The sequence below is a fragment of the Pseudacidovorax sp. DMC4 genome (genome assembly GCF_056314265.1).
Map to the genome: position 1 here is coordinate 339,633 of NZ_JBQUYR010000005.1, position 52,861 is coordinate 392,493.

Sequence of the window (52,861 nt, forward strand, 5' to 3'; positions counted from 1 at the left end):
GGCGCGCCGCACCGGCCATCGCAAAGCCAGCGCCGCCCAGCGGCTGCGTGCGCTGCTGGCCGAGTTCGGGCTCGACGAGCTGGCCGGGCGCCGCTTTCCGGCACTGCCGCCCGCGGCGTCGGCGACCGAGGCCGTGCACGAGGCCTGAACATGGCCAGGCAGCCCCGGCTGGCGCTGGCCGGCCATCCGCACCACCTGATCCAGCGCGGCAACAACGACCAGGCGGTGGTGGTCGACACCACCGACCGGCAGATGCTGCTGGACACGCTGGGCGAGCAGGCCCAGCGCGCGGGCGTGGCCCTGCATGCCTACGTGATCCTGGAAGATCATTTCCACGTCCTGGCCACGCCGCCGACGGCCGAGGCGCTGTCGCTGTGGATGCAGGCCGTGGGGCGGCGCTATGTGCGCCACTTCAACGACCGCCACGGACGGCGCGGCACGCTGTGGGAAGGCCGCTACCGTGGCACGGTGCTGCAGGCCGAGCGCTACTTCCTGCCTTGCATGGCCTACATCGACCTGCATCCAGTACGGGCGGGGCTGGTGGAGCAGGCGCGCGACTATGCGTGGTCCAGCCATGGCCACTACGTGGGGCTGCGCACCGATCGCTTCCTCACGCCGCATGCGCTGTACTGGGCGCTGGGCAATACGCCCTTCGCGCGTGAAGCCGCGTACGCCGAAATGGTGCATGTAGGGCCGACGCGAGCTGAACAGCTCATGCTGACCGAAACCACCCGCAAAGGATGGGCGGCGGGCGAGGCTGCCTTCGTCCAGCAGCTGCAGGCCGATACACCGCGCCGATTGGCGGTCGGGCGTGCAGGGCGTAAGCCGAAAGATCCCAGTCTTCCCGGGGGCTGATGCATCGCAAGCGGCCGCAAGACCGGTTGCTCCCCGTTGATCGTGATCTGTCCCCAATTTTGAAGCGGTAAGAAATGGCTGACGCCGAAATGGAGTCTGACCCCAATTAAAACGTTTGGCATTCTTCGTGCAAGTGCCTATGCTCCCCGCATTCCCCACGATATCTCCGAGGAGCGTGCCATGACCCTGGCAGCAGAAATCGAACACCTCCAGCAAAAAGGCCTGTACGTCACCGCCAATGAGCACGACGCCTGCGGCGTGGGCTTCGTGGCCCACATCAAGGGCGAGAAGCGCCACGACATCGTCACCCAGGCGCTGAAGATCCTCGAGAACATCGACCACCGCGGCGCCGTCGGTGCCGACAAGCTGATGGGCGACGGCGCGGGCATCCTGATCCAGATCCCCGACGCGCTCTACCGCGAAGAAATGGCCAAGCAGGGCGTCACCCTGCCACCGGCCGGCGAGTACGGCGTCGGCATGATCTTCCTGCCCAAGGAGCATGCCTCGCGCCTGGCCTGTGAACAGGAGATGGAGCGCGCCATCAAGGCCGAAGGCCAGGTGCTGCTCGGCTGGCGCGACGTTCCGGTCAACCGCGAGATGCCCATGTCGCCCACCGTGCGCGACAAGGAGCCGATCATGCGCCAGGTCTTCATCGGCCGCGGCGCCGATGTGATCGTGCAGGACGCGCTGGAGCGCAAGCTCTACGTCATCCGCAAGACGGCCAGCGCCAACATCCAGGCGCTCAAGCTCAAGCACAGCAAGGAATACTACGTTCCGAGCATGAGCAGCCGCACCGTGGTCTACAAGGGCCTGCTGCTGGCCGACCAGGTGGGCACCTACTACCTGGATCTGCAGGACGCACGCTGCATCTCGGCCATCGGCCTGGTGCACCAGCGCTTCTCCACCAACACCTTCCCCGAGTGGCCGCTGGCCCACCCCTACCGCTACGTCGCCCACAACGGCGAGATCAACACGGTCAAGGGCAACTACAACTGGATGCGCGCCCGCGAAGGCGTGATGAGTTCGCCCGTGCTGGGCGCCGACCTGGCCAAGCTCTACCCGATCAGCTTCGCCGGCCAGTCCGACACCGCCACCTTCGACAACTGCCTCGAACTGCTGACGATGGCCGGCTACCCGATCAGCCAGGCCGTGATGATGATGATCCCGGAGCCCTGGGAGCAGCACGCCACCATGGATCCGCGCCGCCGCGCCTTCTATGAGTACCACGCCGCCATGCTGGAGCCGTGGGACGGCCCGGCCGCCGTGGTTTTCACCGACGGCAAGCAGATCGGCGCCACGCTGGACCGCAACGGCCTGCGCCCCGCCCGCTACTGCGTGACCGACGACGACATGGTCATCATGGGCTCCGAGGCCGGCGTGCTGCCCATCCCCGAGGCCAAGATCATCCGCAAGTGGCGCCTGCAGCCCGGCAAGATGTTCCTGATCGACCTCGACCAGGGCCGCATGATCGACGACGAGGAGGTCAAGGCCACCCTCGCGCACAGCAAGCCCTACAAGCAGTGGATCGAGAACCTGCGCATCAAGCTTGACGACGTCGAGGGCGCGGGCGAGGCCCCGGCCAGCGCCGTCTCGCTGCTGGACCGCCAGCAGGCCTTCGGCTACACGCAGGAAGACATCAAGTTCCTGATGAGCCCGATGGCGGTGGCCGGCGAGGAGGGCATCGGCTCCATGGGCAACGACAGCCCGCTGGCCGTGCTCTCCAGCAAGAACAAACCGCTGTACAACTACTTCAAGCAACTGTTCGCCCAGGTGACCAATCCGCCGATCGACCCGATCCGCGAGGCCATCGTCATGTCGCTGGTCAGCTTCGTGGGCCCCAAGCCCAACCTGCTGGACATCAACCAGGTCAACCCGCCCATGCGCCTCGAAGTGAGCCAGCCCGTGCTCGACTTCAACGACATGGCCAAGCTGCGCGACATCGGCACCTTCACGCAAGGCAAGTTCAAGAGCTACACGCTGGACATCACCTACCCGCTCGCCTGGGGCGAGGAGGGCGTGGAAGCCAAGCTGGCCTCGCTGTGCGCCGAGGCGGTGGACGCCATCAAGGGCGGCCACAACATCCTGATCGTGAGCGACCGCGCAGTGGCCGCCGAGCAGTTGCCGATCCCGGCGGTGCTGGCCCTGTCGGCCATCCATCAGCACCTGATCCGCGAAGGCGTGCGCACCAGCGCCGGCCTGGTGGTGGAGACCGGCTCGGCCCGCGAAGTGCACCACTTCGCCGTGCTGGCCGGCTACGGCGCCGAGGCCGTGCACCCGTACCTGGCCATGGAGACCCTGGCTGCGATGCACCAGGACCTGCCGGGCGACCTGTCGGCCGAGAAGGCCATCTACAACTACGTCAAGGCGATCGGCAAGGGCCTGTCCAAGATCATGTCCAAGATGGGCGTGAGCACGTACATGAGCTATTGCGGCGCCCAGCTGTTCGAGGCCATCGGCCTCAACACTGAGACGGTCGCGAAGTACTTCACCGGCACCGCCAGCCGGGTGGAAGGCATCGGCGTGTTCGAGATCGCGCAGGAAGCCATCCGCATGCACAAGGCCGCCTTCGGCGACGACCCGGTGCTGGAGTCGATGCTGGATGCCGGCGGCGAATACGCCTGGCGCACCCGCGGCGAAGACCACATGTGGACGCCCGACGCCATCGCCAAGCTGCAGCACTCCACCCGTGCGAACAACTTCAACACCTACAAGGAATATGCGCAGATCATCAACGACCAGAGCCGTCGCCACCTGACGCTGCGCGGCCTGTTCGAGTTCAAGTTCGACACCGCCAAGGCCATCGCGGTCGACGAGGTCGAGCCCGCGGCCGAGATCGTCAAGCGCTTTGCGACCGGCGCCATGTCGCTGGGCTCGATCAGCACCGAGGCCCATTCGACGCTGGCCATTGCCATGAACCGCATCGGCGGCAAGAGCAACACCGGCGAGGGCGGCGAGGACCCGGCGCGCTACCGCAACGAGCTCAAGGGCATCCCGATCAAGCAGGGCGCCACGCTCAAGAGCGAGATCGGCGCGCAGAACGTCGAGGTCGACCTGCCCCTGAAGGAAGGCGATTCGCTGCGCTCGCGCATCAAGCAGGTGGCCTCGGGCCGTTTCGGTGTGACGGCGGAGTACCTGTCCTCGTCCGACCAGATCCAGATCAAGATGGCGCAGGGCGCCAAGCCCGGCGAAGGCGGCCAGCTGCCTGGCGGCAAGGTCACCGAGTACATCGGCAAGCAGCGCTATTCGGTGCCCGGCGTGGGCCTGATCAGCCCGCCGCCGCACCACGACATCTATTCGATCGAGGACCTGGCCCAGCTGATCCACGACCTGAAGAACGTGGCGCCGCATGCCTCCATCAGCGTCAAGCTGGTGTCGGAAGTGGGCGTGGGCACCATCGCGGCCGGCGTGGCCAAGTGCAAGAGCGACCACGTCGTGATCGCCGGCCATGACGGCGGCACGGGCGCCTCGCCCTGGTCGTCCATCAAGCATGCCGGCAGCCCGTGGGAGATCGGCCTGGCCGAGACCCAGCAGACGCTGGTGCTCAACCGCCTGCGCGGCCGCATTCGCGTGCAGGCCGACGGCCAGATGAAGACCGGTCGCGACGTCGTGATCGGCGCGCTGCTGGGCGCCGACGAATTCGGCTTCGCCACCGCGCCGCTGGTGGTCGAGGGCTGCATCATGATGCGCAAGTGCCACCTGAACACCTGTCCGGTGGGTGTGGCCACGCAGGACCCGGTGCTGCGCCAGAAGTTCGCCGGCAAGCCCGAGCATGTCGTCAACTACTTCTTCTTCGTCGCCGAGGAAGTGCGCCAGATCATGGCCCAGCTGGGCGTGCGCAAGTTCGACGAGCTGATCGGCCGCGCCGACCTGCTCGACATGCGCAAGGGCATCGCCCACTGGAAGGCCCGCGGCTTGGACTTCAGCCGCCTGTTCGCCCAGCCGCAGGTGCCGGCCGAGGTGCCGCGCCTGCATGTCGACAGCCAGGACCACGGCCTCGAGAAAAGCCTGGACAACAAGCTGATCGAGAAGTCGCGCCCGGCCATCGACCGCGGCGAGAAGGTGCAGTTCATCGAGACGGTGCGCAACGTCAACCGCTCGGTGGGCGCCATGCTCTCCGGCGCGCTGACCAAGGTGCATCCGGAAGGCCTGCCCGACGACTCCATCCGCATCCAGCTGGAAGGCACGGGCGGCCAGTCCTTCGGCGCCTTCCTGGCCCGCGGCATCACGCTCTATCTGATCGGCGAGGCCAACGACTACACCGGCAAGGGCCTCTCGGGTGGCCGCGTGGTGGTGCGTCCAAGCCTGGACTTCCGCGGCGAGGCGGCGCGCAACATCATCGTGGGCAACACCGCGCTGTACGGCGCCACCACGGGCGAGGCCTTCCTGGCCGGCGTGGCGGGCGAGCGCTTCGCGGTGCGCCTGTCGGGCGCCACCGCGGTGGTCGAGGGCACGGGTGACCACGGCTGCGAATACATGACCGGCGGCACGGTGGTGGTGCTGGGCAAGACGGGCCGCAATTTCGCGGCCGGCATGAGCGGCGGCGTGGCCTTCGTCTACGACGAGGACGGCCAATTCGCCTCGCGCTGCAACATGGCCATGGTCACGCTTGAGAAGGTGCTGACCACCGGCGAGCAGACCGCCGGCGTCGACCGCAAGTTCTGGCACAACGCCCAGACCGACGAGGCCCAACTGCGCAAGCTGCTCGAAGAGCACCACCGCTGGACCGGCAGCAAGCGCGCCCGCGACCTGCTGGACGACTGGGCCCTGTCGCGCACGAAGTTCGTGAAGGTCTTCCCGAACGAATACAAGCGCGCCCTGGGCGAGCTGCATGACCGCAAGATGATGCTGGCCAGCACCGGCAACGACGCCAAGGCCGGCCTGGAGCCGCATGCCGTCTCCGCCGCCGCAGCCGGCTGAGCCGACGCGCCACGAACCAGAACGAGGAACACACGATGGGAAAAGTCACCGGCTTCATGGAATTCGAGCGGCTCGAAGAGGGCTACCGCCCGGTCGATGAGCGTCTGAAGCACTACAAGGAATTCGTGGTCGCGCTGGACGACCAGCAGGCCAAGATCCAGGGTGCGCGCTGCATGGACTGCGGCACGCCCTTCTGCAACAACGGCTGCCCGGTCAACAACATCATTCCGGACTTCAACGACCTGGTGTATCGCCAGGACTGGAAGAACGCCTTCGCGGTGCTGGACTCGACCAACAACTTCCCCGAGTTCACGGGCCGTATCTGCCCCGCGCCCTGCGAGGCGGCCTGCGTGCTGAACGTGAATGACGATGCGGTCGGCATCAAGTCCCTGGAGCACGCGATCATCGACCGCGCCTGGGCCGAGGGCTGGGTCAAGCCCCGTCCGGCCAAGCACAAGACCGGCAAGAAGGTCGCCGTCGTCGGCGCGGGCCCCGCCGGCCTGGCCGCGGCCCAGCAACTGGCCCGGGCCGGCCACGACGTGACGCTGTTCGAGAAGAACGACCGTGTCGGTGGCCTGCTGCGCTATGGCATCCCCGACTTCAAGATGGAGAAGTCGCATATCGACCGCCGCGTCGAGCAGATGAAGGCCGAAGGCGTGGTCTTCCGCACGGGCGTGGTCGTCGGCGCCGCCAAGGACGCGCTGGGCAAGGGCTCCAAGGTCACCAACCTGGCCAAGGAAACCGTCACGCCCGAGCAGCTCCAGGCCGAGTTCGACGCCGTGCTGCTGACCGGCGGTGCCGAGCAGTCGCGCGACCTGCCCGCACCCGGCCGCGACCTGGACGGCATCCATTTCGCGATGGAGTTCCTGCCGCAGCAGAACCGCGTGAACGCCGGCGACAAGGTCAAGGGCCAGTTGCGCGCGGACGGCAAGCACGTCATCGTGATCGGCGGTGGCGACACCGGCTCCGACTGCGTGGGCACCAGCAACCGCCACGGCGCAGCCAGCGTGACCCAGTTCGAGCTCATGCCCATGCCGCCCGAATCGGAGAACAAGCCGCTGGTCTGGCCCTACTGGCCTTACAAGCTGCGCACCTCCTCCAGCCACGAGGAAGGCTGCGAGCGCGAGTTCGCCATCTCGACCAAGGAATTCATCGGCGAGAAGGGCAAGGTCACCGGCCTCAAGACCGTGCATGTGGAGTTCAAGGACGGCAAGTTCGTCGAGGTGCCCAACACCGAGAAGACCTACAAGGCCGATCTGGTCCTGTTGGCCATGGGTTTCGTGAGCCCGGTCTCGCCGGTGCTCGAAGCCTTCGGCGTCGAGAAGGATGCGCGCGGCAACGCCAAGGCCACGGTCGACTTCACGGGTGGCTACGCCACCAACGTGCCCAAGGTGTTCGCGGCCGGCGACATGCGCCGCGGCCAGTCGCTGGTGGTGTGGGCCATCCGCGAAGGCCGGCAGGCGGCGCGGGCCGTGGACGAATTCCTGATGGGATTCAGCGACCTGCCCCGTTGAACCAAAGGGCAGCCGTAAGGTCGAAAACCGGCCTACGTGCTTTCCCTTATCATCGGCCGCCGCCAAGCCGGGATGCCGCACAGGCGCCCCGGCTTTGTGTTTTCTTGAGACTGCCCGTTTCTCCCACCGTCCCTCCCCCGGCTTTGTCCTCCGTCGATTCCGCCCCTTTCGTCGAGTTTCGTGACGTGCGCTTTGGCTACGGCGAGCGCGCCATCCTCGATGGCGTGTCGTTCTCCGTGCCCCGCGGGCGCGTGACGGCGCTGATGGGTGCGTCTGGCGGCGGCAAGACGACGGTGCTGCGGCTGATCGGCGGGCAGGTGCGTGCCAACGCCGGCGAGGTGCGCTTCGACGGCCAGGACGTGGGTCGCATGGCACCCCCTGCGCTCTATGCTGCCCGGCGCCGCATGGGCATGCTGTTCCAGTTCGGCGCGCTGTTCACCGACATGACGGTGTTCGACAACGTGGCCTTTCCCCTGCGCGAGCACACCCAACTGCCCGAGCCGCTGGTGCGCGACATCGTGCTCATGAAGCTGGACGCGGTGGGCCTTCGCGGCGCGCGCGAGCTGATGCCCAGCGAGGTCTCCGGCGGCATGGCGCGCCGTGTTGCACTCGCCCGGGCCATTGCGCTCGACCCCGAGCTGGTCATGTACGACGAGCCCTTTGCCGGGCTCGATCCGATTTCGCTGGGCACGTCCGCCCGCCTGATCCGCCGGCTGAACGACGCGCTCGGGCTGACGAGCGTGATCGTCTCCCACGATCTCGACGAGACCTTCCGCATCGCCGACCACGTGGTGATCCTCGCCAACGGCAAGGTCGCGGCACAGGGCGCGCCGGACGAGGTGCGGGCCAGCACCGATCCGCTGGTGCACCAGTTCGTCAATGCCGAAGCGGAGGGGCCGGTGCGCTTCCACTATCCCGGGCCCACGGTCGACGAGGATTTCGGCCACATGCAGGGAGGCCGGCCATGAGGTGGTGGCATCCGTCCGACGTGGGCTTTGCCGTGCGGCGCAAGCTGGCGGACCTGGGCCATGGGGCCCGCCTGTTCGTGCGCCTGGTGGCCGACCTGGGGTCTTGCCTTCGTCGTTTCGGCCTCGTGCGCGACCAGATTCACTTCCTGGGCAATTACTCGCTGGCGATCATCGCGGTCTCGGGTCTGTTTGTCGGTTTCGTGCTGGGGCTGCAGGGCTACTACACGCTGCAGCGCTACGGCGCCTCGGAGGCGCTGGGCCTGTTGGTCACGCTCTCGCTGGTGCGCGAGCTGGGGCCGGTGGTCGCGGCGCTGCTCTTCGCGGGCCGGGCCGGCACCTCGCTCACCGCCGAAGTCGGCCTGATGAAGGCGGGCGAGCAGCTCAGTGCCATGGAGATGATGGCGGTGGACCCGGTGCGTCGGGTGTTGGCGCCTCGCTTCTGGGCGGGCGTCATCACCCTGCCGCTGCTGTCCGCCGTGTTCAGCGCCGTGGGCGTGCTCGGGGGATGGGTGGTGGGCGTGCTCATGCTGGGCGTGGACTCCGGCGCTTTCTGGGGGCAGATGCAAAGCGGGGTGGATGTCCTGCAGGATGTCGGCAACGGCATCGTCAAGAGCGTGGTGTTCGGCTTCACCGTCAGCTTCGTCGCGCTGCTCCAGGGTTTCGAGGCCCAGCCGACGCCCGAGGGCGTCTCTCGCGCCACCACGCGCACGGTGGTGGTGGCTTCGCTGGCGGTGCTGGGGCTGGACTTCCTCCTCACCGCCATGATGTTCAGCCTCTGAGGTAAACCAATGCAACGTTCCCGCAGCGATCTCTGGGTTGGCCTGTTCGTGCTCATCGGCGCGGCGGCGCTGCTCTTCCTGGCCCTGCAATCGGCCAACCTGCTCAGCCTGAATTTCCAGAAGACCTACAAGGTCACGGCCCGTTTCGACAACATCGGCGGGCTCAAGCCGCAGACGGCGGTCAAGAGCGCCGGTGTGGTGGTGGGTCGCGTGGAATCCATCGGCTTCGACGACAAGACCTTCCAGGCCAGCGTGACGCTGGCGCTGCAGGACCGCTATCGCTTCCCCAAGGACAGCTCGCTGAAGATCCTCACCAGCGGTCTCCTGGGCGAGCAGTACATCGGCATCGAGGCCGGCGCCGACGACAAGAACCTGCAGGCCGGCGACACGATCTCGTCGACCCAGTCCGCGGTCGTGCTCGAAAACCTGATCAGCCAGTTTCTCTACAGCAAGGCGGCCGACGGAAGCTCCTCCGGCGATGCCAACAACAAGACCGGAGAGGGTGCGAAGAAATGACGACGAGAAGAACCCCCGTTGCGGGCCCGTGGCGCGGCGTACGCGCCGTGGCCCTGGGCATGGCGCTCGCAAGCTGCGGCCTGGCATGGGCCCAGGCGCAGCAGCCGGCTGCTGCGCCGGCCACTGAGGACTCGACCGCGGCGCCTGCCGACCTGCGCAATCCCGCGGACCCCTTCGAGCCCTTCAACCGCCGCATGTTCCGCTTCAACAAGGCCTTGGACGACGCGGTGCTCAAGCCGGTGGCCACCACCTACCGTGACGTGCTGCCGTCGATGGTGCGAAGCGGTGTCACGAACTTCTTCAACAACCTGGGCGACATCTGGAATTTCGCCAACAACGTCCTGCAATTGAAGGCGCAGAACAGTGCCGAGACCTTCATGCGCCTGAACGTGAACACGGTGTTCGGGTTGGGCGGCATCCTGGACGTGGCCTCCGACCTCGGCATCGAGCGGCACAGCGCGGACTTCGGCCAGACGCTGGGCTACTGGGGCGTGCCGTCCGGCCCGTACCTGATGTTGCCGCTCCTGGGCCCTTCGACCGTGCGCGACACCGCCGCGCTGCCCATCGACTGGCAGGGCGACCCGGTGCCCTCCATCGACGACAAGACGGTGCGCTGGAGTCTGACTGGCCTGTGGCTGGTGGACCGTCGCGCGCGGTTGCTGCGGACCACCAGTCTCCTGGAAGACGCGGCACTCGACCCGTACAGCTTCTCCCGCGACGCCTATCTCCAGCGGCGCCGTGCAGAAGTGAACGACGGACGCACGCGTCAGGACGACGACCAGTGACCAAGCAGGGCCCTTGCAGTTGGTTGCAAGTGCCGCCGCCTCGACGGAAACCCGCGCCGCAACGAGCCGCTCGAAAGGGCAGGCAGCGTCGCCGCACACAACGATAGAAGGGATACCCACCATGAACTTCGCCATCCAACGACGCACCATCGGCCGCTGGGCCGGAATGGGCGCGATCCTCGTGGCGCTGGGCAGCGCCTCGCTGTCGGCAATGGCCGCCGATGAAGCCCCTGATGCGCTGGTCAAGCGGCTGTCCAGCGAAGTGCTGGACACCATCAAGGCCGACAAGTCGATCAAGGCCGGGGACATCCCGAAGATCATGGCGCTCGTTGACGCCAAGATCATGCCCAACGTGAATTTCCAGCGCATGACCTCCTCGGCCGTGGGCCCCGCCTGGCGTCAGGCCACGCCGGAGCAGCGCACCCAGTTGCAGCAGGAATTCAAGACGCTGCTGGTGCGCACCTACGCCGGCGCCCTGGACCAGGTCAGTGACCAGACCGTCACCATCAAGCCCTTCCGTGGCTCGCCGGACGACAAGGAAGTGCTGGTGCGCACCGAGGTCCGCGGCGGCTCTGGCGACCCGGTGCAGATCGATTACCGGCTCGAGAAGACCCCCGGCGAAGGCTACGGCTGGAAGGTCTTCAACTTCAACGTGATGGGCGTATGGCTGGTCGATACTTACCGCACCCAGTTCGCCCAGGAGATCAACGCCAAGGGCATCGACGGCCTGATTGCCACGCTGGCGGCCCGCAACAAGGCCAACGCCCGCAGCTGACCGGGGTGACCGCATGGCGCTCGATGCCCTGACACTGATGCTGCCGCCTCGTCTGACGCACGACGAGGCACCGGCCTGCATGCGCATGCTCCAGCAGGGGCTGACGGCGCAGCCCGGGTCTTCGGCCGTGGTCGACGCGAGCGCGCTGAACCAGTTCGATTCCTCGGCCATCGCCGTGCTGCTCGAATGCCGCCGGGAGGCCGCGGCGCTGGGCCGGGGCTTTGCCGTCAAGGGGCTACCCGCGCGCCTGCGCGAATTGGCCATGCTCTACGGCGTGGCCGGCCTGCTGCCTTCCGCGCCCTGATCTCCCGCCAGGGGCGGGGCCAAGGGGAACAACCTAGAATCCCCACCCCCTATGGCCGCCGTCTCCTTCCAGTCCGTCTCCAAGACCTATCCTCCGTCCCGCGCACAGCGGGCCCATGGCAATCCCGGTCTGCGGGCGCTGGAGGATGTCAGCTTCGACATCGAGGAAGGCGAGTTCTTCGGCCTCCTGGGCCCGAACGGCGCGGGCAAGACCACCCTCATCAGCATCCTCGCTGGACTGTCGCGGCCCACGTCAGGTCATGTGAGCGTGCATGGCTTCGACGTGCAGAGCCACTTCGCCGATGCGCGCCGACAGTTGGGCATCGTGCCGCAGGAATTGGTCTTCGACCCCTTCTTCAATGTCCGCGAGACGCTGCGGCTGCAGTCGGGCTATTTCGGCATCCCGAACAACGACGACTGGATCGACGAGCTGCTCACCAGCCTGGGTCTGGCCGACAAGGCCGATGCCAACATGCGCCAGCTCTCGGGCGGCATGAAGCGCCGCGTGCTGGTGGCGCAGGCACTGGTGCACAAGCCGCCGGTGATCGTGCTCGACGAGCCCACGGCCGGCGTGGACGTGGAACTGCGCCAGACGCTGTGGCAATTCGTCGCCCGCCTCAACCGCGAAGGCAGCACCGTGCTGCTGACCACCCACTACCTCGAGGAAGCCGAGGCGCTGTGCAACCGCATCGCCATGCTCAAGAAGGGCAGGGTGGTGGCGTTGGACCGCACCAGCGAACTGCTCAAGGCGGCGGCCAGCAACGTGCTGCGCTTCAAGACCGATGCCGAGCTACCCTGGGAGCTGGCCCGCAACGCCCGGATCACCGGCCGCATCGTCCAACTGCCGGCGCAGAACGCGCTGGAGGTGGAACAACTGCTGTCCAACCTGCGACAGGCCGGCGTGTCGGTCGAGGACGTGGAAATGCGCAAGGCCGACCTGGAGGACGTCTTCATCGACCTGATGGCCGGCGAGCAGACACCGCTGGAGGTGGCGCGATGAGAGACATGCTGCTGTCGCGCGCCATGGGCTGGCGCGCCCTGCTGGCCAAGGAAGTGCTGCGCTTCTGGAAGGTGGCCGGCCAGACCGTCGGTGCGCCGGTGCTGACCTCGGTGCTCTACCTGATGGTCTTCGGCCATGTGCTGGAGGACCACGTCCAGGTCTACGGCCGCTTCAGCTACACCGCCTTCCTGATCCCCGGTCTGGTGATGATGAGCGTGCTGCAGAACGCCTTCGCCAATAGCTCCTCGTCCATCATCCAGAGCAAGATCATGGGCAACCTGGTGTTCGTGCTGCTGACGCCGTTGTCGCACTGGGGCTGGTTCTTCGCCTATGTGGGCTCGTCGGTGGTGCGCGGCCTGGTGGTCGGCGCGGGCGTGCTGCTGGTCACGATGTTCTTCGCCGTGCCGCCCTTCGCGCAGCCGCTGTGGATCGTGCTCTTCGCCCTGCTGGGCGCGGGCCTGCTCGGCACGCTGGGCCTGATCGCCGGCCTCTGGGCCGAGAAGTTCGACCAGATGGCGGTGTTCCAGAACTTTCTGATCATGCCCATGACCTTCCTGTCGGGCGTGTTCTATTCCATCGGCTCGCTGCCGCCCTTCTGGCAGGCGGTGAGCCACCTCAACCCCTTCTTCTACATGATCGACGGCTTCCGCTACGGCTTCTTTGGCATGTCGGACGTGTCGCCCTGGCTGAGCCTGGGCGTCGTGGCCGGTGCGCTGGCCGTGGTGAGTACCGTGGCGGTGCACCTGCTGCGCACCGGCTACAAGATCAGAGGCTGAGGAAGACCTGCCATTTCGAGGCCGCGACTGCCTGCTGGCAGATGCTGCATCCAACGACCGCCCCGCGCCCCACCATGACTGCCCAAGAACTCCAGGCCCTGATCGAGGCCGGCCTGCCCTGCCAGCACATCACGCTGGAGGGCGATGGCCGCCACTGGTTCGCCACCATCGTCTCGGCCGAGTTCGACGGCAAGCGTCTCATCCAGCGCCATCAGCGGGTCTACGCCACCCTCGGTGAGAAAATGCATACCGACGAAGTGCATGCGCTGTCGATGAAGACCTACACGCCTGCCGAGTGGGCCAAGCATAGCGCCTGACCCGTTGACCGAACGGCGAGGCCGCCGTTCCAAGGAATCCTGATGGACAAACTCCTCATTCGCGGCGGGCGTCAGCTCGGCGGCGACGTCACCATTTCCGGCGCCAAGAACGCGGCGCTGCCCCAGCTGTGCGCGGCGTTGCTGACCACTGACCCGGTGGTCGTGCACAACGTGCCGCGCCTGCAGGACGTCTCCACCATGCTCAAGCTGGTGCGTCACATGGGCGTGACCGCCGAGCGTGACGACAACGGCACGGTGCGCCTCAATGCCGCCGACCTGACGCAGCCCGAGGCGCCCTACGAGCTGGTCAAGACCATGCGGGCCTCCGTGCTGGCGCTGGGCCCGCTGGTGGCGCGCTTCGGCCATGCCAAGGTGTCGCTGCCGGGTGGCTGCGGCATCGGCTCGCGGCCGGTGGACCAGCACATCAAGGGCCTGCGGGCCATGGGCGCCGAGATCGATGTCGAGCACGGCTACATGATGGCCCGGCTGCAGCCCGGCCTCACGCGGCTGCGTGGCGCGCGCATCACCACCGACATGGTCACCGTGACCGGCACCGAGAACCTGCTGATGGCCGCCACGCTGGCCGAAGGCGAGACGGTGTTGGAGAACGCGGCCCAGGAGCCGGAGATTCCCGACCTGGCCGAGATGCTCATCAGGATGGGCGCCAGGATCGAAGGTCACGGTACCAGCCGCATCCGCATCCAGGGCGTGGAGCGCCTGCACGGCTGCGAGCACGCGACGGTCGCCGACCGCATCGAGGCCGGCACTTTCCTGTGCGCCGTGGCGGCCACTGGCGGCGACGTGCTGCTGCGCGGCGCCCGCGCCGATCACCTGGATGCCGTGGTCGAGAAGCTGCGCGATGCCGGTGCGCAGATCACCGAGGAGGCGGGCGGACTGCGCATCCGTTCTCAGGGTCGCCTCAAGGGCCAGAGTTTCCGCACGACCGAGTACCCCGGCTTTCCGACCGACATGCAGGCGCAGTTCATGGCGCTGAACGTCATCTCGGAAGGCGCGTCGACGGTGACCGAGACCATCTTCGAGAACCGGATGATGCACGTCAACGAGCTGCTGCGGCTCGGCGCGCGCATCCAGACCGATGGCCGCACGGCCGTCATTGAAGGCGTGCCCCGCCTGTCGGGCGCCTCGGTGATGGCCACCGATCTGCGCGCCTCGGCCTGCCTGGTCATCGCCGGCCTGGTGGCCGAGGGCGAGACGCTGGTGGACCGCATCTACCACCTGGACCGCGGCTACGACCGCATCGAACGCAAGCTCGGCAGCCTGGGCGCCGACATCGAACGCATTTCCACCGGAGCCGCCGCGTGATCACGCTCGCCTTGTCCAAGGGACGCATCTTCGAAGAGACCCTGCCGTTGCTGGCCGCCGCCGGCATCGAGGTGACCGAGGACCCCGAGAAGTCGCGCAAGCTGATCCTGCCCACGACCCGCCCCGATGTTCGCGTGGTGCTGGTGCGCGCATCGGACGTGCCGACCTACGTGCAGTACGGCGGCGCCGACCTGGGCGTGACCGGCCTGGACGTGCTGCTGGAGCATGGCAGCGAAGGCCTGTACCAGCCGCTGGACCTGCGCATCGCCCGGTGCCGCCTGAGCGTGGCCGTGCGCGCCGACTACGACTATGCCCACGCGGTGCGCCAGGGCGCGCGCTTGGCCGTGGCCACCAAGTACGTGGGCCTGGCCCGCGAGTTCTTCGCCCGCAAGGGCGTGCACGTGGACCTGATCAAGCTCTACGGCAGCATGGAACTGGCGCCGCTCACCGGCCTGGCCGATGCCATCGTCGACCTGGTCTCCACCGGCAACACCCTGCGCGCCAACCACTTGGTGGAGGTCGAGCGCATCATGGACATCAGTGCCCGCCTGGTCGTCAACCAGGCCGCGCTCAAGCTCAAGCGCGAGCCCATCCGCCGCATCATCGACGCTTTCGCGTCGGCCCTTCCGCAGAACTGACCGATTCTTCTCCCACCCCGCCGCTGCCATGACCCTGCAAGCCACTCCATTGCGTCTCGCCACCTCCGCGCCCGATTTCGAGGCCGCGTTCAAGGCGCGTCTGCATTGGGCGGCGGACACCGATGCAGCCATCGAGCAGCGCGTGGCGGACATCCTGGCCGACGTGCAGCAGCGCGGCGACGCGGCAGTGCTGGACTACACCCGCCGCTTCGATGGCCTCGAAGCGGATTCGCTGGCGGCGCTGGCTCTGGATCCGGCCGAGCTGAAGGCCGCCTTCGACGCGCTGCCGGATGCCCAGCGCAACGCCCTCGAAGCCGCCGCCCGCCGTGTGCGCAGCTACCACGAGGCCCAGAAGAAGGCCAGCGGCGAAAGCTGGAGCTACCGCGACGAGGACGGCACGCTGCTGGGCCAGAAGGTCACGCCGCTCGACCGCGTGGGCATCTATGTGCCGGGCGGCAAGGCGGCCTATCCGTCGAGCGTGCTGATGAACGCGATTCCGGCCCAGGTCGCCGGCGTCGGCGAAATCGTGATGGTGGTGCCCACCCCGCGCGGCGAGAAAAACCCGCTGGTGCTCGCTGCCGCCCATGTGGCTGGCGTCACACGCGCCTTCACCATCGGCGGCGCACAGGCCGTGGCCGCGCTGGCCTACGGCACGGCGACGGTGCCGGCCGTGGACAAGATCACCGGCCCGGGCAATGCCTACGTGGCGGCCGCCAAGCGCCGCGTGTTCGGCACCGTGGGCATCGACATGATCGCGGGCCCCAGCGAAATCCTGGTGCTGGCCGACGGCAGCACGCCGCCCGACTGGGTGGCCATGGACCTGTTCAGCCAGGCCGAGCACGACGAGCTTGCCCAGAGCATCCTGCTGTGCCCCGACGCGGCCTACATCGACGCCGTGCAGCGCGAGATCGACCGCCTGCTGCCCACCATGCCGCGGCGCGAGATCATCGCGGCCAGCCTCAACGGCCGCGGCGCGCTGATCCACACGCGCGACATGGAAGAGGCCTGCGCCATCAGCAATCGCATCGCGCCCGAGCACCTGGAGGTTTCCAGCCTCGAGCCGCAGCGCTGGGAGCCGCTGCTGAAGCACGCCGGTGCGATCTTCCTGGGTGCCTTCACCAGCGAAAGCCTGGGCGACTACTGCGCGGGGCCCAACCATGTGCTGCCCACCTCGGGCACGGCGCGCTTCTCCTCGCCGCTGGGCGTGTACGACTTCCAGAAGCGCAGCAGCCTGATCGAGGTGAGCGAGGCCGGCGCGCGCGCGCTCGGTCCCATTGCCGCCGAGCTGGCCTATGGCGAGGGCCTGCAGGCGCATGCCCGCGCGGCCGAACTGCGGCTGGAAGGGCGGCCGTGAACGCCGCGCGCCAGGCGCTGCTGGCGCTGGCGCTGCTGGGCGTCGCCGCAGCGGCCCCCGCCATGAGCCTGCGCGAGTTCCGCACGCTGGAGGCCGCCGGCAAGGAAGGTCCCAACTACGCCAGCTATTACCTGGTCGGCGTGGTCGAGGGCCTGCGCGAATCGGCCGAGGCGACGCAGCGCAGTGGCCAGAAGCCGCCCTTCTGCGTGGCGGGCCGCCGGCTGGAGCCCTCGATGGCGCGATCCCTGTTCCAGGGCGAGCTGGCGCGCAATGCCCAGCTCTACGAGGCCGACATGCCGGTGCAACTGGTGCTGTCGGCGGCGCTGCAGAGCGCCTATCGCTGCGCGCCCTGAGCGACGAAAGGCGCCCCACCCATGACCATGCCCCCGATGTCCGACCTGACCCGCCGCGCCCTCGAACGCATCCGCCCCGACGTGCGCGACATGCATGCCTACGTCGTCCAGCCCGCCGAGGGCCTGCTCAAGCTCGACGCGATGGAGAACCCCTACGGCCTGCCGCCCGAGTTGCAGGCCGAGCTGGGTGCCCGCCTGGGCGCGCTGGCCGTCAACCGCTATCCCGGTGACGAGGCCCAGCGGCTCAAGACGGCGATCGCGGCCCACGTGGACCTGCCGGCGGGCCAGTCGCTGGTGCTGGGCAACGGCTCGGACGAGCTGATCTCGCTGCTGGCCATCGCGTGCGACCGGCCGGGCGCCACCATCCTGGCGCCGCTGCCCGGCTTCGTGATGTATGCGCTGAGCGCGCAGCTCCAGGGGCTGCGCTTCGTCGGCGTGCCGCTGGATGCCGATTTCCAGCTCGACGAGGCCGCCATGGTGGCCGCCATCGCCGAGCACAAGCCGGCGCTGTTGTACCTGGCCTACCCCAACAACCCGACCGCCAACCTGTTCGACGCCGCCGTCATGCGCCGGCTGATCGCTGCCCAGGGCGAGCAGGGCGGCCTGGTCGTGATCGACGAGGCCTACCAGCCCTTCGCCGCCCACAGCTGGCTGGACGAGATCCGTCGCGACCCTGCCGCCCACGGCCATGTCGTGCTGATGCGCACCCTCAGCAAGTTCGGGCTGGCCGGTGTGCGCCTGGGCTACCTGCTGGCACCCGAAGCGCTGGCGGCCGAGATCGACAAGGTGCGCCCGCCCTACAACATCAGCGTGCTCAATGCCGAATGCGCGCTGTTCGCGCTCGCGCATGCCGAGGTGTTCGAGGCGCAGGCCGAAGCCATCCGCGGCGAGCGCACGCGCCTGGTGGAGGCACTCCAGGCGCTCCCCGGTGTGAAGGTGTGGCCCAGCGAGGCGAACATGGTCCTGCTGCGCGTGCCCGATGCCGATGCTGCCTTTGCCGGCATGAAGGCGCGTGGGGTCCTCATCAAGAACGTTTCTAGAATGCACCCGCTGCTGGCGAACTGCCTGCGCCTGACGGTCGGCACCCCCGACGACAACGCGCGCATGCTGGCGGCCCTCCAAGCCTCCCTATGAACACCCCCACGGCTCCCGACGCCATCGTTGCCGCCGCCGGCGGCGCCACGCCCCCGGCGCGCATCGCCGAGGTCGCCCGCAACACCGCCGAGACGAAGATCCGCGTGCGCGTCGACCTCGACGGCAGCGGCAAGGCCCAGTTGGCCACCGGCATCGGCTTCTTCGACCACATGCTCGACCAGATCGCCCGCCACGGCCTGATCGACCTGGACGTGCATTGCGAGGGCGACCTGCACATCGACGGCCATCACACGGTCGAAGACGTCGGCATCACCCTGGGCCAGGCCGTCGCCCGTGCCGTGGGCGACAAGAAGGGCATCCGCCGCTACGGCCATGCCTATGTGCCGCTCGACGAGGCGCTGTCGCGCGTGGTGGTCGACTTCTCCGGCCGCCCGGGCCTGCACATGGATGTGCGCTTCACGAGCGGCATGATCGGCGGCTTCGACACCCAGCTGACCTTCGAGTTCTTCCAGGGCTTCGTCAACCACGCGGGCGTGACGCTGCACATCGACAACCTCAAGGGCGTCAATGCGCACCACCAGTGCGAGACGATCTTCAAGGCCTTCGCCCGCGCCGTGCGCGCCGCGCTCGAACTCGACCCGCGCTCGGCGGGCGTGATTCCCTCCACCAAGGGCTCCCTGTAAACCTCCCGGCGCACCGCCGCCCGACCGGTCCTTTCCGACCCGAATGACTCCGATGAAGAACAGCGTCGCCGTGGTGGACTACGGCATGGGCAACCTCTGGTCCGTGTCCCAGGCCGTGCGCCATGCGGCAGACGCCGCGGGCGTGGAGGTGCACGTGACGGCCGACCCCGAGGTCGTGCGCGCGGCCACCCGCGTGGTTCTGCCCGGCCAGGGCGCCATGCCCGACTGCATGCGCGAGCTGCGCGAGTCCGGCCTGCTGGCCTCGGTGCTCGAAGCGGCCGCGAGCAAGCCGCTGTTCGGTGTGTGCGTCGGCATGCAGATGTTGCTGGGCCGCAGCGAGGAAGGCCCCAGCGAGGGCCTGGACCTGATCCCCGGTGAGGTGTTGCGCTTCCAGCTGGCGGGTCGCCTGCAACCCGACGGCAGCCACTTCAAGGTGCCGCAGATGGGCTGGAACCAGGTCTCGCAGGCGCGGCCGCATGCCATGTGGCAGGGGATTCCCGAGGGTGCGTGGTTCTATTTCGTCCACAGCTTCTATGCCCGGCCGCAGGACGCGGCGCACAGCGTGGGCGAGGCCGACTACGGTGGCCGCTTTACCGCGGCGGTGGCCCGCGATAACATTTTTGCGACCCAATTTCACCCGGAGAAGAGTGCCGACCACGGTTTGCAGCTCTACCGGAACTTCCTCCACTGGACTCCCTGAATCGGCCAAGCCGATCACCGCGGTTGCGGTGGGCGCCCGCGTGCCCCGCAGCAGCCTGAGACGGCCGGTTCGGAATCAGTTCGTTTCACCTTTCTCCTCCTTCGTTCCCGGCACTTTTCAGCGCCTCATCATGCTCCTCATTCCCGCCATCGATCTCAAGGACGGCCATTGCGTTCGGCTCAAGCAGGGCGACATGGACCAATCGACCGTCTTCAGCGAAGACCCCGCGGCCATGGCGCGCAAGTGGGTGGAAGCCGGCGCGCGCCGCCTGCACTTGGTGGACCTGAACGGTGCCTTTGCCGGCAAGCCGCAGAACCACGCGGCCATCAAGGCCATCCTGCGCGAGGTGGGCGACGACATTCCGGTGCAACTGGGCGGCGGCATCCGCGACCTGGACACCATCGAGCGCTACATCGACGACGGCCTGCGCTACGTGATCATCGGCACGGCGGCGGTGAAGAATCCCGGCTTCCTCAAGGATGCCTGCGTGGCCTTCGGCGGCCACATCATCGTGGGCCTGGACGCCAAGGACGGCAAGGTGGCCACCGATGGCTGGAGCAAGCTCACCGGCCACGAGGTGGTGGACCTGGGCAAGAAGTTCGAGGATTACGGCGTCGAGTCGATCATCTACACCGACATCGGCCGCGACGGCATGCTGTCGGGCATCAACATCGACGCCACCGTGAAGCTCGCGCAGGCGCTGACCATCCCGGTGATCGCATCGGGCGGCCTGTCCAACATCGCCGACATCGAGCAGCTGTGCGCGGTGGAAGGCGAGGGCGTGGAAGGCGTGATCTGCGGTCGCGCCATCTACTCGGGCGACCTGGACTTCGCCAAGGCACAGGCCCGGGCCGACGAACTGGCCGATGCGGCCTGACGCCGCGCTCCGCCTTCCTGCCTTCACCGGCCGCTTGAGGACTTTCGGATGAGCCTGCGCGAGATCACCGTCCAAGGCCAGCCGGCCGTCGAACTGTCGGCCACCACGGGCGACCAGGTCACGGTGGCGTTGCATGGCGGCCATGTGTTGTCCTGGCGCAGCGCGGACGGCACGGAGCGGCTCTACCTCAGCCCCAAGGCGGTGTTCGATGGTCGCGCGGCCATCCGCGGTGGCGTCCCGGTCTGCTTTCCCCAGTTCAACCAGCGCGGCCCGCTCGTCAAGCACGGCTTTGCGCGCAACCTGCCCTGGCAGGTGGTCCCCGACGCGGCTGCCGACACCGTCAGTCTGGGCCTGACGGCCAGCGACGAAACCCTGGCGGTCTGGCCGGAGCTCTTTCAGCTTCGCCTGAACGTGCACGTGCCCAAGGCGAACGTGCTGCGCATCGACCTGCAGGTGCGCAACACGGGCACGACGCCCTGGCCCTTCACTGCGGCGCTGCACAGCTACCTGCAGGTGGACGACCTGGCGGACGTGCAACTCCAGGGGCTGCAGGGCGCCGCTCGCTGGGACGCGGTGCGCGACGAGCGTTCGACCGAAGGCCGCGAGGTACTGCGCTTCGGCGAGGAGTTCGACAGCGTCTATGCCGCGCCCGCCCATCCTCTGGTGCTTCGCGCGGGGTCTGGCGAACTGCGCATCACCGCCGCGCCCACCTGCCCGGAGACGGTGGTGTGGAATCCCGGCCCCGCGCTGTGCGCGCGCCTGGCCGACATGCCGGCCGATGGTTGGCGCCACATGCTCTGCGTCGAGGCTGCGGCCATCGACACCCCCGTCGAACTGGCGCCGGGCAGCGAAGTGCACCTGTGGCAGCAACTCGATGCCAGGCCTTCCTCCTCCTCCTCCTCGACTTCCTGATCCTGCCATGCTTGCCAAACGCATCATTCCCTGCCTCGACGTCACCGGGGGGCGGGTGGTCAAGGGCGTCAACTTCCTGGAACTGCGCGACGCGGGCGATCCGGTGGAGATCGCTGCCCGCTACAACGCCCAGGGCGCGGACGAACTGACCTTCCTGGACATCACGGCCACCAGCGACGACCGCGACCTGATCCTGCCGATCATCGAGGCCGTGGCCTCGCAGGTCTTCATCCCGCTCACCGTGGGCGGCGGCGTGCGCACGGTGGAAGACGTACGCCGGTTGCTCAATGCCGGCGCCGACAAGACCAGCTTCAACTCCGCCGCGATCGCCAATCCGCAGGTGATCGAGGACGCCTCGTCCAAGTACGGCGCCCAGTGCATCGTGGTGGCCATCGACGCCAAGCGGCGCACGCCCGAGGAAGCGGCGACGCGGGGCGAAGGCTGGGACGTCTACAGCCACGGGGGCCGCAAGAACACCGGCCTGGATGCCGTCCAGTGGGCCAGCGAGATGGCACGCCGCGGCGCCGGCGAGATCCTGCTGACCAGCATGGACCGCGACGGCACCCGAAGTGGCTTCGATCTTGCACTCACCCGTGCCGTGAGCGATGCGGTGAGCGTGCCGGTGATCGCCTCGGGCGGCGTCGGCTCGCTGGCCGATTTGGCCGACGGCGTGCAGCAGGGCGGTGCAGACGCCGTGCTGGCCGCCAGCATCTTCCATTACGGCCAGCACACGGTGGGCGAAGCCAAGGCCCACATGGCTAAACGCGGCATAGTGGTGCGTACCTGACAGACTTATACGGAGCCGCATCCAAAGCCGAATATCATCAACATAGCGTTGACCTTTTTTGGCCACCGCTGCGCGCAGGGCCGTTGCTGCAGCAGTGCGTGATCCACGATCTGACAGGTATTTGATTTGAAACTCCCAGTGAATTTGCCGGCGTGGACGGCGTTGGCGACTGCAGCGCTTCTACAGGGTTGCACCGTGGTTCCCGGCATGGGACCTGTCGGTCCTTATTCGGATCAGGCCGAATTACCACCTAAGTTTCAATATGTGCCAGATGAGGCACCCGAAGGGCGCATCACTCCCATCACTCAGGCGCTGGTGCGCACATTGCAGGAAGTTGCGCCACGTGGTGTTCCGCCTGAAGTGCAGGCCCTGTTCGGCAAACCGGAGCCCTATTCCATCGGGCCCGGCGACGTGGTCGGCGTCATCGTGTACGACCACCCCGAGTTGCTGCCCAACGCGGGCGCCGTGATTTCGCAACAGACCGATCCGACGGGCGTCAGCGTGGCGCCCGGCTTCATCGTCGGGGGCAATGGCGAGATCTATTTCCCCTACGTGGGTCGCGTCAAGATCGAAGGCCTGACAGAGGCCGAGGCTTCCGACCTGATCGCACGCCGCCTGGAGCGCAACATCCAGAGCCCGCAGGTTTCGGTGCGTATCCAGGCCTTCCGCAGTCGCCGCGCCTACGTCGAGGGCCAGGTGCGTGCGCCGGGCTCGCAGATCTTCACCGACCTGCCCATGACGATGGCCGAGGCCATCAATCGCGCCGGGGGCATCACCGATGCGGGCGATCGCTCCTCGATCACGCTCACGCGCGGGGGGCGATCGGTGCGCATCGACCTGACGTCGCTGCGCGAGGCGGGTCACGATCTCAACGACATTCCTCTGCGCAACAGCGACACCATCACCGTCGGCACGCGCGAAGACACCAAGATCTACGTGATGGGCGAGGTGCTGCGGCCCACCGCGCTCGCGTTGCGTGGCTCGGGTCGTCTGACCCTCAACGAGGCGCTGGGCGAAGCGGGCGGTCCTTCACTGGACACTTCCAACCCTGGACAGATCTATGTGATCCGTAAGGGAGCGACGGGCTCGCCGGCGATCTTCCAGCTCGACGCCAAGAACCCCGCGGCCTTTGCCCTGGCCACGCAGTTCCCGTTGCGTCCCCAGGACGTGGTGTACATCGATCCGGTGCCGCTCGTTCGCTGGAACCGCGTCATCAGCCTGATCCTGCCGTCCGCCTCCGCCGTGAACGTGGGAACGGAAACCATCGACCGCGCTCGAGGCTGGTAAGGGCGGTAGGGCCTGCCTGGCCGGCCGTGATCGCGAAAAAAATGGCCGCCCTTGGGGCGGCCATTTTTTTGCCGTGCATTGCTCGCCGGGCCGCAGCCTCCCGTCGAAGAGAGGCCACGGTCCGAAGAACTCAGCGCTTGTACTTGTACTCGGTGTAGCGGTAGCCGCCGTAGCGGTAGCCATAGCTGCCATAGTGGCGGCGCGTCATGTCCATGGCGTTGAACACCACGCCCGTCGGCGTGACGTTGCCTTGGCGCAGGCGCTTGACGCTTTCGACGAGCTCGCCCATTTGCGTCTGGTCGGCACGTGCCACCAGCAGCACCACGGCCGAATGCGCTCCGGCAGCAGCGGCATCGGCCGCCACCAGCACCGGCGGCGCATCCATCACCACCAGATCGTATTGAGCCGACAGCGTGTCCAGCAGGCGGGCAAAGGTGTCGGACATCAGCATGTCCGCAGGATTGGGCGGATAGCGGCCGCTGGTGAGGACGTCCAGGTTGGGCACCACCTGGCGATGGATCGCCTTCTCCAGGGTGACCTCGCCCACCAGCAGTTCGGACAGGCCGCCCTCGCGCGCGAGCCCGAACTGCTTGTTGATGTAGCCCTTGCGCATGTCGGCGTCGAGCAGCAGCACCCGCTTGCCCGCCGCCGCCATGATGGCCGCGAAGTTGGCGGAGACGAAGCTCTTGCCGATGCCGGGCGTCGGACCGGTGATCAACACGCGGTTGTTGGCGCCTTCGAGCATGGCGAACTGCAGCGCGATACGCAGGCTGCGCACGCTTTCCACCGTCGTGCTCTCGGGGTTGGTGACGGTCAGCACATGTACGCCCTTCTGGCCGGACTCCATGCGCACTTCCAGTACTCCTTGCTCCTGCGTGTACGGGATGACCGACATCACGCTCATGCCGGTGTGGCTCTCGATCTCCTGCGGGTTGCGGATACCGCTGAAGAACATGCTGCGCACGAAGGCGACCGCGACGCCGGCAAGCAGGCCCAGAACGCCGGCGAGCGCAACCACCAGGGCCTTTTGCGGCTTGACAGGAAGGCGCGGAGAGATGGCAGAGTCCAGCAGGCGCACGTTGCCGGTCTTGCCTTCCTTCACCAGGCGCAGCTGAAGCGAGTTGGTCAGCAGTGATTGGTACAGCTCACTGTTGACGCGCACGTCGCGCTCGTAGCGGAAGGCCTCCTGCTGGATCGTCGGCATGCGCGAGACGCGGCTGTTGATCGCGTCGATGTTGCGCTGGATGAGGCCGATCTGCTGGTCGATGGTCTGGACGCGCGGGTGGTTCGGGGTGAACAGGGCGATGAATTCACGGCGCTTCTGCTGCGCATCGAGCAGCTTGGTCTGCAGGTCGACGATCTGCGACAGCGCGGCCTTGGCTTCCTCGTCGAAGGCCACCGTGGAGTTCTGGTTGCGGAAGCGCGTGTAGGCATCTTCCGAACGCTCCAATTGACGCTTGAACTCGGGCAGTTGTTCGTCGAGGAAGCTCAGCGTGCGCTCGGCCTCGGCCGCCTTGCGCTCGCGGTTCTGGTCGACATACTTGGTGCCCAGGGCATTGAGGATGGCTGTCAGCCGGGTGCGGTTGCTGTCTTCCAGCTCGACGCTGATCACATTGGACTGGCGGCCCTGTTCGCTGGCCTGGATGTTCCGCTGCAGGTCCTCGATGGTGCGCAGCCGCGAGTAGCGGCTCACATTGAATTGCGCGCCGGGCAGCGCGTCCAGGCGGTCGATCCTGAGCACGATGGCGCCGCCGGCACCGGGCACGTCGTGCGTGATTTCCTGGCCCACCCGGCCCTCGAAGGGCGCATCGAGCAGGGGATGCTCCACTTCGAAGCGCCCTTCGCCCATCGCGGTCACGACGAACGGCGCCTGGTCTTCGAGGCCGCCGGGAACGTCGAAGCGGCTCACCTCGATCTTCTCAGTGCCATAGACGCGACCGGCAAGTCCTGGCAACGTCATGGGAGTAGACAGGCTGCTGGCCCGCCGGGAGAGCCATTCACCCACCAGGGGCACGTAGGCGGGCTTGGCGTCGATGTAGAAGCGCGCCGCGTCGACCGCGCCGCCCACCACCAGTCGGGAGCGAAGCACCTGGATTTCGCCCGTGGCGGGTGTCTTGACTTCGAACAGGCTCGAAACGTCGCCCAGGACGCTCTTGGCGTCCGGCGCCGCATCCTCGACCTGGATCAGCAGGTTCGAGCGATAGATCGGCGTGGCCAGCAGCGCGTAGGCGGCGCCGACGATCAGTGCCAGTGCCGTGATGCCGGCCACCAGCCATTTGTTGTCGACCAGGATGTCGAAATACTCGGCCAGGTGGATTTCGTCATCGTCGTTCTCCAGGGACGCAGCGGGAGCGGGTGGTGTTTGCATGGGGCTTGCCGGAATGGCGGAGGACTTCAGGAGAGTTTGCGGATGCGTTCGGTCCACGTCTGGACGCCGGCATCGATCAGCTGCAGTGCGTTCTCGAAGGCTTCGCGGCCGAGCTTGTACGGGTCGGGCACATTCAGCCGGGCGGCGTCGCCGAGCCGGTAGACCTTGCCGCGCACGAAGGGATAGCTCTGTTCGACGAAGCGCTTCTGCGCATCGTCCATGGTCAGGATCAGGTCGGTCTCCTGGCACATGGCCAGGCTCACCTGACGCGCGCGGTGCGCGCCGATGTCGATGCCACGTTCGCTCATGAGGGCGAGCGCCGTGGGATCGGCACCGTGGCCGATGAGCGCGCCGATGCCGGCGGAACTCACGGCGAGGCCGGGAAGCTGCTGTGCGAACAGGGCCTCGGCCATGGGGCTGCGGCAGATGTTCCCGACGCAGAGGACGAGGAGGGACTTCATGGACGAACGCAAAGAGAAAGGGCGCAGCGCGCACGGGGCGCGGCTGCAGCGGGCACTGCGAGAATTACGCACGCGCCGGTCGCCCGGATGCTAACCGGCACGATGAATTCAGCGTTGGACATCGAAGTCGAGAATGTTGTCTCCCGCACGCGGGCGTGTATCGGGGGGCGGGCCGAAGCTGCGCGAATCCGGGTCACGGGCGTAGGTGAGGTCGTACAGCGTCACGGCGCGGCCCAGGCGCGCGCCGCCGTCGCGGGTCAGCGGCGACCAGTTGAAGCCGATGACGGAGCGGCTGGAGCGGGGCAGCAGCGCGTCCAGCGGGATCGAGATGAAGATGCCCTTGTCGAAGCTGCCTTCGCCGAACTGGGCGGACGAGACGTTGGTCTTGGTGGCGTAGGCGCCCATGGTCAGGCCGTTGTCGAAGCGCTTGGCGATGTCGATCGACACGCCACGGTCTCCGGCGAGGTACTGGCCGGCGCTCAGCCGCACGAGCACACCGTTCCAGCCGGTGTTCCAGTACAGCGACGCATGTCCCGTGTTGACCTGGTAATCGCGCAGCGAGAAGTGCTGTGCGTACTCGCGCTGGCGCACGTGGTTGATGTCGATGCCGAAGGCCAGGCGGCTGCCCCATGGGCGGTACAGCCATTCGCCGCCCACGCCCGCGAACATCGATTCGAGGTAGCCGCCATAGACGCTGTAGTACTGGTCGCTGGCCAGCTGGCCGACGTGCGTCAACTGCAGGTTCGGGACTGTCACCCGGCTGGTCGTCAGGTAGAGCCGCTGGTCCGTGCGCACGCGGGGCAGGTTGCTGGGCGCGTCGTAGGTGAAGCTGCCGTAGTTGTCGGCCAGCCGCAGGTTGACCTGGCCCTGCAGCCAGGTCTGTTGCGTGAAGCGGTACTGGGCATTGGCCTTCGCGCCCAGTTCGACGAGCGCGAAGTTGTTGGGGCCGCCCACCACCTGGCTGAAGTTCGGCGAGATGCTGAAGTTGAAGCGGTCCGCGGGCCGCTCCCAGGCCGTGGCCGTCTCGGCAGGGCCGCCCGAGCCCGTGGCGGGGGGCAACTGTGCCTCGGTGGGTTCGTCCGGCACCGGCGCGTAGTCGCGCTGCGTCACGTCGCGCGCCAGGTGCGGCGGCAGGGGCTGCGCATGCGCCGCGACCCACTCCTCGCGCTGGAAGGCCTGGGCCTGGATCGCGATGCCGCGCTCTTCGTAATGGATGACGAAGGTGCGGATCCCCGCTGGCGCGCTGTGATGCAGCACGGCCACGGCGCGGTCCGAGCGCACCTCCCGGTAGACGGCATCGCTGTCGCTCACCCAAAGGTGCAGCACGTCGTCCTTGGGCGCGATGCGCAGCACGCGCCAGCCCGTCTGCGCCTCGACCTGCTCGGCCGTGCTCGCCCAGCCGGGGGGCTTGGCCGGGGCCTCGGGCATGAAGCGGGGCAGCGGTGGGTCCAGCAGCTTGGGCGTCTGGGCTTCCGCCGCGTTGCCGGACAGGGTGAGGCCGATCATGAACTTGTCGCCCCGCTCGAAGCCGGCGGCGAGGGTGACGTTCTTGTTGAGCTTGTAGGCCAGTCCCACGTTGATGGGGGAGCGGCGCGGCAGCGCGTTGCTGAAGGGTTCGCTCTGGTAGTTGTTGCCGTCGTATTCGATCTTCAGGGTCAGCGGATCCCAGGGCGTGCGCCATTGCACGCCGCCGAACAGGGCGGCCGGGCCGCGGAAGTAGCTGCTCAGGTTGGCCTCGCCGGCCGTGCTGGCCGCGGGCCGCGTCTTGAAGCGATCGCTCAGCAGCGTGAAGGGATTGCTGATGTTGCCGCTCGAGCCCATGTAGCCCCAGCCGATGCCCAGGCTGAAATCCAGGTCGCCCCAGCGCTTGTTGCCGACCAGGTATTCGCTGGAGAACAGGCCCGTGCCGCCGATGTCCCGGAAACCGAGCGACACCTCGGGCAGGTACGTCGATTCACGCATGAGCCTGAACTTGACGTCGATGCTCTTGTCCTTGTAGCTCTGCGTGCTGATGGTGGGGCCGTATTCGCGGTTGGAGATGCTCGTGTAGCGGAAGCCCGCCTCCATCCAGTCGAAGGGCTGGAACATGATGTTCAGCCGGCTGTAGGGCCAGACGGAGCTGTACGACGCGCGGATCTCGCCCGCAGACGCCATGCGTGCCGTGGGCGTCTGCAGCAGGCCGGTCTCGCCCCAGTCGTTGGCGCTGACGTCCAGCGGGCGGGGCAGGGCGCTCGCCACCGCGGGCAGGTTGCCGTCGGCGACGAAGGCGGTCGATGGCCTTGAGGTACCGGCGGGCGGCACCATGGGGCCCTGCCGCGCGGGGGCCGGTCCCTGAGTGGCCAGGAACTTGATGAGCCCTTCAGACGCAGCGACCAGGTCGGCCATTGTGCGCGGAGGGGCCCAGAGCCAGGCGCCCGGCGCCGGCTCCACGCCGGCTTCCGCATTCCAGCCCGCGATGCCGATGCGTGTGGTGCGCCCGTCGGGCTGCGCCAGCCAGGCCCAGTCCGTGCTGCCCATCCGGCCGCAAGCCTGCAGGTAATCGCCCACCCAGCGGCCGCTGGCGTGGGGCACGTGGCAAAGCGTGCCATCCGGCTGGACGACCACCACATCGGCCGTGCGGCCCGTGGGCAGCGCAAAGCGGGCGCGGTCGCGCGCCACCGGGTCCTGTCCCGGATTCACTTCGAGCCAGCGTGGGTCGGTGATGCTCAGCGCTACCCGGCCCGTGGCCGGCAGGCTGTGCAGCCAGACCAGCAGGCGCTGGCGGATCTCCCGGTCCTGCCCCGAGAGCTGGGCGGCGGAGCGCTCCAGGTGGACCAGCAGGACGTTGCGCAGGTATTGCTGCGGCAGCTTCTCCTGCGGCACCAGCCAGGCCAACGCCGGATCGGCAGGCTGGGGCGACTGGCGCAGCAGCCAGTGGCTCAGCCGTTCGCCTTCCAGAGTGGGCAGGGGCGCAGGATCCTCGGCCGGTGGCGCCAAGGGCTGCGCCTGCGCCGCCACAGCGGCGCCGAGCCCGAACGCGGCAAGCAGATGGATCCTGAGGGGATGGAGGCGGAAAGTGCGTTCGCGCGTCTTCATGAGCCGGCAGATGTCGGCGTGGCTGTCGCTGAGGGCGCACTCCACCGCTCGAAGGTGTAGCAGGCCTCGGCACTCAGACATTGCTCCGAGTACACGACCGACGGCGAACCGTTCGCCGTCATGGCAATCCCGAATCTGGCGGGAGGCAGCATAGGGCCGGGGGATGTTGATTCGGTGACTTGTTCTTCGAACCACTTCAGCGAAGCGGCACGCGCGCCCTGCAGGGCTGCGGGCGTGTAGCTTGCCAGCGGCGTAACGCGCACGGTTTCGCGGATGTTCGAGTGGTAGCCCGGCATGACGTCGCGCACACGCAGATAGCTGCCGGCGGTCTGTGCCTGCGCCCCTGCCGGCCAGAGCGGGAGCCGCTCCACCTGGGCGCGCCGCCAGTCCGGATTCAACCCGGTGGTGCCGACGACCCGGCCATCCAGGAGGCGGACGACTTCGCCGTCGCCGCTGTACCACACCTCGACCAAGCCTTGCGGCGTGGGATCGAGGTAGCCCAGCACCATGTAGACGGCGGTGCCGGCATGCGTCACGCGCAGGTAGCGAAAGGCCGGGTTGAAGACGGCAGGCTGTTGGTCCCGGATGCCGCCGGCCGTGCGGTCATACAAAAGCCGGGCACTGTCGCCCAGCGCTGCACTGCCGGTACTGCAGCCTCCCACCAACGCCGTTGCCAGAACGCAACAAAGCAGCCTCAGATGGAGATGCATCGAAGGCTGCCGCCGCGTGGAAGAGCGCACCCCTCGGCCACGAAGGGTGCCGGGGCTCACCGGCTCGTGGTACCGGTGGTGCCCGTCGTGCCAGTGGTGCCGGTGCCGGGGAAGACACCGGCGTTACCGCCGTCGCTGCCGCCGCCGGCCGCTGCGCCAATGGCCAAGGCGCCAGCCAGGCCAGCCACGGCGAGACCCGCAGCGCCCAGGCCACCTGCAGCCGCGCCCGTAGCGCCGGCCGCACCAGCGGTCCCGCCGCCGGCTGCGCCACCGGCGCCACCTGCCCCACCGCCAGCGCCGGGCGTCGCCTCGGCGGGCGTCGAAGACGGCGGAGGAGGCGTCTGGGCAGAGGCGATCATGGGTGCGGACACCAGGGCGGCCGCAGCGACCATCGAAACGAAACGAGCAAAGTTCATGGCACTTCCCCAAAAAGCCTGTGTGGCCAATATGCCAGCCGCGCCCAAGGCGCACCTGACCCAAAATGTTTCCCGAAGTTTAACGGCCGTGGCCGCGGAAGGCCATTTTTTGTTGCAGTGCAGCTGGGTAACAATCTGTCCCCATGACCACATGGATCGATGAAGTGAGCTGGGACGCCGCGGGGCTGGTGCCCGTGATCGCCCAGGAACACGGTTCCAAGGACATCCTGATGTTTGCCTGGATGAACCGCGAGGCCCTTGCCAAGACCGTGGAGTTGGGGCGCGCCGTGTATTTCAGCCGCTCGCGCGGCAGGCTCTGGTTCAAGGGCGAAGAGTCCGGCCACATCCAGCGAGTGCATGAGGTGCGGCTGGACTGCGACAACGACGTCGTCCTGCTGTCGGTGACGCAGGAAGGGCATGATCCCGGCATTGCCTGTCACACCGGCCGTCATAGTTGTTTCTTCCAAAAGTATTCTGATGGGCGGTGGGTGGCCGTCGAACCGGTGTTGAAGGACCCGACCTCGATCTACAAATGACTGTTTCCGATTCCTCCGACCCGATGCCTGCCTCCCCGACGCTCGACATCCTGGAGCGCCTTGCCGCGGTGATCGACAGCCGCCGGCCCGCCGCGGGCGGCGATCCGAGCACCAGCTATGTCGCCCGACTGCTTCACAAGGGCCCCGATGGCTTTCTCAAGAAGGTGGGCGAAGAGGCCACGGAGGTGGTCATGGCCTGCAAGGACGCCGACCACGGCGCACCGCGGGAAAAAATAGTGAACGAAGTGGCCGACCTGTGGTTCCACTGCATGGTGGCGCTGGCCCATTACGGGCTCTCGCCCCGGGACGTGGCGGCCGAACTGGCGCGCCGCGAAGGGATGAGTGGCATCGAGGAAAAGGCCCTGCGCAAGGCGCAGGCCCGCGAGGCGGCGGGTGATTGACGCCTCGGCCCGCGCCGCAGGCGCTTCGACATCCAGCTGGAGGAATCCATGAGCAAGGACATCATCGACGTGGGCGGCAGCGATTCGCTGCGCGCCGTGGGCTGGGTGAGCTATGTGCTGCACCTCATCGTCGCCATCGCGGCCGTTGTGCCGGGCGCCCAGGTGTCGGTGCTGCTGTTGCTCATTGCCCTGCTGATCGACTTTGTCAAACGCGACGATGCGGCCGGCACCTGGCAGGCCTCGCACTTCACGTGGCGCATCCGGTCGGTGCTGTGGGCGGGACTGCTCTACGTCCTGACCTCGTGGCTCTGGCTGCTCTTTCTCGTGCCCGGATGGATCGCCTGGAGCCTGATCTCGCTGTGGTTCCTGTACCGCATCGTCAAGGGCATGGTCCGGATGAATGCCGGGCGCCCCATGGACACTGCGGCTGCCGCGTGACCGCCAGCTCACCTTTCTGCGTTCCCCTCCCCTAAAAGACCCAATCGAATGGCTGAGCCCGACTGCATCTTCTGCAAGATCGTCGAAGGAAAGATTCCTTCGCGGAAGGTGTACGAAGACGACGACCTGTATGCTTTCCACGACATCTCGCCGTGGGCGCCTGTGCATTTCCTGATCGTGCCGAAGCGGCACATCGCTTCGATGGCGCACCTCACGTCCGAGGACGAGTCGTTGATGGGCCGCATCATGACTCTGGCGCCCCGTCTGGCCCTGGAGCAGGGTTGTGGCGCCTATCCCGAGGGTGGCTTCCGCGTGGTGGTGAACACCGGCAAGGAAGGCGGGCAGGAGGTGCACCATCTCCATGTCCACGTCATGGGCGGTCCGCGTCCCTGGCTCAAGGGCTGAGCCCGTCCGCAGTCTAAAATTTGAACATTGTTAGGAGTCTTCCATGGGTTCGTTTTCCATCTGGCACTGGCTGATCGTGCTGCTCATCGTGGTCATGGTCTTCGGGACCAAGAAGCTGAAGAACATCGGTTCGGACCTCGGCGGCGCCGTCAAGGGCTTCAAGGACGGCATGAAGGACGGATCGTCCGACGCCCCCGCCGCAGGGACGCCCACGCAGCAGGTGACCGGCCAGCCCTCGGCCGACAAGTCCACCATCGACGTCGAGGCGCGTCAGAAGTCCTGAGTGCTGCGCGCAATTCCTGAGCGAGGGGCACGCCGGTGATCGATCTGGGCATTTCGAAGATGGCGCTGATCGGCGCCGTTGCACTGGTCGTGATCGGCCCCGAGAAGCTGCCGCGCGTGGCGCGGACGGTCGGCACGCTGCTCGGCAAGGCGCAGCGCTACGTCAACGACGTCAAGGCGGAGGTCAACCGCTCCATGGAGCTGGATGAGCTGCGCAAGATGAAGGACAGCGTCGAAGGCGCGGCGCGCGACGTGGAGCAGAGCATCCACGACGGCGCGCAGGAGGTGCACAACGACCTCTCCGGCTTGGACACCGTCGCGCCGGCCACCTCTTACGAGGCGGCGCCGGTCTACCCCGTCTACCGCCATCCGAAGAAGAACTGGCGCCTCAAGCAGGGCGCCGTTCCAACCTGGTACAAGGCGCGCAACAAGGTTCGCACCCGCGCGCAGTCCGGAGCCGCTCGCGTGGCCCGTCATCGGCCACGGCCCGGCGCCTGAGCCGCGGAAGCCTGCACGGTACATCCCGGCTCCGCGGCTTTTTTCCTTTCCGTTCATTTGTGCGCCCGAATCCGGCCACGCGGTGACCTCTGATGGCTGAATCTCCCTCCCACGACAAAGAAGACGAGCTTGCAGGCACGGAGCAGCCATTCGTTGCCCACCTGACGGAGCTGCGCGACCGGCTCCTCTACTGCATCTACGGCATCGCACTGGCGGCGGCATTGCTGGCGCTCTGGCCGGGGCCCGGAGGCCTGATCGACTGGATCGCCATGCCCATCAAGGCGCACATGCCGCCCGATGCCAAGCTGATCGCCGTTGGTGTGTTCTCGCCCTTCTTCGTGCCGCTGAAGGTGCTGGCCATGGCAGCCGTGCTGCTGGCGCTGCCTTGGCTCATGTATCAGGTCTGGGCCTTTGTGGCGCCGGGCCTCTACAGCCATGAGAAGCGCTTTGCCCTGCCGCTGATCATCTTCGGCAGCTTCCTGGCCTATGCGGGCATCGCCTTCGTGCAGTTCTTCGTGCTGGACAAGATGTTCGCCTTCATCCAGCGCTTCACACCGGCCTCGGTCGCGGCCACGCCCGACATTTCTTCGTACGTGGAGTCCATCCTTTCGCTGTACATCGCCTTCGGCCTCGCGTTCCAGGTGCCGATCGTGGTGATGCTGCTGGTGCGGTTCGAGATGGTGACCATCGAGAAGCTGCGCAGCTTCCGTGGCTACTTCATCGTGCTGTCTTTCGTGGTGGCCGCGGTGGTCACGCCGCCCGACGTCATCTCGCAATTGGCGCTGGCCGTGCCAATGTGCGTGCTGTACGAGATCGGCATCGTCGCCGCGCGGTACTTCGCCAACGCCACGCGGGCACCCGAAGAGACCGAGGCCGCGAGCGAAGAAGCGAAGTCGGCGGGACAGTAAAGTAAGCAAGCGCGGACCTGGCGCGCACGGCTGTTGTCCAGGCGAGGAGCGCGTTTCTCGCGCAGGCGACCCCAAGGGCCTCCGCGCATGCGCGGAGGCCCAATCGTCTGGCCAGGATTTGCCTGCGCTACTCGGCCTGGCGCCGCCGCACCGGCGTGGCCGGCCTTGTTCCGGCGGTGACGTCGACCTCGATCCGGTCGTTGCCGCGCTGAACCTGGAAGCGGCTGGCCGTGCCCGGCTTGAGCCCGGCCACGGCGGTGAGCAGTTCCTGCACGTTGCCGATGGCCTTGTCGCCCACACCGGTGATCACGTCGCCCGGCCGGATGCCGGCCTGCGCAGCGGGCGCGTTCTGCAGCACGCCTGTGATGATCACGCCCTGGGTCGCCTTGACGCCGAAGGTCTCGGCCATCTCGGGCGTGAGCGTGGCGGGCTCCACGCCGATCCATCCGCGGGTGACGCGGCCATCCTTCACGATGCCCTCGAGCACCTGCTTGGCCGTGGACACGGGAATGGCGAAGCCGATGCCCATGCTGCCGCCCGAGCGCGAATAGATGGCGGTGTTGATGCCCTGCAGATTGCCCTCGGTGTCGATCAGCGCGCCGCCGGAGTTGCCGGGGTTGATGGCGGCATCCGTCTGGATGAAGTTCTCGAAGGTGTTGATGCCGAGCTGGTTGCGGCCCAGTGCCGAAACGATGCCGCTGGTCACCGTCTGTCCGACGCCGAAGGGATTGCCGATGGCCAGCACCTGGTCGCCCACGAGGAGCGCATCCGAGTTGCCGAGCACGATCACCGGCAGCTTGTCCAGCGCGATGCGGATGACCGCCAGGTCGGTGTCGGGGTCGGTGCCGATCAGGCGGCCGCTCGCGTGCCGGCCGTCGTTCAGGGTGACCTCGATCTCGTCGGCGCCCTCGACCACATGGTTGTTGGTCAGGATGTAGCCGTCCGCGCTGACGATCACGCCGCTGCCCAGGCCGACCTGGGGCTGTTCGTTGTCCTGGTCGCCGAAGAAGAAACGGAACCAGGGATCGTTCGAGCGCGGATGCCGCGGCGCTGCCTTGCTGGTGTTGATGCTGACGACCGCGGGCGCCGCCTTCTGCGCGGCGGCCGCAAAGCTGCCGGGCGCCGGCGCGGTGGGTGCCGAGGCGGGCGCCTCGATGATGGAGACGACGCCGCCCAGCGAGGTGCTGCCCCGCCGGACCCATTCGGGCTTGAGGGTGGCGACGACGAAATAGCCCGCGAGCAGGACGGTCACGGCCTGGGCAAAGAGCAGCCAGATGCGCTTCATGAGGAGAGAGGAGGGGTGCTGTGGCAGAGGGAAGGCGGAGGGTTCCGCCGGCCCGGAATTGTCTCCCAACGGTCGGAACCGACTTTTGATTCGACGTCGGACAAGACCCCGTTGCGGCTCGAGGCCAGGGGTAAACCCTAAAATCTCCGGTCTTGGCCTATCCGGCCGCCCCGACAGTGGCCTGCGCAATCCATCCGGTTGTCTGTGTCTCACGCCTGTCGACGCCCTCGCTGTCTTCCCTCACCTTCCGTGTCCCGTGTCGGACGCGCCGGCCGGCGGCCGTCTCCGCTGCATTGCTCTGTCATGTCCTCTGCATTCCCTTCCGCCGGTCCGCGTGCCCTCACCGCGCGCGACTACAAGACACTCGCCCTTTCGGCGCTGGGCGGCACGCTCGAGTTCTACGATTTCGTCATCTACGTCTTCTTTGCCACGGTCATCGGGGCGTTGTTCTTCCCTGCGGAGATGCCCGACTGGCTGCGGCAGCTGCAGACCTTCGGCATCTTTGCGGCGGGGTACCTGGCCCGGCCGGTCGGTGGCATCGTCATCGCCCACTTCGGCGATCTGCTGGGCCGCAAGCGGATGTTCTCGCTGTCGATATTTCTGATGGCGGTGCCGACGCTGGTGATCGGCCTGCTGCCCACCTATGCGGCGATCGGTGTGGCCGCCCCGTTGCTGTTGCTGCTCATGCGTGTGCTGCAGGGCGCCGCGATCGGCGGTGAGATGCCGGGCGCCTGGGTCTTCATCGGCGAGCATGTGCCGGCCCAGCGCTACGGGCTGGGCGTGGGCACGCTCACGGCCGGCATCACTGGCGGCATCCTGCTCGGGTCTCTGGTGGCCGTGGCCATCAACACCCACTACGTTCCGGCGGAGGTGAGCGACTTCGCTTGGCGCATTCCCTTCATCCTGGGTGGCGTGTTCGGCCTGGTGTCGGTGTACCTGCGGCGCTTCCTGCACGAGACGCCGGTGTTCCAGGAACTGGCCCAGCGGCGCAATGTGGCGGCCGAACTGCCCCTCAAGACGATCGTGCGCGACCACCGCGGCCCCGTCTTCTTCGTGGCACTGCTGACCTGGGTGCTGTCCGCCGCCATCGTGGTGGTGGTGCTGTACACGCCCACCTACCTGCAGAAGGTGCACCACATTCCTGCGGCCATCGCGCTGGAGGCCAACGCCCTGGCCACGCTGACGCTGACGCTGGGCTGTGTGATCGTCGGCTGGGCCTGCGACCGCTTCGGCACCAGGCCGACCATGCTGGTCGGCTGGGCCGGTCTGTTCATTACGGCCTATCTCTTCTACACCGGCCTGCCGGGCACCACCGCCTCGCTCTTCTGGCACTACGGGCTGGTCGGCCTGTTCGTGGGCACCATCGCGACGGTGCCGATCGCCGGGGTGCGCGCCTTTCCGGCGCCGGTGCGCTTCTCCGGCCTGTCGTTTGCCTACAACATGTCGTACGCCATCTTCGGCGGGCTGACGCCCGTGATCTTGACGCTCTGGCTGCAGCGCGACCTGATGGCGCCCGCCCACTATGTCGGTGCGCTCGCGCTGCTGGGCTTCGTGCTGGCCTGGTTGCCGCTGGCCGCGCGCGGCCATGCCATGCGGCCCGCGACAATGCGCGCATGAGCATCACGCGATCCGCCCTGCTGCACGCCTTCGACGAGCTGCTGTCGCCCGAACGGTTCAAGGACTACGGGCCCAACGGCCTGCAGGTGGAAGGGCGGGGCGAGATCCGCAAGATCGTCTCCGGCGTGACTGCCAGCCGCGCCTTCATCGAGGCGGGCATCGCGGCAGGTGCGGACGCCTTGTTCGTCCACCACGGCCTGTTCTGGCGCGGCCAGGACGGGCGGGTGACCGGCTGGATGCGCCAGCGGCTCGGCCTGCTGATCGGCCATGACGTCAATCTCTTTGCCTATCACCTGCCGCTGGACGCCCATGCCGAATTGGGAAACAACGCGCAGTTGGGCAGGCAACTGGGGCTCGTCCCCCAGCATCAGCGATTCGGCGACCAGGATCTGGGCTGGCTCGGCGCGCCGGGCGCGGGGCTGCAGTTCGAGAGCGCGCAGCAACTGGCCCTGCACATCGAGGCACGGCTGGAGCGGCGCGTCACCGCCATTCCCGGCGACGGCCGGCCGTTGCAGCGCATCGCGTGGTGCACGGGCGGCGCGCAGGGCTTCTTCGAGGCGGCCATCGCCGCCGGGGCCGATGCCTTCATCACCGGCGAGATCTCCGAGCCCCAGGCGCACTACGCCCGGGAGTCGGGCGTGGCTTTCCTTGCCTGCGGTCACCATGCCACCGAGCGCTACGGCGCCCCCGCCGTTGCCGCGCATGTCGCGGCGCAATTCGGACTGGCGCATGAGTTCATCGACATCGACAACCCTGCCTGAGCCGTTCGCCATGCGTGCCCCCGATGCTTCTTCCGTCCTGGCGCTTACCCAGGGAGACCCGGCGGGCATCGGTCCGGAGATCATCGTGCGTGCCTGGCAGGAGGCGCCGGATGCGCTGCGGCATTGCTTCGTCGCCGGCGATGTCGCCGTGATGCGCCGTGCTGCCCGATTGATGGCCGGTCCGCAGGGCCTGGCCTGGCCCGTCGCGCAGATCGAGCGGCCGGCCGACGCGTGGGCCATGCCGCCTCGATGCATTCCCGTGCTGCAGGTCGGCGCATCGCTGGTGCCGCCAGACTATGGCCGCATCACGGCCGAAGCGGGCCGCAGCGCGGGCACTGCCGTCGAATGGGCAGCGCGCGCCGCGCTGCGCCGGGAGATCGCGGCCATGGTGACGGCCCCCCTGCACAAGGAGGCGTTGTCTGCGGCCGGCTACGGTTTTCCGGGCCACACCGAACTGCTCCAGGCCGAGGCCGCGGCCTTCCGGGGCGTGGGCATCGAGGAGGTTCCGGTGCGGATGATGCTGGCCAACGACGAACTGCGCACCGTGCTGGTCAGCATCCATGTGTCGCTGCGGGAGGCCATCGATCGCCTGAGCCGCGGCGGCGTGCTGCAGACGCTGCGCATCACGCATGCCTCGCTGGCCCGCATGCTGGGCCGCGTGCCACGCATCGCCGTGGCGGGACTCAATCCGCACGCCGGGGAGGGCGGCCTGTTCGGCCGGGAGGAAATCGAGCGGATCGCCCCGGCGGTGGCCGACGCGCGCGCCGAGGGCATCGAGGCCTTCGGCCCCTTCGCGCCGGACACGGTGTTCATGCGGGCTCGACGCCAGCCGGGCCAGGCCGCAGTCGAATTCGACGCCGTGATCGCGATGTACCACGACCAGGGGCTCATCCCGGTGAAGTACCTCGGCGTGGAGACCGGCGTCAACGTGACGCTGGGCCTGCCCTTCGTGCGAACCAGCCCAGACCACGGCACCGCCTTCGACATCGCAGGCCAGGGCGTCGCGAAGGCCGACAGCCTGATCGCCGCCGTGCGGATGGCGCGAAGCCTGGCCGGCTGTTGAGCGGGCTGCCGGCGAACGGCGTACTGCGCCGACGGCCCCGGCGCCGCACGGCGCGCAGGGGCGGGTGGATGTTCAGCGGCGTGCGAGGCTGTCGCGGATCTCGCGCAGCAGCACGATGTCTTCCGGCGGCGCGGCAGGCGCGGCGGCGGCCGGTTCCGCCTTTTCGCGGCGCAGCCTGTTGATCTGCTTGACCATCATGAAGATCACGAAGGCCAGGATCACGAAGTTGACGACGATCGTCAGGAAGTTGCCGTAGGCCAGGACGGGAACACCGGCTTTCTTGAGATCGGCCAAGGTATTGGTCACGCCCGCAGGTATCGTGCCGAGCACGACGTAGAGGTTGGAGAAATCGAGTCGGCCGAAGACCAGCCCCACCAGCGGCATGATCACGTCGCCGACCAGCGAATCGACGATCTTTCCGAATGCGCCGCCGATGATCACGCCCACGGCCAGATCGACCACATTGCCCTTGACCGCAAATTCGCGGAACTCGCTGAAAAAGCTCATGAAAAGTTTCTCCTTTCCCATGTGTGTTAACACTTTAGGGGAAAGTATAGAGAGTCGGACGGGCGTCGAGCCCGACGGCATGATGGCTCCGATCCGCGGTTGTCGGGCCTTTTCCTGCCTCTTGGCGGACGGCCGCGACGGCTTGGATATCGGGGGTGTCCCGCGTTGAAGCAGCGAAAACCCCTCCGCTAAAATTGTTTGTTGACCCGGCACAGCCCACAAGTACATCGAGGAACCCCCATGAGTGATATCCCGGTCGGCCCGAAACGGGTCGACGCCAGCAAGCGGACCTGGCTGATTGCATCCGGCTGTGCCGGCGCTGTGGGTGGGGTTGCCACAGCGATTCCCTTCGTGAGCACCTTCCAGCCGTCCGAAAAAGCCAAGGCGGCCGGCGCGCCGGTCGAGGTCGACATCGGCGGCCTGCAGGTCGGCGAAAAGATCACGGTCGAATGGCGTGGCAAGCCCGTCTGGATCCTCAAGCGCTCGCCCACGCAGATCGCGGAGCTGCCCAAGCTGGATCCGCTGCTCGCCGATCCGCTGTCCAAGCGCAATCCGTCCGAATTCACGCCCAAGTACGCCCAGAACGAGAACCGCTCGATCAAGCCGGAGGTGCTGGTCGTGGTCGGCATCTGCACCCACCTGGGCTGCTCGCCCACCGACAAGCTGCAGGCGGGTCCTCAGCCCTCGCTGCCCGACGACTGGCAGGGCGGTTTCCTCTGCCCTTGCCACGGCTCGACCTTCGATCTGGCCGGCCGCGTGTTCAAGAACAAGCCCGCGCCCGACAACCTGCCCGTTCCGCCGCACAGGTACCTGTCGGAAACGCGCCTGTTGATCGGCGAAGACGGCAACGCCAACGCCTGAGCGGGAGGAGACACCCATGGCCGAATTCAAGGACATCTCGCCCAACGCGCCCGCCGGCGCCAAGCTGGGCAACTGGCTGCACAACCGCTTCCCGACCGCCTTCGACGCCTACCGCGTCCACATGTCGGAGTACTACGCGCCGAAGAATTTCAACTTCTGGTACATCTTCGGCTCGCTGGCGCTGCTGGTGCTGGTCATCCAGATCGTGACCGGCATCTTCCTGGTGATGCACTACAAGCCCGATGCGACCCAGGCCTTCGCCTCGGTCGAGTACATCATGCGCGACGTGCCCTGGGGCTGGCTGATCCGCTACATGCACTCCACCGGCGCCTCGGCCTTCTTCGTGGTGGTGTATCTCCACATGTTCCGCGGCCTGCTGTACGGCAGTTACCGCAAGCCGCGCGAGCTGGTCTGGATCTTCGGCTGCGCGATCTTCCTGTGCCTGATGGCCGAGGCCTTCATGGGCTACCTGCTGCCCTGGGGCCAGATGTCCTACTGGGGCGCGCAGGTGATCGTGAACCTGTTCTCCGCGATTCCCTTCATCGGACCCGACCTGGCGCTGCTGATCCGTGGCGACTATGTGGTGAGCGACGCCACCCTCAACCGCTTCTTCAGCTTCCACGTGATCGCGGTGCCGCTGGTGCTGCTGGGCCTGGTGGTGGCGCACCTGCTGGCGCTGCACGACGTGGGTTCCAACAACCCCGACGGCATCGAGATCAAGGCCAACAAGGACGCGCAGGGCCGGCCGCTGGACGGCATCCCGTTCCACCCGTACTACACGGTGCACGACATCTTCGCGGTCGTGATGTTCCTGATCGTGTTCACGGCGGTGATCTTCTTCGCGCCTGAAATGGGCGGCTACTTCCTGGAGTACAACAACTTCATTCCGGCCGATCCGCTCAAGACGCCTAACCACATCGCACCGGTCTGGTACTTCACGCCCTTCTATTCGATGCTGCGTGCCATCACCAGCGAGATGATGTATGCGCTCATCGCATGCGTCGTCGGTGCCGCGGTGTTCGGCGTCTGGAAGACGCGCATGGCCAGCGTTGCCAAGATCGCCGTGGTGGTGGCGGCCGTCATCGCCTGCGCGATGATGCTGTCCATCGACGCCAAGTTCTGGGGCGTGGTCGTCATGGGCGGCGCCGTGATCATCCTGTTCTTCCTGCCCTGGCTGGACAAGAGCCCGGTGAAGTCGATCCGCTACCGTCCTTCCTGGCACAAGTACCTCTACGGCGTGTTCGTCGTCGTCTTCGTGGTGCTGGCCTATCTGGGTGTGCAGCCGCCGTCCCCCCTCGGCGAGCGTGTGTCGCAGGTCGGTACCCTGTTCTATTTCGGCTTCTTCCTGCTCATGCCGTGGTGGACCCGCCTGGGCGAGTTCAAGCCCGTGCCCGAGCGCGTGACCTTTGCCGCGCACTGACCGAGCCGCCGGAGAAGCATCCCCATGAAGAAACTGATCCTCTCGCTGATGATGGCGCTGGGCCTTGCCACGGGCGCCCTGGCGGCCGAAGGCGGCATCGCCTGGGACAAGGCGCCGGTGCGCACCAATGACCTGGCTTCGCTGCAGAACGGCGCCAAGCTTTTCGTCAATTACTGCCTCAACTGCCACTCGGCCGCCTTCATGCGCTACAACCGCCTGCAGGACATCGGCCTCTCCGAACAGCAGATCAAGGACAATCTGCTGTTCACCACCGAAAAGGTGGGTGACACGATGAAGGCCAACATCGATGCCCGACAGGCCAAGGAATGGTTCGGCGGCACCCCGCCCGACCTCACTTTGGTGGCGCGTTCGCGCGCAGGTCACAATGGCACCGGTGCCGACTACCTCTACACCTACCTGCGCACCTACTACCGCGACGACACCAAGGCAACCGGCTGGAACAACCTTGCCTTCCCGAGCGTGGGCATGCCCAACGTGCTGTGGGAATTGCAAGGCGAGCGCCGCCCGGTCTATGACAAGGTGGAGCAGCACGGCCACGAAACCGAGGTGCTCAAGGGCTGGGAGCAGGTCAAGCCGGGCAAGATGACGCCCCTGCAGTTCGACCAGGCCGTTGGCGACCTCGTCAATTACCTGCAGTGGATGGCAGAGCCCGCGCAGAACACCCGCGTGCGCGTCGGCGTGTGGGTGTTGCTGTTCCTGGCGGTGTCGCTGGTCTTCGTCTGGCGTCTCAATGCCGCGTTCTGGAAGGACGTGAAGTAGAGAGAAAACGCGGACGGCGTGGCCCGGGCTTTCCGGGTGCGTGAACGTACAGAGTGGGCTGCTCAAGCGGCCCACTCTTTTTTGATTTTTTGGAGCCTTTCGCCATGATGGTGCTGTATTCCGGAACGACCTGCCCTTTCTCCCACCGCTGCCGCTTCGTGCTGTTCGAAAAGGGCATGGACTTCGAAATCCGTGACGTCGACCTCTACAACAAGCCCGAGGACATCAGCGTGATGAACCCGTACGGGCAGGTGCCGATCCTGGTCGAGCGCGACCTGATCCTGTACGAATCGAACATCATCAACGAGTACATCGACGAGCGCTTCCCGCATCCGCAGTTGATGCCTGGCGACCCGGTGGACCGCGCCCGCGTGCGCCTGTTCCTGCTGAACTTCGAGAAGGAGCTGTTCGTCCACGTCTCCACGCTCGAGAACCGCGGCGCCAAGGGCAACGACAAGGCCATCGAGAAGGCCCGCTCGCACATCCGCGACCGCCTGACGCAGCTGGCCCCGGTGTTCCTCAAGAACAAGTACATGCTGGGCGAGAACTTCTCGATGCTCGACGTGGCCATCGCCCCGCTGCTGTGGCGTCTGGACTACTACGGCATCGACCTGAGCAAGAACGCCGCGCCGCTGCTGAAGTACGCCGAGCGCATCTTCTCGCGCCCCGCCTACATCGAGGCGCTGACGCCTTCCGAGAAGGTGATGCGCAAGTAAGCGCGCGGCGACGGCAAGAGAGAACGACGCGCCATTCATGATCAGCGCCCTCGAATCCACATCGTTGCGGCCGTACCTGTTGCGTGCGCTCTACGAATGGTGCACCGACCACGGCTTCACACCGTACATCGCGGTCGTGGTGGACGAGACCGTCCAGGTCCCGCGCGAGTACGTCAAGAACGGCGAGATCGTGCTGAACATCAGCTACGACGCGACCAGCGCGCTGAAGATCGGCAACGACTTCATCGAGTTCAAGGCCCGCTTCGCCGGCACCGCGCGCGACATCATCGTCCCCATCGGACGGGTGGTGGCCATCTATGCGCGCGAGAACGGCCAGGGCATGGCCTTCCCGCCGCTGGACGCGCAGGCGTCCGAGGCGGGCGAGGTCATCGCGCCCGGCATGGCTCAGGCCACGCCGGAGCCCCGGCCGGGCATGCATCTGGTGGGCGAAGCCGCCGAATCCCAACCGGGCGGGGCGTCCGCCGCCATCGAGCCGCCGCCGGACGAGCCGCCGCGGCCCCCCAGCGGCGGCCGGCCGGCGCTCAAGCGCGTGAAGTGATCGGCCCGCGACCCTTTCGATAGAATCGCAGGCTTTGCCGCTTTAGCTCAGTTGGTAGAGCACCCGCCTTGTAAGCGGTAGGTCGTCAGTTCGATTCCGACAAGCGGCACCAGACTGTCGCCATCCCGCTTGGCGGGATGCCGATCGAAGCCCCCGGACACATCAAGGTCCGGGGGCTTTTTTGTGCCCGGTGCGCGCGGCTGTCCGGCGTGCCGATCGCCGAGCCCGCCATCGGGCCGCCGCCGCCCGGCAAGCGGCCGGCTCGGCGGTCGCCTGCGGCACGGCCGCCGTGCTCACAGCAGCGGCGTGTACGGCGAGCTGAGCGGCGACGGTCCACTGCCCCGGCCAGCGCCCGTGCCGAAGGTGTCGCCGCCATCGAACAGGTAGCGCAGGTACACGCCGCCGCTGAACTCACGGTAGTTGCGCGCGTTGCTCAGGCTGACCGTCCCACCCAGGAACATCCGCGGCATCACCTGGTACTCCACCACCGCACCCAGTCCGTAGGCGAGGCCGGTGTTGCTCTGGGCCGCATAGCGCGCGTCGAGCACGCCGGTGTAGAGGTTGGCGGCGAAGGCCTGCCGCAGCGCGGTGGCAGCGGCCGTCTGGCGCGCGCTGTCCGTCGGAAAGTAGTCCGCCGCATTCTGCTGGATCGACTGCACGCCCAGCGAGGCATTGAGTCGCCATGACAGCCGGTCGCTGCGGCCCTCCCACGCGACCGGGAAGGCGAGGCTGAAGTAGCGCTGCGGGCTGAAGTAGCCGCCGTGGCCGTAGGTGAAGTAGCTCAGGTTCTTGTCGTAGTGCATGAGCCCGAGGTTGACGCCGGCCGTGAGCGAGGAGCCGGCGCTCTTGAGCACATGGAAATACAGGCCCGCCCCCAACTCTGCACGGGCGTTGTCCTGGACCTCGGTGCCGTTGAGCGCGGCGGCGCCAGCGTAGCCGTAGATGCCCATGGTGCCGTTGTCGTAGGTCATGTCGTAGCGGCCGCCGCTGGCGACCACGCCGCCCCAGCGCTCGCCGGTGCGGCTGTCCTTGGCGCCCGCGAAGGACAGCAGGCTGTCGGTCACCGGCCGGCGATAGAGCTCGGCCTTGTAGCTCAGGCTGTCGCTGAAGCTGCCCTGGTACGCCACCTTGCCGATGACGTTGGTCTCGGCGAAGCCGAGCGGCGTGGTGCCGATGCTGGCGCTGAGTTGCGGTCCCTCGTAGCCCACGCTCAGGCCGACGCCCGCCGCGTCCTGGGCACCCGCCGGCGCCACGCTGCCGTAGGCCTGTGCAAGCGTGGCCTGGGGCCCGCCGCCGAAGCGGGCACCGGTGGCGAAATCTGCCGCAGGCGTGCCCGAGTCCAGCAGCGTGGGCGTGGCGCTGACCACCAGCTTGCCTTCGCCGACGGGAAAGCGTGCCTCGATGGGCGTCTGCAGATCGCTCAGCCGGCTCAGCCCCGATTCGCCGCCGCGGGCGCGCAACACCGTGCCGACGCTCAGGCTGGGGCTGCGTGCGCTCTGAAGGTCGGCCAGTTCGGCCTGCAGCGGCGTGGCGGCCACGGCTGTTGTGGCGGCGGGCGCAATGGGCGCCGTGGGCCAGTCGGTGTCGGCCCGTGCCTGCACCTGCACCATGGGCAGGCTGCGCGAGGTGGCGCCTGCCACCGCCGCGCCGGGCACGGGCAGCCACAGGGGCGTGGCTGCGCCGGCGTTGGCGGGGCCCGGCCAGGAAGCGGGCGCGGCGGCGAGGGGGGGGCGCAGGCTGCGCGGGCGCCGCCGCAGTGCCGGTGGCCCCGCCGCTGCCTGCCGCTCGTCGGTGGCGGGTCGCCCCGCCGCTCGGCGCCGGAGCAGAGGACGCGGTGACCGGCGGCGATGCAACCGGCCCCGCCGGCCAGGGCTGCAGCACGTCACCGCCTGCTGTCGCCATCGGCCAGGGACTGGCCCCCGCGCCGTAAGCGGAGGCGGAGGCGGGCTGAAGCGCACCGGGCGCGGCAGTACCCGACCAGCCCGCGGGCGGCGCCGGCAATGCGCCGGCCGAGGCGTAGACGGCACCTGCGCTCAGCGGCGGCGGAATGTAGGCGGCAACGGCGGCAGGCGCCGTGGACGTACCCAAACCGCCGGGCCAGGCGCCCGCACTGCCGGCAGGGCCGGTCATGCCCGCGAACGGGTTGGCACTGGCTGGGGCCGCGCCGCCAGCGCCAGGCACGGCGGTGGCCAGGCCGGCCTGCCGGGCTTCGGCCTGCACGGCCGCGGCGAGAAATTGCTCGGCCTGGCGGCTGTCGCCCGCGTTGCGGTAGACGCGGCCCGCCGCCGCCAGCACGCGGGATTCGCCTGGGGCCTGCTTGAGGGCGGCCTGCACATAGGTCTGTGCGTCGTCGTGGTCGCGCAGCGCGCTGGCACTGGCGGCGGCGGCGAGCAGGGTGTCGAGGTCGGTAGGCTGGCGCTGCAGCACCCGCTGGTACAGCGCCAGCGCCTGACGCTCGTCGCGTGCGGCGGAGTACAGCCGTGCCAGCGCGCCGAGCACGCCCGCGTCGTCCGGGCGTTCCGCCAGCAGCGGCGACAGCATGGCGTAGGCCGCTTCCAGGTTGCCGACCTGGCGCAGGGCGTCGGTCTGGCGGATCGCATAGGCGCTGCGCAGTCCGTCGAAGTCCTGGCGCTGCGCGGCCGTCAGGGCGCTGGCCTGCAATTGCCGCAGCAGGGCCGAGAGCTCGATGTCCTGCCGCGTGGCCAGCAGCAACTGCCCGTAGCGCAGGCGGTCGGCCACGCTGGGGTTGGGCGTGCGGCTGAGCAGTTGCCGGCCCATGGCCAGCGCCCGCGGCGCATCGCCGATCTCGGCATAGGCCTCGGCCAGCTGGCTCCAGGGCTCGGCCGGCAGGTCGGCGCCCAGGCTGGACTGGGTGGCGGACAGCAGTTCGCGCGCGGCCTGCACCTGGCCGCGGCGTGCCAGCGCGGTGGCCTGGGCCGCCCTGTCCTGCACGAAGAGGCGACGCTGCAACTGGGCCATTGCGGGCGTGCGCCGTGCTGCGGGAATCCGCTCCAGGTACTGCAGGCCGGCACGCCCGTCGCCCGTGTCGGCGGCCAGCAGGGCCGACGCATACAGCGCGTCGGGCATGTCGGGCTGGCTCATCAGCAGGCCGTCCATCACCGCGCGGGCCTGCGGCACCAGGCCGGCCCGGCGGTAGAGGTTGGCCAGGTCCAGCCGCACCCAGGGGCTGTTGGGGGCGGCAAGCAGCGCGTCTTCCAGCGTGCGCTGGGCACCAGCGGTGTCGCCTGCCGCCAGCTGCTGCTGCGCCTGTGCGCGGGCCTGCTCTGCGCGCAGCGCCGACAGGTCGCCCATTTGCGCGACCTGCTCGGGCGTCAGGCGTTGCAGCAGGGCCTGCGCATCGGCCGGGCGTCCCTGCCGGGTGTAGACGGTGACCAGGCCGGCCAGGGCCTGCGCCTGCGCCTGCGCGGGCTGGGCCTGCCGCACGCGGCGGTAATTCTCTTCGGCGGCGCCGAGTTCGCCCGCCGCCTGCTGGAGGTCGGCCAGGCCGAGACGCGCCACGGGCTCGGCCGGGTCGGTGCGCGTGGCCTGTTCGTACAGGCGGCGTGCCGCCGCGCTGTCGTTGCGTTCGCGCGCGGCCTGTGCTTCGCCCACCTGCTGCCAGTAGGTCGCGCTGCGCAGGGCCTGCGTCCACTGGCTGGCCTGGCCACCGCGGCTGGCGCGCTCCAGCAACTGGCGCGCCTCGGCATAGCGCTGCTGGCGCAGCCGCACCACGCCCAGGCCGCCCAGGGCCTCGGGGTCGTTCGGGTTCTGGCGCAGCACGTCCTGGAAGCGGGCCTGGGCCGCGTTCTCGTCGCCCTGCTGCAGGGCGCGGTAGCCCTGTGCCAGCGGCTGGGCCTGGGCGCTGGCCTGCGCGCCTTCGCGCACGCGGGTCAGACGGGCGTTCACCGCCTCATCGGTGCGGCCGGACAGGTACTGCTCATACAGCGGCGTGTCGCTGGCCCGTGCGTCCAGCCAGATCAGGGCCTGGCGCCAGGCCTCCCGCGCGCCGGTGGCCGTGTCGCCGCCCTGGCCTGCCAGTTCGGCCAGGCTGCGGATGCCCTCGCGCCGGCTGGGCTCGCGGTAGGTCTGCAGGCGCGCCAGGGCGAGCCGGTAGGCGGCGTTGCCGGGGTTGCGCTGCACCAGCTGCTCCAGGCCGCGGCGGCCTTCGTCCCAGCTCTGGGTGGAACCCCCCAGCACCTGGTAGTACTCCAGGGCGAGCGGTTCGGGCACCGGCTGGTTGCCGATCACCTCCCGGTACAGCCGGATGGCTTCCTCGGTACGGCCGGCTTGCGCCGCGGCCCGGGCGCGCTGCAGGTCGTTGGCCGGCGCCGGGGCGCCGGCCGGGCGGCGCAGTTGCTCGTCCAGTCGCGCGAGCCGGGCATCGCCCGGCCGCGCAGCCCGCAACCGTTCGATCCAGCTGCGGGCCGCATCGGCATTGCCACGCGCCAGTTCGAGCTGCGCCATGCCAGCCAGCGCATCGGGTGCGTTCGGGTCGACCCGCAGCAGCTTGCGCCAGCTCTCCTCCGCCAGGTCGTTGCGGCCCAGGGCTTGCCAGTAGCGGCCCTGCTCGACGAGGGCCGTGGCCGCGTCCGATTGGGCCCGGGCGGGCGTGCCGGGCATCAGCGAGCAGACGAGGCCCAGCGCGGCAGGCAGCGTGCGCAGGGACGCGGGGAAGGGGGTCAGGCGTTGGCGGGGCATGGCGGGGCAGGATTCGGCTGCAGCCGGCCGCTGGCGTCGAAGGCGAAATGGCCTTCCAGCCAGCCACGCCCGAAGAGCAGCAGCATGCGTTCGTAATAGGGCAGCAGCGGCTGGCCGGCGGCGGTGCGCAGGTTGACGAAGGCCAGCCGGGCCTGCACGAGTTGTTCATGGCCCAGGGCGCGCAGGTAGGGCAGCAGCGCCGCCGAGAAGCCCGGCGGGCCATCGCCGCGGACCGTGCCGGTGGCGGTGTCGACCCGCTCGGCGACGCGGCCGGTGGACTGCAGCAGGGCGCGGGGCCCGTACAGGCTGTGCAGCAGCGGCGCCCGGCCCGTGTCGCCCGTCGCCGTCATGCCCGCCCACAGGTACACCCGGATGGCGTCGTAGCTGCCTTCCGCCCCCTTTTCGGGATCGGTGACGAAGGCCTGCCGGGCCTCGCTCCAGGCGCACCAGTCGGGCACGAAGCCGTGCGGCGAGGTAGCGGCGACCATGCGCACCGTGTTCTGCGCGATCTCGCTCCAGGGGCCGGCCGGGTTCTCGGCGGCCAGCCGGCGCAGCAGGGGCAGGGGCATGTAGCTGGCATTGAGCCGCCACACGGGGCCTTTGCCCACGCTGCGCGGCCAGGGCAGCAGCATGGCGCCCAGGCCGGGCAGGCGCACCACTTCCTCGCGGATCACCAGCACCAGCATCTGGCGGGCGAGCGCGGTGTAGGCCGGCTGCTGCCACAGGCGCCCGGCCTCCAGCAGCGCATAGGCGATCCACAGGTCGGCGTCGGAGGCGGGGTTGGCATCGATCACGCCCCAGCCGCCATCGTCGCGCCGGCCCCACTGCCACGCCGGCAGGCGGCGGTCGGGCTGCCCGTCGCACAGGTTGGCGACAGTCCAGTCCAGGATGCGCCGGAAAGCGGCGCGGTCGCCGTGCACCAGCGAAAAGAAGAGGCCGTAGGACTGGCTTTCCGAGGTCGATTGCTGGCGCGGCGTGTCGAAATCCACGATGCGGCCGTCGGCCTGCAGGTGGCGGGCGGCGAAGGCAGGCCAGTCGCTGCGGTCGAGGCAGGCTGGCCCCGGCGGGCTGGCCGCTCCCGCCTGAGCCCAGGCATGCGGTGCCGCGCCCGGCAGCGCGCACAGCAGTGCCTGCTGCAACCAGCGGCGCCGGGCGAGGGGCAGGGAGGGGGAATGGAGGTCTTGCTGCATGGGATCGCTGTCACTCCAGCCGGCGCCGCGCGCGCCGTTGCAGCCCGGCATAGGCCACGGCCGCTGCCAGCGCCGCGGCGGCCAGGGCCAGCAACGCGGGCATGAAGGCATTGCGCGAAAGCTGCCATTGCAGCCAGGTCAGAGGCGGCAGTCGGCCGACGTAGTAAGGCTGGCCGCCGAGCACGCTTTCCACGCGGCCTTCGCGCACCACGGCCATGCTGCCCTGTACGCGCTGCAGCAGTTCTGGCGTCTGGAGCGCGTCCAGCAGCTTGTCGCCCTGGCCCGGCTCGGCCACCACGGCGATCACGCTGCGGCCGGGCCGCAGTGGCGACTCGAAGCCGGCCAGCACCGCCGTCTCGCGGCCGGCGCCGCGCAGGTCCAGTTGCGCGGCCTGGGGCAGGTCCTGCCGCATGCGCGAGCCGGCCACGATGTCGAGCGCGCGGCGCAGCCAGCCCGGCAGTTCCAGCCTCTGGGTGTCGGCCGCGGGCTGGCTCAGGGGCATGCGCGCGCGCCACTCGCCGAACAGCGGCTGGCGGTCCAGATCGCCGAGCACCAGCAGGTCCTTGTCGGCCACCTCTGCCGGCCTGCGGACGTCGCCTACGCGCAGCCGCAGGGCGGGGTAGCCGGTGCTGCGGCCGATCTGGCCCATCAGACCCAGGTAGAGGCCCAGATCCTGCGCCGTGGGCGCGGGCGGCAGCAGCACCGCGCTGTCCGCCAGGTCCGCCAGGCGCGAAAACGGGAAGCCCGCATTGGCATAGGCGGCCAGATCGGGCATGGCGATGTAGTGCGGCAGGCCCGAGAGGTCGAGCGTGGAGTCCGGGTCGATGGCCCCGCGCACGTTGGCCAGCAGCGGCTGGCACTTGCCCGCGCTGGGCTCGAAGTAGTAGTGCAGCCGCAGCTGGCTGCTGGGCGCCAGCAGCTGCGGCGGCACCTGCACCGTCTTCTTCTCGGCCACGGTGCCGTCGGGCAGCAGCGGCAGCGCGAAGGGGTTCCACCACGCGTCGTGCAGCGTGTTGGCGGCCCGCAGCGGCACCGCGCCGATGAAGCTCTGCCCCATGTTGATGTTCAGCGTGGACTGGTCGGGCCGCACGCGCGGGGTGTAGCGGTAGTGCAGCGCCAGCGGCATGCCGTGGCTGCGCCAGGTGAAAAGATCCGGCGGCAGTTGCAGGTTGACGCGGATCACGTCGGGGGCATAGCCGCTGACGTTGAGGTCCTGGGCCTGGGCCAGTTCGCCCAGTTGCACGGGGCGGTCGCTGGGCACCCAGCGCGGTGCGTCGTAGGGCTTGCGCGCAGGCGGCGGCTCGAAGCCGGCAATGCGCGCCTGGGCACCTGCGAGCGCGGGAGAACCCAGGGCCAGCGCCGAGGCGGCGCTGCGCAGCTCGGTGGCGTCGCGGCCCATCACCAGCAGCAGCTTGCGCTGGGCATGGCCGGGCATCGGCACGACCGCGAGCTGGGGGCCGTCGATGGGCGGCATCGCCACCCCCGCGGGTAGCGCCTGCGGCGTGGCGAAGACCACCGCATGTCCGTCGGTGGGCAGGGTGTCCTCGCTGACCGGAAAGCGGGCGCCGCGGTAGCCCGCCAGCGCACCGAACCATGAGGCGACGATGCCCGCGGCCTCCAGCACTTCGGGGGTGGCGCCTGTGGGCAGCACGAAGGGCAGCGTGAGCCGGCCGACGTCGCGCCGGTCGAAGAAGGGCACCGGCAGCAGGCGCAGGTCGTTGTCGAGCGTGAGCGGCTGGACGGACAGTCGCAGCGTGCTGCCGCTGTCGATGGCGGCCCACAGGCTGCTGTGGTTGGGATCCTCGCAGTCGCGGGTGTAGTGGCCGACCAGCTCGACCACGAGCCGGTTGAACTCGGTCACCAGCCGGCGGTCGATGGCGATCTCGGCGGTCTGCGGCCGGCCCGCGGCGGCAGGGTCCACCGGCAAGGTGGCCAGCACCACGTCGTTGACGCTGACCTTCAGGTGCGACAGCGCGGGGATCAGCGCCGGCGAGAAGGTGTAGTTCAGCCGCAGGCTGCCCCCGGTGACCAGCTCGTCGGCCCGCACGCTGAAGGGAATGCCCACGGCGCCGCTGGTGCCGCGCAGCTGGATGGCGTAGTCCACGCCCAGCTGGCGCAGCGTGGCCTCGCGCACGGACGGGCCTGCCACGGCCGTGCCCGGTGCCGGGACGGTCGCCGCCGCCGCGCCCGTCGGCGCGGGCTGCTGCGCGTGCAGGCCCGGCGCCGGGCCTGCCAGCAGGCCGAGGGCGAGCGCGGCGGGAAGCAGGCGGCGGCCGGATGCCGGCGACCGGCGGGGCGCTTGGGGCGCAGCGCGCATGCCGTTCATTTCGCCGCCTGTCGCACCGAGGGCCGCGGATCGGGGCCGATGCGCAGGCCCGCCTGGCGCAGGTAGTGGAAGCTCATGTCGCGAAGTCCGATGACACTGATCCGGCTGATGTGCGCGAGGACCGACCACACGGACGCGCGGGGATGGTTGCCCCAGCGGGCCGCCCACAGGTCGGCGCGCGCGGTGGTGCACTGCACGAAGGCGCGCTCCTGCGCCAGCGTCATGGCGTCCAGGCGCACGCCCATGCGCCCGTCCTGGTGGTGACGCACCACGGCGTCGAAGCGGTGCTCCTGTGCGCCCGCGAACAGCGCGACCGACACGCGGTCGTCCGTCTTCGCCGCCGCCGGCTGCGGCAGGCGCAGGCCCAGGCCCTGCCGGGAGAAGTCGTTGGTCTCGCAACGCATCGACACGCCGTCCGGCGTGTAGAGCGTGGCCGCCACCTGCAGCCGCACGCGGTGTGTCTCGTGCCGTTGCCGCGCCTCGTTGGCGGCCGCCACGCAGGCGCCCAGGATCATCACGTTGTAGACCGTCCACGCCATGTTCAGCCAGACCGTGAGCGCGTCGTGCGCCGGCACCCAGCCCAGGCGCCACACGCCGAAGCCCAACCCCACCACGTTCAGCAGCAGCAGCACCAGGTAGGGCTTGGCGATCTGCGCATCGAAGTAGCGCTCCGCGATCAGCCCGCCCTTGGCCGTGACGTTGAAGCTGCCCAGCTTGGGATTGAGCAGCGCCACCAGCGTGGGACGGAAGATGTACCAGGCCAGCACCGCCTCGTAGACCTCGTTCCACAGCAGGTAGCGGAACCGCCCCTTGGAGTGAACCCCTGGGGCTGGACCACCGATAGTTGCAGAGACTGATACGCTGGCTGGGCCTTCACCAGGAGAAGGTTCATGACCGCAAGATCGACATACCGCCAGCATTCGCTGGAGTTCAAGTTGCAGGTTTGCCGGGAAATCCGCCTGGGCGGCCTTCGTCGGCTGGATGCGCAACGCAAGTACAAGCTCTCGGCGGCGCTGATCCAGACATGGCTGACACGCTTCGACGACGGACGCTTGGAAGGGCAGGC

General features: G+C 68.3%; 50 protein-coding genes, 1 tRNA gene and 1 pseudogene (1 of these 52 running past the window's edge). 40 read left to right on the top strand and 12 right to left on the bottom strand.

Annotated features, from left to right (window positions below):
* The 24 genes from ACT54X_RS12160 to ACT54X_RS12275 all read left to right on the top strand — a co-directional run.
* Nucleotides 1-148, top strand: the end of a protein-coding gene (locus ACT54X_RS12160; protein WP_294370560.1) for a class I SAM-dependent methyltransferase. The gene continues 770 nt to the left of window position 1, outside the view; only the last 148 of its 918 coding nucleotides appear in the window; its start codon lies beyond the left edge, outside the window; its stop codon occupies nt 146-148.
* 2 nt (nt 149-150) lie between these two features.
* Nucleotides 151-855 carry a transposase gene (locus tag ACT54X_RS12165; RefSeq protein ID WP_354320102.1) on the top strand — a complete coding sequence of 235 codons (705 nt, stop codon included), beginning with the start codon at nt 151-153 and terminating at the stop codon, nt 853-855.
* Nucleotides 856-1,035: 180 nt separating this feature from the next.
* Nucleotides 1,036-5,772 carry a glutamate synthase-related protein gene (locus ACT54X_RS12170; protein ID WP_476346717.1) on the top strand — a complete coding sequence of 1,579 codons (4,737 nt, stop codon included), beginning with the start codon at nt 1,036-1,038 and terminating at the stop codon, nt 5,770-5,772.
* 35 nt (nt 5,773-5,807) lie between these two features.
* Nucleotides 5,808-7,286 carry a glutamate synthase subunit beta gene (locus ACT54X_RS12175; RefSeq protein ID WP_294370557.1) on the top strand — a complete coding sequence of 493 codons (1,479 nt, stop codon included), beginning with the start codon at nt 5,808-5,810 and terminating at the stop codon, nt 7,284-7,286.
* A 143-nt stretch (nt 7,287-7,429) separates the two neighbouring features.
* Complete coding sequence (locus tag ACT54X_RS12180) at nt 7,430-8,254, top strand: ABC transporter ATP-binding protein (RefSeq protein ID WP_294370556.1); 825 nt, start codon at nt 7,430-7,432, stop codon at nt 8,252-8,254.
* Nucleotides 8,251-9,033: a lipid asymmetry maintenance ABC transporter permease subunit MlaE gene (gene mlaE, locus ACT54X_RS12185; RefSeq protein ID WP_294370555.1), complete on the top strand. Its 783-nt coding sequence runs from the start codon at nt 8,251-8,253 to the stop codon at nt 9,031-9,033. Before ACT54X_RS12180 ends, mlaE begins: the two co-directional genes overlap by 4 nt.
* Before the next feature lie 9 nt (nt 9,034-9,042).
* Nucleotides 9,043-9,549 carry an outer membrane lipid asymmetry maintenance protein MlaD gene (gene mlaD, locus ACT54X_RS12190; protein ID WP_234194529.1) on the top strand — a complete coding sequence of 169 codons (507 nt, stop codon included), beginning with the start codon at nt 9,043-9,045 and terminating at the stop codon, nt 9,547-9,549.
* Complete coding sequence (locus ACT54X_RS12195) at nt 9,546-10,334, top strand: MlaA family lipoprotein (protein ID WP_294370550.1); 789 nt, start codon at nt 9,546-9,548, stop codon at nt 10,332-10,334. Before mlaD ends, ACT54X_RS12195 begins: the two co-directional genes overlap by 4 nt.
* A 121-nt stretch (nt 10,335-10,455) precedes the next feature.
* Nucleotides 10,456-11,109, top strand: a complete 654-nt coding sequence (locus ACT54X_RS12200; protein ID WP_294370548.1) for an MlaC/ttg2D family ABC transporter substrate-binding protein — start codon at nt 10,456-10,458, stop codon at nt 11,107-11,109.
* A 13-nt stretch (nt 11,110-11,122) separates the two neighbouring features.
* On the top strand, nt 11,123-11,413 hold the full coding sequence (locus ACT54X_RS12205; RefSeq protein ID WP_017759877.1) for an STAS domain-containing protein: 291 nt from the start codon (nt 11,123-11,125) through the stop codon (nt 11,411-11,413).
* Nucleotides 11,414-11,464: 51 nt separating this feature from the next.
* Nucleotides 11,465-12,412, top strand: coding sequence for an ABC transporter ATP-binding protein (locus ACT54X_RS12210; protein ID WP_294370546.1), 948 nt, complete (start codon nt 11,465-11,467; stop codon nt 12,410-12,412).
* Nucleotides 12,413-12,417: 5 nt separating this feature from the next.
* Nucleotides 12,418-13,188: an ABC transporter permease gene (locus ACT54X_RS12215; protein ID WP_294370765.1), complete on the top strand. Its 771-nt coding sequence runs from the start codon at nt 12,418-12,420 to the stop codon at nt 13,186-13,188.
* 74 nt (nt 13,189-13,262) lie between these two features.
* Nucleotides 13,263-13,505: a BolA family protein gene (locus ACT54X_RS12220; RefSeq protein ID WP_294370544.1), complete on the top strand. Its 243-nt coding sequence runs from the start codon at nt 13,263-13,265 to the stop codon at nt 13,503-13,505.
* A gap of 42 nt (nt 13,506-13,547) precedes the next feature.
* Nucleotides 13,548-14,828, top strand: coding sequence for a UDP-N-acetylglucosamine 1-carboxyvinyltransferase (gene murA / locus ACT54X_RS12225; RefSeq protein WP_294370542.1), 1,281 nt, complete (start codon nt 13,548-13,550; stop codon nt 14,826-14,828).
* Nucleotides 14,825-15,466, top strand: a complete 642-nt coding sequence (gene hisG, locus ACT54X_RS12230; RefSeq protein ID WP_017759882.1) for an ATP phosphoribosyltransferase — start codon at nt 14,825-14,827, stop codon at nt 15,464-15,466. Before murA ends, hisG begins: the two co-directional genes overlap by 4 nt.
* A gap of 28 nt (nt 15,467-15,494) precedes the next feature.
* Nucleotides 15,495-16,820, top strand: coding sequence for a histidinol dehydrogenase (hisD, locus tag ACT54X_RS12235; protein WP_294370538.1), 1,326 nt, complete (start codon nt 15,495-15,497; stop codon nt 16,818-16,820).
* Nucleotides 16,817-17,173, top strand: a complete 357-nt coding sequence (locus ACT54X_RS12240; protein WP_294370537.1) for a hypothetical protein — start codon at nt 16,817-16,819, stop codon at nt 17,171-17,173. The genes hisD and ACT54X_RS12240 overlap by 4 nt, the downstream gene beginning before the upstream one ends.
* Nucleotides 17,174-17,194: 21 nt before the next feature.
* Nucleotides 17,195-18,307: a histidinol-phosphate transaminase gene (gene hisC, locus ACT54X_RS12245; RefSeq protein ID WP_294370535.1), complete on the top strand. Its 1,113-nt coding sequence runs from the start codon at nt 17,195-17,197 to the stop codon at nt 18,305-18,307.
* Nucleotides 18,304-18,951 (top strand): imidazoleglycerol-phosphate dehydratase HisB, encoded by a 648-nt coding sequence (hisB, locus tag ACT54X_RS12250; RefSeq protein ID WP_294370533.1) that lies wholly within the window; start codon nt 18,304-18,306, stop codon nt 18,949-18,951. The genes hisC and hisB overlap by 4 nt, the downstream gene beginning before the upstream one ends.
* 43 nt (nt 18,952-18,994) lie before the next feature.
* Nucleotides 18,995-19,651, top strand: a complete 657-nt coding sequence (hisH, locus tag ACT54X_RS12255; RefSeq protein WP_476346724.1) for an imidazole glycerol phosphate synthase subunit HisH — start codon at nt 18,995-18,997, stop codon at nt 19,649-19,651.
* A gap of 130 nt (nt 19,652-19,781) precedes the next feature.
* Nucleotides 19,782-20,528: a 1-(5-phosphoribosyl)-5-[(5-phosphoribosylamino)methylideneamino]imidazole-4-carboxamide isomerase gene (gene hisA, locus ACT54X_RS12260; protein ID WP_294370529.1), complete on the top strand. Its 747-nt coding sequence runs from the start codon at nt 19,782-19,784 to the stop codon at nt 20,526-20,528.
* Between the two features lie 48 nt (nt 20,529-20,576).
* Nucleotides 20,577-21,440, top strand: a complete 864-nt coding sequence (locus ACT54X_RS12265) for a D-hexose-6-phosphate mutarotase (protein ID WP_294370527.1) — start codon at nt 20,577-20,579, stop codon at nt 21,438-21,440.
* 7 nt (nt 21,441-21,447) lie between these two features.
* Entirely contained in the window at nt 21,448-22,227 is a 780-nt protein-coding gene (gene hisF / locus ACT54X_RS12270; protein ID WP_114802299.1) for an imidazole glycerol phosphate synthase subunit HisF, read from the top strand.
* A gap of 195 nt (nt 22,228-22,422) precedes the next feature.
* Nucleotides 22,423-23,514 carry a polysaccharide biosynthesis/export family protein gene (locus ACT54X_RS12275; protein ID WP_476346727.1) on the top strand — a complete coding sequence of 364 codons (1,092 nt, stop codon included), beginning with the start codon at nt 22,423-22,425 and terminating at the stop codon, nt 23,512-23,514.
* 130 nt (nt 23,515-23,644) lie between these two features.
* Here the strand turns inward: ACT54X_RS12275 and ACT54X_RS12280 are convergent, their stop codons facing one another.
* From ACT54X_RS12280 to ACT54X_RS12300, 5 genes are all read right to left on the bottom strand, one after another.
* The gene (locus ACT54X_RS12280) at nt 23,645-25,882 is read right to left on the bottom strand and encodes a polysaccharide biosynthesis tyrosine autokinase (protein WP_294370525.1); all 2,238 of its coding nucleotides are present in this window, start codon (nt 25,880-25,882) and stop codon (nt 23,645-23,647) included.
* Nucleotides 25,883-25,908: 26 nt separating this feature from the next.
* Nucleotides 25,909-26,343, bottom strand: a complete 435-nt coding sequence (locus ACT54X_RS12285; RefSeq protein ID WP_294370523.1) for a low molecular weight protein-tyrosine-phosphatase — start codon at nt 26,341-26,343, stop codon at nt 25,909-25,911.
* Nucleotides 26,344-26,451: 108 nt separating this feature from the next.
* A complete protein-coding gene (locus tag ACT54X_RS12290) occupies nt 26,452-29,418 on the bottom strand; it encodes a YjbH domain-containing protein (protein WP_476346730.1) in 2,967 nt (988 codons plus the stop codon).
* Nucleotides 29,415-30,128 (bottom strand): YjbF family lipoprotein, encoded by a 714-nt coding sequence (locus ACT54X_RS12295; RefSeq protein ID WP_294370521.1) that lies wholly within the window; start codon nt 30,126-30,128, stop codon nt 29,415-29,417. The genes ACT54X_RS12290 and ACT54X_RS12295 overlap by 4 nt, the downstream gene beginning before the upstream one ends.
* Nucleotides 30,129-30,184: 56 nt before the next feature.
* Entirely contained in the window at nt 30,185-30,544 is a 360-nt protein-coding gene (locus ACT54X_RS12300) for a hypothetical protein (protein ID WP_354320092.1), read from the bottom strand.
* Nucleotides 30,545-30,687: 143 nt separating this feature from the next.
* On the opposite strand from ACT54X_RS12300, the gene hisI reads away from it, so the two are divergent.
* From hisI to tatC, 7 genes are all read left to right on the top strand, one after another.
* Nucleotides 30,688-31,080 (top strand): phosphoribosyl-AMP cyclohydrolase, encoded by a 393-nt coding sequence (hisI, locus tag ACT54X_RS12305; RefSeq protein WP_294370519.1) that lies wholly within the window; start codon nt 30,688-30,690, stop codon nt 31,078-31,080.
* 23 nt (nt 31,081-31,103) lie between these two features.
* Nucleotides 31,104-31,481: a phosphoribosyl-ATP diphosphatase gene (locus ACT54X_RS12310; RefSeq protein WP_476346733.1), complete on the top strand. Its 378-nt coding sequence runs from the start codon at nt 31,104-31,106 to the stop codon at nt 31,479-31,481.
* Between the two features lie 48 nt (nt 31,482-31,529).
* On the top strand, nt 31,530-31,919 hold the full coding sequence (locus tag ACT54X_RS12315; protein WP_234194549.1) for a DUF4870 family protein: 390 nt from the start codon (nt 31,530-31,532) through the stop codon (nt 31,917-31,919).
* 48 nt (nt 31,920-31,967) lie between these two features.
* Nucleotides 31,968-32,324, top strand: coding sequence for a histidine triad nucleotide-binding protein (locus tag ACT54X_RS12320; protein ID WP_294370514.1), 357 nt, complete (start codon nt 31,968-31,970; stop codon nt 32,322-32,324).
* Between the two features lie 43 nt (nt 32,325-32,367).
* A complete protein-coding gene (gene tatA / locus ACT54X_RS12325) occupies nt 32,368-32,607 on the top strand; it encodes a Sec-independent protein translocase subunit TatA (RefSeq protein ID WP_017761020.1) in 240 nt (79 codons plus the stop codon).
* A 35-nt stretch (nt 32,608-32,642) separates the two neighbouring features.
* On the top strand, nt 32,643-33,104 hold the full coding sequence (gene tatB / locus ACT54X_RS12330; protein ID WP_476346736.1) for a Sec-independent protein translocase protein TatB: 462 nt from the start codon (nt 32,643-32,645) through the stop codon (nt 33,102-33,104).
* A 92-nt stretch (nt 33,105-33,196) separates the two neighbouring features.
* A complete protein-coding gene (gene tatC, locus ACT54X_RS12335) occupies nt 33,197-34,012 on the top strand; it encodes a twin-arginine translocase subunit TatC (protein WP_294370511.1) in 816 nt (271 codons plus the stop codon).
* Between the two features lie 127 nt (nt 34,013-34,139).
* Here the strand turns inward: tatC and ACT54X_RS12340 are convergent, their stop codons facing one another.
* Nucleotides 34,140-35,297 (bottom strand): S1C family serine protease, encoded by a 1,158-nt coding sequence (locus ACT54X_RS12340; RefSeq protein WP_294370510.1) that lies wholly within the window; start codon nt 35,295-35,297, stop codon nt 34,140-34,142.
* Nucleotides 35,298-35,600: 303 nt separating this feature from the next.
* On the opposite strand from ACT54X_RS12340, the gene ACT54X_RS12345 reads away from it, so the two are divergent.
* The 3 genes from ACT54X_RS12345 to pdxA are packed head-to-tail and all read left to right on the top strand — an operon-like array spanning nt 35,601 to nt 38,738.
* Nucleotides 35,601-36,914, top strand: coding sequence for an MFS transporter (locus ACT54X_RS12345; RefSeq protein WP_294370508.1), 1,314 nt, complete (start codon nt 35,601-35,603; stop codon nt 36,912-36,914).
* The gene (locus ACT54X_RS12350) at nt 36,911-37,675 is read left to right on the top strand and encodes a Nif3-like dinuclear metal center hexameric protein (protein WP_294370506.1); all 765 of its coding nucleotides are present in this window, start codon (nt 36,911-36,913) and stop codon (nt 37,673-37,675) included. The genes ACT54X_RS12345 and ACT54X_RS12350 overlap by 4 nt, the downstream gene beginning before the upstream one ends.
* Before the next feature lie 10 nt (nt 37,676-37,685).
* On the top strand, nt 37,686-38,738 hold the full coding sequence (gene pdxA, locus ACT54X_RS12355; protein ID WP_476346739.1) for a 4-hydroxythreonine-4-phosphate dehydrogenase PdxA: 1,053 nt from the start codon (nt 37,686-37,688) through the stop codon (nt 38,736-38,738).
* A 72-nt stretch (nt 38,739-38,810) separates the two neighbouring features.
* Here pdxA and mscL read toward each other — a convergent pair whose 3' ends face one another.
* Nucleotides 38,811-39,245, bottom strand: a complete 435-nt coding sequence (gene mscL, locus ACT54X_RS12360) for a large conductance mechanosensitive channel protein MscL (protein WP_294370502.1) — start codon at nt 39,243-39,245, stop codon at nt 38,811-38,813.
* 240 nt (nt 39,246-39,485) lie between these two features.
* Here mscL and petA point away from each other — a divergent pair, with 240 nt between their 5' ends.
* The 6 genes from petA to ACT54X_RS12390 all read left to right on the top strand — a co-directional run bounded on the left by petA (nt 39,486) and on the right by ACT54X_RS12390 (nt 43,693).
* Nucleotides 39,486-40,106 carry a ubiquinol-cytochrome c reductase iron-sulfur subunit gene (petA, locus tag ACT54X_RS12365; protein ID WP_354320086.1) on the top strand — a complete coding sequence of 207 codons (621 nt, stop codon included), beginning with the start codon at nt 39,486-39,488 and terminating at the stop codon, nt 40,104-40,106.
* Between the two features lie 16 nt (nt 40,107-40,122).
* Complete coding sequence (locus tag ACT54X_RS12370; protein WP_294370497.1) at nt 40,123-41,526, top strand: cytochrome b; 1,404 nt, start codon at nt 40,123-40,125, stop codon at nt 41,524-41,526.
* 24 nt (nt 41,527-41,550) lie between these two features.
* Nucleotides 41,551-42,306, top strand: a complete 756-nt coding sequence (locus ACT54X_RS12375) for a cytochrome c1 (RefSeq protein WP_017761644.1) — start codon at nt 41,551-41,553, stop codon at nt 42,304-42,306.
* Between the two features lie 104 nt (nt 42,307-42,410).
* Nucleotides 42,411-43,022, top strand: a complete 612-nt coding sequence (locus ACT54X_RS12380; RefSeq protein WP_017761645.1) for a glutathione S-transferase N-terminal domain-containing protein — start codon at nt 42,411-42,413, stop codon at nt 43,020-43,022.
* Between the two features lie 37 nt (nt 43,023-43,059).
* On the top strand, nt 43,060-43,581 hold the full coding sequence (locus ACT54X_RS12385) for a ClpXP protease specificity-enhancing factor (RefSeq protein ID WP_294370494.1): 522 nt from the start codon (nt 43,060-43,062) through the stop codon (nt 43,579-43,581).
* Between the two features lie 36 nt (nt 43,582-43,617).
* Nucleotides 43,618-43,693, top strand: a tRNA-Thr gene (locus tag ACT54X_RS12390).
* A 181-nt stretch (nt 43,694-43,874) separates the two neighbouring features.
* Here the strand turns inward: ACT54X_RS12390 and ACT54X_RS12395 are convergent.
* The 5 genes and pseudogenes from ACT54X_RS12395 to ACT54X_RS12415 all read right to left on the bottom strand — a co-directional run bounded on the left by ACT54X_RS12395 (nt 43,875) and on the right by ACT54X_RS12415 (nt 52,562).
* Nucleotides 43,875-45,236 carry a cellulose synthase subunit BcsC-related outer membrane protein gene (locus ACT54X_RS12395; RefSeq protein ID WP_476346743.1) on the bottom strand — a complete coding sequence of 454 codons (1,362 nt, stop codon included), beginning with the start codon at nt 45,234-45,236 and terminating at the stop codon, nt 43,875-43,877.
* Between the two features lie 793 nt (nt 45,237-46,029).
* Nucleotides 46,030-48,279 (bottom strand): annotated as a pseudogene (locus tag ACT54X_RS12400) (tetratricopeptide repeat protein); the annotation flags it as partial.
* A complete protein-coding gene (gene bcsZ, locus ACT54X_RS12405) occupies nt 48,261-49,469 on the bottom strand; it encodes a cellulose synthase complex periplasmic endoglucanase BcsZ (protein ID WP_476346745.1) in 1,209 nt (402 codons plus the stop codon). The pseudogene ACT54X_RS12400 and the gene bcsZ, both read right to left, overlap by 19 nt.
* A 10-nt stretch (nt 49,470-49,479) precedes the next feature.
* Nucleotides 49,480-51,795 carry a cellulose biosynthesis cyclic di-GMP-binding regulatory protein BcsB gene (bcsB, locus tag ACT54X_RS12410; RefSeq protein WP_476346747.1) on the bottom strand — a complete coding sequence of 772 codons (2,316 nt, stop codon included), beginning with the start codon at nt 51,793-51,795 and terminating at the stop codon, nt 49,480-49,482.
* On the bottom strand, nt 51,792-52,562 hold the full coding sequence (locus ACT54X_RS12415; RefSeq protein ID WP_476346749.1) for a PilZ domain-containing protein: 771 nt from the start codon (nt 52,560-52,562) through the stop codon (nt 51,792-51,794). The genes bcsB and ACT54X_RS12415 overlap by 4 nt, the downstream gene beginning before the upstream one ends.
* Between the last annotated feature and the right edge of the window lie 299 nt (nt 52,563-52,861).

What these genes read in the sequence shown, in the direction of transcription:
- hisC (WP_294370535.1), top strand. Translation starts at nt 17,195, where the DNA reads ATGACCATGCCCCCGATGTCCGACCTGACCCGCCGCGCCCTCGAACGC.
- ACT54X_RS12295 (WP_294370521.1), bottom strand. Translation starts at nt 30,128, where the DNA reads ATGCATCTCCATCTGAGGCTGCTTTGTTGCGTTCTGGCAACGGCGTTG.
- ACT54X_RS12200 (WP_294370548.1), top strand. Translation starts at nt 10,456, where the DNA reads ATGAACTTCGCCATCCAACGACGCACCATCGGCCGCTGGGCCGGAATG.
- ACT54X_RS12285 (WP_294370523.1), bottom strand. Translation starts at nt 26,343, where the DNA reads ATGAAGTCCCTCCTCGTCCTCTGCGTCGGGAACATCTGCCGCAGCCCC.
- ACT54X_RS12290 (WP_476346730.1), bottom strand. Translation starts at nt 29,418, where the DNA reads ATGAAGACGCGCGAACGCACTTTCCGCCTCCATCCCCTCAGGATCCAT.
- hisH (WP_476346724.1), top strand. Translation starts at nt 18,995, where the DNA reads ATGACTCCGATGAAGAACAGCGTCGCCGTGGTGGACTACGGCATGGGC.
- ACT54X_RS12380 (WP_017761645.1), top strand. Translation starts at nt 42,411, where the DNA reads ATGATGGTGCTGTATTCCGGAACGACCTGCCCTTTCTCCCACCGCTGC.
- hisI (WP_294370519.1), top strand. Translation starts at nt 30,688, where the DNA reads ATGACCACATGGATCGATGAAGTGAGCTGGGACGCCGCGGGGCTGGTG.
- ACT54X_RS12320 (WP_294370514.1), top strand. Translation starts at nt 31,968, where the DNA reads ATGGCTGAGCCCGACTGCATCTTCTGCAAGATCGTCGAAGGAAAGATT.
- hisB (WP_294370533.1), top strand. Translation starts at nt 18,304, where the DNA reads ATGAACACCCCCACGGCTCCCGACGCCATCGTTGCCGCCGCCGGCGGC.
- mlaE (WP_294370555.1), top strand. Translation starts at nt 8,251, where the DNA reads ATGAGGTGGTGGCATCCGTCCGACGTGGGCTTTGCCGTGCGGCGCAAG.
- ACT54X_RS12350 (WP_294370506.1), top strand. Translation starts at nt 36,911, where the DNA reads ATGAGCATCACGCGATCCGCCCTGCTGCACGCCTTCGACGAGCTGCTG.
- ACT54X_RS12265 (WP_294370527.1), top strand. Translation starts at nt 20,577, where the DNA reads ATGAGCCTGCGCGAGATCACCGTCCAAGGCCAGCCGGCCGTCGAACTG.
- ACT54X_RS12300 (WP_354320092.1), bottom strand. Translation starts at nt 30,544, where the DNA reads ATGAACTTTGCTCGTTTCGTTTCGATGGTCGCTGCGGCCGCCCTGGTG.
- bcsB (WP_476346747.1), bottom strand. Translation starts at nt 51,795, where the DNA reads ATGAACGGCATGCGCGCTGCGCCCCAAGCGCCCCGCCGGTCGCCGGCA.
- murA (WP_294370542.1), top strand. Translation starts at nt 13,548, where the DNA reads ATGGACAAACTCCTCATTCGCGGCGGGCGTCAGCTCGGCGGCGACGTC.
- tatC (WP_294370511.1), top strand. Translation starts at nt 33,197, where the DNA reads ATGGCTGAATCTCCCTCCCACGACAAAGAAGACGAGCTTGCAGGCACG.
- ACT54X_RS12165 (WP_354320102.1), top strand. Translation starts at nt 151, where the DNA reads ATGGCCAGGCAGCCCCGGCTGGCGCTGGCCGGCCATCCGCACCACCTG.
- ACT54X_RS12385 (WP_294370494.1), top strand. Translation starts at nt 43,060, where the DNA reads ATGATCAGCGCCCTCGAATCCACATCGTTGCGGCCGTACCTGTTGCGT.
- ACT54X_RS12370 (WP_294370497.1), top strand. Translation starts at nt 40,123, where the DNA reads ATGGCCGAATTCAAGGACATCTCGCCCAACGCGCCCGCCGGCGCCAAG.
- ACT54X_RS12220 (WP_294370544.1), top strand. Translation starts at nt 13,263, where the DNA reads ATGACTGCCCAAGAACTCCAGGCCCTGATCGAGGCCGGCCTGCCCTGC.
- pdxA (WP_476346739.1), top strand. Translation starts at nt 37,686, where the DNA reads ATGCGTGCCCCCGATGCTTCTTCCGTCCTGGCGCTTACCCAGGGAGAC.
- petA (WP_354320086.1), top strand. Translation starts at nt 39,486, where the DNA reads ATGAGTGATATCCCGGTCGGCCCGAAACGGGTCGACGCCAGCAAGCGG.
- ACT54X_RS12280 (WP_294370525.1), bottom strand. Translation starts at nt 25,882, where the DNA reads ATGCAAACACCACCCGCTCCCGCTGCGTCCCTGGAGAACGACGATGAC.
- ACT54X_RS12175 (WP_294370557.1), top strand. Translation starts at nt 5,808, where the DNA reads ATGGGAAAAGTCACCGGCTTCATGGAATTCGAGCGGCTCGAAGAGGGC.
- ACT54X_RS12170 (WP_476346717.1), top strand. Translation starts at nt 1,036, where the DNA reads ATGACCCTGGCAGCAGAAATCGAACACCTCCAGCAAAAAGGCCTGTAC.
- mlaD (WP_234194529.1), top strand. Translation starts at nt 9,043, where the DNA reads ATGCAACGTTCCCGCAGCGATCTCTGGGTTGGCCTGTTCGTGCTCATC.
- ACT54X_RS12315 (WP_234194549.1), top strand. Translation starts at nt 31,530, where the DNA reads ATGAGCAAGGACATCATCGACGTGGGCGGCAGCGATTCGCTGCGCGCC.
- mscL (WP_294370502.1), bottom strand. Translation starts at nt 39,245, where the DNA reads ATGAGCTTTTTCAGCGAGTTCCGCGAATTTGCGGTCAAGGGCAATGTG.
- ACT54X_RS12215 (WP_294370765.1), top strand. Translation starts at nt 12,418, where the DNA reads ATGCTGCTGTCGCGCGCCATGGGCTGGCGCGCCCTGCTGGCCAAGGAA.
- ACT54X_RS12205 (WP_017759877.1), top strand. Translation starts at nt 11,123, where the DNA reads ATGGCGCTCGATGCCCTGACACTGATGCTGCCGCCTCGTCTGACGCAC.
- hisF (WP_114802299.1), top strand. Translation starts at nt 21,448, where the DNA reads ATGCTTGCCAAACGCATCATTCCCTGCCTCGACGTCACCGGGGGGCGG.
- ACT54X_RS12375 (WP_017761644.1), top strand. Translation starts at nt 41,551, where the DNA reads ATGAAGAAACTGATCCTCTCGCTGATGATGGCGCTGGGCCTTGCCACG.
- tatA (WP_017761020.1), top strand. Translation starts at nt 32,368, where the DNA reads ATGGGTTCGTTTTCCATCTGGCACTGGCTGATCGTGCTGCTCATCGTG.
- hisD (WP_294370538.1), top strand. Translation starts at nt 15,495, where the DNA reads ATGACCCTGCAAGCCACTCCATTGCGTCTCGCCACCTCCGCGCCCGAT.
- ACT54X_RS12345 (WP_294370508.1), top strand. Translation starts at nt 35,601, where the DNA reads ATGTCCTCTGCATTCCCTTCCGCCGGTCCGCGTGCCCTCACCGCGCGC.
- ACT54X_RS12310 (WP_476346733.1), top strand. Translation starts at nt 31,104, where the DNA reads ATGCCTGCCTCCCCGACGCTCGACATCCTGGAGCGCCTTGCCGCGGTG.
- ACT54X_RS12210 (WP_294370546.1), top strand. Translation starts at nt 11,465, where the DNA reads ATGGCCGCCGTCTCCTTCCAGTCCGTCTCCAAGACCTATCCTCCGTCC.
- hisA (WP_294370529.1), top strand. Translation starts at nt 19,782, where the DNA reads ATGCTCCTCATTCCCGCCATCGATCTCAAGGACGGCCATTGCGTTCGG.
- ACT54X_RS12195 (WP_294370550.1), top strand. Translation starts at nt 9,546, where the DNA reads ATGACGACGAGAAGAACCCCCGTTGCGGGCCCGTGGCGCGGCGTACGC.
- bcsZ (WP_476346745.1), bottom strand. Translation starts at nt 49,469, where the DNA reads ATGCAGCAAGACCTCCATTCCCCCTCCCTGCCCCTCGCCCGGCGCCGC.
- ACT54X_RS12340 (WP_294370510.1), bottom strand. Translation starts at nt 35,297, where the DNA reads ATGAAGCGCATCTGGCTGCTCTTTGCCCAGGCCGTGACCGTCCTGCTC.